Below are 57,671 nucleotides of genomic sequence, written 5' to 3' on the forward strand. Positions count from 1 at the left end.
GCTCGATTGTTTGGTCTACATCCCCCGAAGATGCAATTCGTTTAAATGGCTTAACTCCAGCAGAGTTTTCAAAAGCGTTAACAGCAGCAAGTGATGGAAAATTAGGGAATATTGAACTGCAGAGTAAACGTTTTACTCATCCGCTAACTATGCGTATCGCCCAAAGCTTCGTTCAAGAGCGTATTGCTTTGGTTGGTGACGCTGCTCATACCATTCATCCATTAGCAGGCCAGGGCGTTAATTTAGGTTTACTTGACGCGGTATCATTGGCGCAAATTATTAATGACAAAATAACCCAACAAAAATCCCCTAATGATGCTTGGTTAACCACTCGTTTGTTAAATGAATATTCACGTTGGCGTAAAGCCGAAGCAACCGAAATGGTTGCAGCAATGGAGTCAATTAAACAAGTGTTTACGCCTCAACAAGGCGCTATAAAATTGTTGAGAGGTCTGGGTTTGTCTTTAATTAATAACTTAAAGCCCGTTAAGCAAGTCTTAATTAAACAAGCATTGGGTTTGAAAAGTGATTTACCTAAACTTGCAAAACTCAAAGACAAGTTATTTTAAAATTAACGTTGCTTTGAGCATTTAAGCAAACGCTTTTGACATGACTGTAAGAGCTTGTAATAACGTTTGCTCTGTTTTATAAAACTTATCTAATGATTGTCTTTTAAGTGTATGGTTAATCGATGAAAAATAATTTTATAAACGTCCTAATATTCCTCCTTCCTTTTGATATTATTAGCTTTTAAATTAATAAGTTTTCCTGAAAAAAAATGTCAGTAAAAAACACAAAATAAAAACCCAAGATTCTATTTTTTTACGAAGTAAAACTGATTATAATTTTCAAAACATGTGGTTTTAAAAATTAAATTTGGATTAAAATATTTATCTGGTTTAAAATTTGTATTATTGACTGTTTTCTTTGTTTTTAGTTGAATAGGTTGCTTTGCGCGGCTATAATCTGGCCAATTATTTTGTAAATATACTACCTTTAAGCTTGGCTTAATGGTGAATTCAACAATTAAAGTGGAATACATACGATGACTAATAAAACCGTATTACATGCTAAGCATATTGAAGCTGGCGCAAAACTAGTTGATTTTCACGGCTGGGAAATGCCAATTAACTACGGCTCGCAAATAGAAGAGCATAATGCTGTTCGAACTGATGCCGGCATGTTTGATGTTTCACACATGACCATTGTTGATATTAAAGGTGTTGATGCCAAAGCATATTTACGCCGTTTAGTGATCAACGATGTTGCAAAATTAACCGTTGAAGGTAAAGCCCTTTATACCGGTATGCTCAATCACGAAGGTGGTGTTATTGATGATTTGATCATTTATTTCTTCACTGAAACTTATTATCGTTTGGTTGTTAATTCAGCAACGCGCGTAAAAGATTTAGCGTGGATGAATGAACAATCGGCTGGTTTCGACATTACAATTACCGAACGTCCTGAATTTGGCATGATTGCCGTGCAAGGTCCTCAAGCTAAAGCTAAAGTAGCTTCACTATTAACACCAGAGCAAACTCAAGCTGTTGAAGGTATGAAGCCATTCTTTGGTGTTCAAGCCGGCGATTTATTCATTGCCACCACGGGTTATACCGGTGAAGATGGTTATGAAATAGTGGTTCCAGAAGACCAAGCAGCAGATTTATGGCAAAAATTACTCGACGCAGGTGTTGCACCTTGTGGTCTAGGCGCTCGTGATACCTTGCGCTTAGAAGCAGGCATGAATCTTTATGGTTTAGATATGGACGAAACTGTTTCGCCATTAGCGGCTAACATGGCATGGACCATTAGCTGGGAACCAACAGATCGTAACTTTATTGGCCGTGAAGTATTAACTGCCCAAAAAGCTGCTGGCGACCAACCTAAACTTGTTGGTTTAGTCTTTGAAGAAAAAGGCGTATTACGCACTGGCTTAAAAGTGATTACGCCATTTGGTGAAGGTATTATTACCTCAGGTACATTCTCGCCAACATTAGGTCATAGTATTGCTATGGCTCGTGTTCCTCGCAGCGTAAGCTTAGGCGACACTGTTGAAGTAGAAATGCGTAAAAAATTAGTTAACGTTAAAGTGATCAAAGCTGGCTTTGTTCGCAATGGCAAAAAAGTTTTTTAATTAATTTTTAATCATAAAAATTTGTTTTAAAAGCAAGTAGAATGACAATGTTGGTCGAGGGTAAATCTATTTGCGCTTGTCCAATATAGAAGAATAATTAAGCTATAGTATTTAATTGTTAGCCAATAGCGACAATTGAAATTGAGTTTACGATAAACAATAATTAACCTCAGGAAAATAAAAAATGAGCAACATTCCTTCAGAACTAAAATATGCAACATCACACGAATGGGTACGTCAAGAAGGTAACGGCGTAGTTACAGTTGGTATCACTGAACATGCACAAGACTTATTAGGTGACATGGTATTTGTTGAATTACCTGATGTTGATGACGAAATCAGTACTGGTGACGACGTTGCAGTAGCAGAATCTGTAAAAGCAGCTTCAGACATCTACGCACCCGTTTCAGGTAAAGTTATTGAAGTAAATGAAGACTTAGAAGATTCTCCTGAATTAGTTAACTCAGACGCTTTTGGCGCTGGTTGGTTATTCAAGGTTCAGTTAGCTGATGAAGCAGAGTTAGATGCTTTATTAGATGCTGAAGGTTACGCGAATTCTATTGACGAAGACTAATTTCGGGCACATTTAGCTTTTATGCTGCGTTGCTTTTGATACTCGTCTAATCTCACTTGCTTAATAGCCTTTAGCTAAAGGCTTATTAAGCTTATAAGACTGATAAATTTAGCGCCTTACCAAAAAGCTAGCTGTTTACGAAATCTGTTATTAAGCCTCCAACTGCTTGTTTGGGGCTTTATTTTAGTTACGCCGTAACTAAAGACCCAGTAAATTAATTACCCACTTAAGAGAAGCTGTTTTATGACTACTCAATCAAAATCACTTGCTTATTTAGAGCAAACTCAAGACTTTATTCGTCGTCACATTGGCCCTAATGCCGAACAAACTCAAGCGATGTTAAAAGACATTGGCGCAGAGTCGGTTGACGCACTTATCAATGAAATCGTACCAAGTGATATTCGTTTATCAGCATTGCCTGCGATTGAAGAAAGTAAAACAGAAGCGCAAGCCTTAAGTGATTTAAAAGCGGTTGCAAGCTTGAACAAAGTAAACGACACCTACATTGGTTTAGGTTACTACGGCACATTAACACCGAACGTAATTTTGCGTAACGTGTTAGAAAATCCAGGCTGGTACACTGCTTACACGCCTTACCAACCAGAAATTGCTCAAGGTCGTTTAGAATCATTATTAAACTACCAGCAAATGTGTATCGACCTTACCGGTCTTGAACTAGCTTCTGCTTCATTATTAGATGAAGGAACTGCGGCTGCTGAAGCCATGGCATTAGCAAAACGTGTTTCTAAAAACAAAAAATCAAACTTGTTCTTTATCTCAAGTGATGTTTATCCACAAACTATCGACGTTGTTAAACAACGTGCAGAAATGTTTGATTTTGACGTTATCGTTGCTCCTGCTCATGAAGCCGCTGACCATGATGTTTTTGGTGCTTTGCTACAATACCCAAGTGCATCGGGTGAAATTACAGACATTAGTGAGTTAATTGAAAAAATTCACGCAAACAAAGGTATTGTTGCGGTTGCCGCCGATATCATGAGTTTAGTGATGTTAAAAGCACCGGGTGAATTAGGTGCCGATGCCGTTATTGGTTCAAGCCAACGTTTTGGTGTTCCAATGGGCTACGGCGGACCACACGCTGCATTTTTTACTACCTCTGAGAAATACAAACGTTCATTGCCTGGTCGTATTATTGGTGTTTCTAAAGATACCCGTGGTAACGCTGCATTGCGTATGGCAATGCAAACTCGCGAACAACATATTCGCCGAGAAAAAGCTAACTCAAACATTTGTACTGCCCAAGTACTCTTAGCTAACATGGCGGCGTTTTACGCGGTCTATCATGGTCCAAAGGGCTTGAAAATCATTGCTAATCGTATTCATCGTTTCGCAGATATTTTATGCTTAGGTACAGCCACAAAAGGCTTAACAGCTATTCATGCTAACTACTTTGACACCTTAACGTTCAATTTAGATAATAAAGAAGAAATCGTTGCACGCGCATTAGCCGCAGGTGTTAACTTCCGCACTGATGTTGTGGGTCAAATTAGTATTTCTCTAGATGAAACAACGACTCGTACTGATATTGCTGGTTTATTCGATATATTATTAGGCGCAGGCCATGGTTTAGACGTTAGCGACCTTGACGACAAAATAGTCAGTAGCGGTCATTCTTCAATTCCTGCAGCATTAGTACGTAAATCTGAAATATTGACTCACCCGGTATTCAATTCATACCACAGCGAAACAGAAATGCTTCGTTATATCAAAAGATTAGAAAACAAAGATTTAGCATTGAACCATTCAATGATTTCTTTGGGTTCTTGTACGATGAAGTTAAATGCAACAGCACAGATGATCCCGGTATCATGGCCTGAATTCGCTAACATGCACCCATTTGCACCCATTGACCAAGCCCAAGGTTATAAGCAAATGATTGACGAGTTAGGTGATTGGTTAGTTGAACTAACGGGTTACGACAATATTTCAATGCAACCTAATTCAGGTGCTCAAGGCGAGTATGCGGGTTTAATCGCGATTGTTAAATATCATGAAAGTCGTGGCGATGCACATCGTAATATTTGTTTAATTCCATCTTCTGCCCACGGTACAAACCCTGCGTCTGCGCAAATGGTTGGTATGAAAGTTGTTGTTGTTGCTTGTGATAAAGAAGGTAACGTTGACATGAACGACTTGCGTACTAAAGCAAGCGAAATGGCCGACAATCTTGCCTGTATTATGATCACATACCCGTCAACGCACGGTGTATATGAAACAACAGTAGCAGAAATTTGTAACATCGTTCACGAACATGGCGGTCAAGTTTATCTTGACGGTGCAAACATGAACGCACAAGTAGGCGTAACGTCGCCAGGCTATATTGGCGCTGACGTTTCTCACCTAAACTTGCATAAAACGTTTGCTATTCCACACGGTGGCGGTGGCCCAGGTATGGGACCTATCGGCGTTAAAGCACACCTTGCACCATTTTTGCCTGATCATGCATTAATTAACGTTAATGAAAGTACTAAAGGTAATGGAGCCGTTGCAGCAGCACCATTTGGTAGTGCGGGTATTTTATGTATCTCTTACCTTTACTGTGCAATGCTAGGTAAGCAGGGCGTAACAGATGCGACTAAATATGCTATTACTAATGCTAATTATTTAGCTAAAAAGTTAAGCCAACATTACCCACTTTTATACGCAGGAAAAAATGGTCGTGTTGCTCATGAATGTATTATCGATTTACGTCCACTTAAAGCCACATCAGGTATTAGTGAAGTTGATATAGCAAAACGCTTAATTGATTATGGTTTCCATGCACCTACGATGTCGTTCCCAGTAGCGGGTACTTTCATGATTGAACCTACAGAATCTGAGTCAAAAGTTGAACTTGACCGTTTTGTTGAAGCGATGGTTTCTATTCGCGACGAAGTACGTAAAGTTGAATCGGGTGAATGGTCAAGTGACGACAACCCATTACATAATGCTCCTCATACGTTAGCGGATATTACTGATACTTGGGAACGTGGTTATTCTATTAAAGAAGCGGTATTCCCCGTTCCTGCTGCAGCCAAAAATAAATTTTGGCCAACAGTTAATCGCATCGATGATGTCTACGGAGACCGTAACTTAATTTGTTCATGTCCTCCAATTGAAAGTTATCAAGACTAGTTTTTTGCTGTCATCTGTTAATTAAGTTTGTGAAAGTTTAATTAAGTTTGAAAAATTAATTAAGTTTGTGAAATTTAAAAAGGCGAATCAGAAATGATTCGCCTTTTTATTTATTACGGTTAGAAAAGTGAGCCGATATCGGCTTTCTTGTAATTCAGCACTAGTCAACCGCAACCAACAGGTTTTATTGAAGATAAAATTGAACTAATTTCCCAGTTTTACGTATTTAGTCTTAATAAAAAATGAAAACAGTGATAAACACTGTTTTATAAGACCTCAAGGAAACTCTATGAAATTACTTTTCGCACTTCTTGTTCCACTGATTTTGGCCGGTTGCTCCGTGTTTGGAGAAAGTGGAGTTGAAAACGCGCCTTATACACTATTGAAATCTGATCAGGTACAGAAAATTGAAGTGCGTAACTATGAATCGATAGTGCTAGTGTCCTCCGACATGTCAGCCGACGGAATGAACGGTGCTTTCAGGAATCTGTTCAGATATATTACTGGTGAGAATGAAGGCTCCACAGAAATAGCCATGACAGCACCTGTATTGATGGATGAATCAGAGGCAGTATCTAAGGGGACCAAAATCACTATGACCGCTCCGGTGTTTATGAAAGAGCGATCAGAACAACAAGTAATGTCATTTGTAATGCCTGCCGACTTTACAATACAAAGTACCCCTAAGCCAACCAATCCAGATGTATGGATAACAGAAGTAAAGGATTACAAAGTCGTGGTGATAAAGTTCAGCGGGCTGCTCAGTGATAGTAATGTTGAAACACAAACCCGAATCCTCAATAGCTGGATAACGAAAAACGGCTATACCGCAGTTAGCGAGCCTATTAACGCAGCCTACAATGGTCCTTTCACTATCCCATGGCTTCGCCACAACGAAGTGTTAATTGAAGTAAAATAGCCCAAAATGCATTACTATTGGTTGCTTTAAATGCCAGTTAGGGTATCTATTTTTCCTCTGACTGGCTTGCTGTTGTGCAAGACGAAACATTTAAATGTTTGCTTTTTCGAATAGCGTTCACTGACAAAATAGTCACAATAATAGCCCCCCCATAATAACTTATGCAGTTTTTGTTCGAGACACTTCTTCCTTCTTAATAGGCCACCCATAATAACTTATGCAGTTTTCGTTCGAGACGCTTCTTCCTTCCTAATAGGCCATCCATAATAACTTATGCAGGTTTCGTTCAATAAACTAGACTTAAGTTACCTTTATTCAGTCGGGTGATTGTTATGCCTAAGCCTCGTTCACAACAAATTAGTTTATTGGATACACCTTATTATCACATTTGCAGTCGAACGGTACGCAAGGCTTTTTTGTGTGGCGTAGATAAGCAGACGGGTATTAGTTTTGAGCATCGACGCAGATGGATTGAAAAGCGATTATTTACATTATCTCAGGTATTTTCGATATATATCTGTGCTTATGCTGTCATGCATAATCATTTACATATTGTCTTGCATGTCGATAGTGAGCCAATAGAGCGCTGGTCAACCGATGAGGTATTGCAACGTTGGCATCAATTATTCAAAGGGACCTTATTAACTCAAAAATATTTGAACAAACAACCGCTTGATAAGTTTCAATTAGCGACGGTTGAAAGTACGGCTGAGATTTATAAGCAGCGTTTAATTGATATCAGTTGGTTTATGCGCTCATTGAACGAGCCGATAGCCCGACAAGCTAACCGAGAAGACCAATGTACCGGGCACTTTTGGGAAGGGCGCTTTAAATCACAAGCACTGCTTGATGAAGGGGCGTTACTGTCGTGTATGGCATATGTTGATTTAAACCCTATACGAGCAGGTATTGCAGTTACCCCAGAGCAGTCTGACTTCACCAGTATTCAACGACGCATTAAAGCGGCTATAACCGGTGAGCAACCGACCTGTTTATTACCTTTTATGGGTAATGAACCCCATCAAGAATCAACTGGCGCGGGTATTTATTTTAGCTTACAAGATTACTTAACTCTGGTTGATGAAACAGGACGCCTCCTGCGTGATGATAAACGAGGCGCCATCGACACTACTAGCGCAACTATCCTCGCGAGGTTACATATCAATGATGAAAGTTGGCTAAAGCTTACGACGGATTTTGAAACTATCTTCACAGGCGCTGTCGGTACTGCTGAGCATTTATGTGAATTTAGTGAGCATGTTGGTTTGCAGCGAACACATGGTATAGCGAATGCTCAGGCTTGCTTGAATAGCGCATAACGTTTTTATGAATAAGGCGTAATCGTACTACTCTTTTAGAGTGGTGGGTTTAACTCGGCTATCATTTGATGTTTTAAAAAAGTAGTTGCGATAAAGGACTATAGAAACTCGCTTTACCTTATCAATAGGTATTGTTATAAGCTAAAAAGACAAGAAATGGCTTATCATCATTATTTATTGTTATTATGGGTGGCATAGTAATTTAAACATTACTTCAAATTTTGCTTAAATGGCTATACACAAATACAATTAAGTTAATATTGTTCACATATATAAAAGATTCTTTATTAAGGCCGTCAATTAATGTTAAACACACCGAGCATGGAAATTAATAGTCATCTGGCTAATCGATTACTATTAGTGTTTATAATATTTTCTACTCCGGCCTTAATTAGCTCTCTTCTTAGAATTTCTAATATTGGTTTCCAGCCCATAATGGGCATTCAAATTAGTATGTACTTTATTTCAGCAGCTATATTTTTTTTTCGTAAGCAAGTCTTCTACAAATTTAAAGCTTATTTCATTACTAGTTGTTTTCTATTATTAGCAATTGGCGGCATGATTCAATTTGGCTTATTTGGTGCGGGGATATTACTGATGATTATGTACACTGCTTTATGCAGTCTACTTTTTGATCGTATTTCGGCATTAATTAGTATTGCCGTTGGATTTATCATTATTACGTCTATTGGTATTGCTTATATTACCGGCCATCTTACTTATATAGTCAATGCTGATGAGTATCACACTTCTGTTAATGCATGGTTACTCATGTTGGGTACCACTATTTTTGTTGCGACAAATTTATATATTGTGCTGACATTTATGTCTTCTCAGTATCAACAATCATTAACTGAGTTAGATAAACAAGTTAAATTAAGAACAAAGGCTTACGAAGCTGAAAAAATTAAAGCAGAAGAAGCTAGTGAAATAAAATCGCAGTTTCTAGCTAATATGTCTCATGAAATAAGAACCCCTATGAATGGTGTTTTGGGGGTGATGCAGTTATTGCGTTTAGAACATCCCAACGAAAAACAAAACACCCTGATCGACACCGCCATTTTTTCAGCCAAAAATTTATTAAGAATTTTGAATGATATTTTAGATTTTTCAAAAATCGAAGCAAATAAATTAGATATTGAAAATATCGAATTTGAACTACAGCCTATTCTAGATTCAATCAACTCAAACGTAGAGTTAGATATAGATATGAAAGGTATATCGCTCAATTTCATCAATAAAACCAGTAAAAATACGTTGTGGACAGGTGACCCTACTCGTTTTTATCAGGTATTACTTAATCTTGTAACCAATGCAACTAAGTTTACTGATACTGGCGCCATTAATGTTTATATTACTCAAAAGAGCATCAATGGAGTGTCATACCTAACTTCAGAAGTGGTTGATACAGGTATAGGTATGAGCACAGAAGAAATCAACAATCTTTTCCAAAACTTTAGCCAAGCAGATGCATCGATCACTAGGAAGTTTGGTGGAACTGGGTTAGGTCTATCAATTGCAAAACGCTTAGCAACATTAATGGGAGGTAACTTAACGGTCACCAGTAAAAAAGGGGAAGGGTCAACATTCATTTTTACAATTAAATCTAAATCTAGATCTATTATCTCACCTTTAGTGGCAGCTAAAAATCCAAAAATTATCAGTAACGACTTAGCACCAGACTGGTCAAATAAAAGAATATTAATTGCAGAAGATAATAGAATTAATCAAAAAATAATTTGTGCCATGTTAAAGCCGACTCATGCATTATTACACTGTGTAAATAATGGTAGAGAAGCCGTAAACTTAGCCTTTAATTTTTCCCCTGATATCGTGTTGATGGATATTCAAATGCCAGAGATGGATGGCGTTACAGCAAGTAATGAACTCAGGAATAAGCAATTTAATAAGCCCATAATTGCATTCACCGCAAACGTAATGAAAGGTGATGTAGAACACTACCTAGCAAACGGAATGAATGACTGTATCCCTAAGCCTGTAGATATGAATCTATTATATCGAACCATTTCAAAGTTCTTACAAAGTGACCAAAGGAGTTAATCTAGATACAAGTAGGTACAAGAAAAAATAACGCATTAAGTTATTTTACGCACAGCGTGAGCCTTTAGGTCGTTGACCTCATATTAGACAATCTGATTGAAATAGATAAATTGATTAACTCCGATTAGTTTTACTCCACAAAATAAACATAATACCTATTTAAGTGTGCAAAGAACTTGGCCATTATTATGGGTGGCATAGTTAATCGCAATTATTATCATGGGTGGCATAGTTAAATTATTATGGGTGGCAGAGTTAATCACTATTATGGGTGGCAGAGTTAATCATGGGTGGCATAGTTACTCATCTTATGGGTGGCATAGTTAATCCCACTACCCAGCGAGCCGAGTATTTACCTCATCACGATAACGCCGTGATAACTTCAGTTGACGCCCATTATTTAGCGTTAATAAAAAATCACCTGTTTCTAACGCGATAATTTCTTTAACTAAGTCCAAATTTACCATTGTAGAACGATGAATTCTTACAAATTGATGTGGATCTAACCTTTTTTCCAAATCAGCCATTGTCGTTCTAATTGGATAACAACTCTCACCAATATGCAAATTCATATAGTTGCCTGATGCTTCGACCCAAGTAATATCGCTCACCCTAATAATAAATTCTTTACCTATTTTTTTTACAATTAATCTTTCTACATAAATTGAGCCTTGTGGACCTTCACCAACCTCTATTTCTCTTGCTTCATTATGTAGTCGGCTGATAATGAATCTATAGATATAAAATGTAGCTAAGATTGAAATATAGCTGCCTAAATCCTTGCGATATTCATAAATCAGTTCTACTGACCAGTCTCCAAAATCATAAGTGCTTTGACTGAAATAATAATAAAAGTGTCGTAAAGCTATCATTAGATAAACATGTAATACAGAGAAGACTATAGAAAGCGGAAGGTGTAATAAAAGACTCTGTTTAATTTTACTAATATTAATTGGATGTTTTTTGTCTATATAAAACAGTATAGGAATCAAAATAAAGATTGAAATTTGGCTAGAAAATTCCCAAACAAATGGCTGCCATCGCTCAATAGACAACCCTCGGCGCTGATAATCGTCAAGGACTGAGAAGCTATTGACCAGTGCGGTAATCGTACCAATAAGTAACCAATATGATACTTCAAGCTGTTTTTGATACTTTTCATATAACGGGTGTAGCAAATTAAAAATTCCTTAAAAGTGATGCGTAAAATCTTATCACATCAGCTTGCCTCTTATCACAAAAACAGTAGATTCAATTACTTAGGTGTTGATGAGTTTACTGTGAATTGATTAAATAGTCTTCTTAAAATCGCAAAGGCTGACTTATGAACATAAATTTAGAGAGCAATAATAACCGACGATTCGATATAGATCACCTTAGAGTTTTTGCGTTTGGACTATTAATTTTATATCACACATGCATGCTTTATGTTGCTGGGTGGGAGTGGCATATCAAAAGTAATTACCAAAGCAATTTTTTGGCAAACCTTATGCTAGTGGTTCAACCATGGCGTATGGCATTAATATGGATGATTTCAGGTATTGCATCTTATTTTCTCCTGCAAAAACTATCCATAGGTAATTTCTTAACAAGTAGAACCATACGTTTATTACTACCTTTAACCTTTGGTATTCTATTTATAGTACCGCCACAACTGTATTTTGAAATGAAATTTAATGGCGATATGGAATTAACTTTCTGGCAATTTTGGCAAATCTTTTTCGATTTAGACAACCCCATTTTTGATAAATATAAATCGGGAATATTGCCACATATCGATGTTAATCATTTATGGTATTTAAGAGAGTTATGGGCTTTTACTTTGGTGCTGATAGTTCTTCAACCCTTACTGTATTTACCTGTAATATCAAAAGCGGTTAAAAAGTATAGCGATGCAGTTGGCCTGTACAGTGTGTTAATTATCCCTTTGCTTATACTGTTTGCACTTGACTATTTTGTTTTTAAACAACTCGAAGGTGATAGATTACGCCAGGCCACAGGCTTTACCTTCTTTATTACGGGTTTCTTAATTGCAAATCAGAAAGGCTGGTGGTTAGCAATGCAGAAAGTAAGAAAGCTAGCATTAGGGCTTGCTGCTATTAGTTATATGCTTCTTATTTATCGCTATCAAACTATTTATTTGGATGAAAGTGTTGCTATAAATAGTCAAATGGAAATTATTTTTAGTTTAGCGTCAGCAGCGAATAAGTGGTTGTGGTTAGTGAGTATATTTGGCTATGCCTATACTTACCTAAATAAAGAAAACAAGGTGATTCAATACCTTAATCCTGCGGTATATCCCGTATATATTTTACATCAAACGTTGATTATCTGTATTGGTTCATTACTCAGCCCATTCGAGCTTGGCGGAGCTGTAGAAGCAGTGCTGGTTTTGGTAGGAACATTATCTATATGTGTTATTAGTTATGAAGCTATTCGTCGGCTACCATTGTTAAAGCCATTTTTTGGCTTAACTATTTCAAGGAAAGATATGCCATCGGTGAGTCGTGTGTTTTTTAAAGCTAAAGTCTATCGAAGTGTGGGCATCTTGATTGTTTTACCTATAGCTATTCCCATATTTGGTTGGTTCTTTTATCTTTATTAACGATTAATCTGTATTTACATTCTCGTCATGGAGGTGAGAGCTAATATCTACTAATGACACTATCGCTCATATATCTATAGTATGCGTGAACGTCGAATCAGAGAGTTTTTTCATAAGCACAAGAAAAAATGTTTTACTCCATACCTATTTATGAAGACAAACCCGATAATATTATTGGGTTTGTTATTTGAGCCGACTTGAGAAGATATTTTAGAAACGTTAATTGGTTATAAAATAATTGCCTTCCCATTTTATTTCTTTATTTATGACCCGTACTTATTTTGTTACATGATGTCGTGGCTTATCCTCAAAAATTTAATGAAAAATTTCTCAGAGTTACATAAAATACAGCAATAAAAATAAAGGGAACTATGATGAAAAAGAAATATTTAGCGGCTGTCATAGCTGCAAGTTTAACGTTATCCGCCTGTATGGCAACCAGCAACGACTCTGGCAATAGTATGTCACAGCAATCAAGCCAAGAGAGTGCAAACAAAGTCTTTAGCCAAAAATACTTGTTCAAAGAGTTGGCTAATGGTTTACGTGTCTTAGTGGTAAAAACAGACTATCCAGATCTTGTTTCAGTACAAATCCCCGTTTCTGTAGGTTCTCGTGATGAAAATGAAGTAGGTAAAACAGGTTTTGCCCACTTCTTTGAACATATGATGTTTAAAGGTTCAGAAAAATTTCCACAAGCTGTTTATGCCGATTTATTTAAAAATGCCGGTGTTGATAACGGTGCTTACACCACCAACGATTATACTAACTATCATTTAGATTTTTCTAAAGATCATTTAGATAAAGTATTAGAGATTCAAGCGGATCACTTTAAAAACCTAAAGTACACCGAAGCACAATTTAAAACAGAAGCCTTAACGGTAAAAGGTGAGTATTTAAAAAATAATGCTAGTCCAACTCGAAAGTTGTTAGCGGCGGTGCGAAAAGAAGCATTCGATACTCATACTTATAAGCATACCACTATGGGCTTCTTTGAAGATGTAGAAGCAATGCCTGATCAAGTTGCATATGGTGAACAGTTCTTTAAACAATTCTATAAGCCAGAATACGTTTCTTTAGTAATTGTCGGTGATGTTGAACCAGAAGCAACAATGGCCATGGTCGAGAAGCATTGGGGAAATTGGCAAAAAGGTGATTTTGTTAGCACTATAGCACCTGAGCCAAAACAGGAAGCTGCGAAATATGTTCATGAAAAATTCGATGGCTTACCGGGTCACTGGTTACTCGTTTCTTATAAAGGTGCTGATTGGCAACCCAAGAAAAAAGATCGCGCGGCTTTAGATTTAATTTCTGAATTGTATTTTTCCAATAACTCAGCATTGTATCAAGAACTCGTTGTTGATAAGCAGTTGGCTAGCCAAATGTTTAACTACAACCCTGAAACAAAAGATGCTGGCTTACGTCACGTATTTATCAAAGTGAATGATGAAAAAGACCTAGCAACGGTTCGTGATGCAGTAAACCGTACTTACGCACAAGTAAGAACTGAGCTCGTTTCTTCAGAAAAACTTGATAACTTAAAGTCTAACTTAAAATATAGTTTTGTTAATAGTTTAGATTCATCAGAGTCTATCGCTTCAACATTGGCGAGTTATATGCATTTTGACCGCGATCCCGAAACGATTAATCACCTCTATAATAGCTTTGACAATATTACAGCTGAAGATATTCAACGTATTGCTAATGAATACTTTATTGATGAAAACCGCACAACAGTGACTTTATCAGCATTAGATGAGATTGCCGACTTCGAACAAGAAGTTGACTTAAATGGCGCCGTTGCAAAAATAGTCATGAAAAATTCGCAGCCGAGTACTCCACAGTTTGCGGTATTAGATAAGACCAATGACTCACCGTTGATTGATGTTAACTTCTTATTTTATACCGGTGCTGCAGCAGATCCAGCCGGTAAAAAAGGGGTAGCGGCTTTAACCGCTCGTATGTTAACTCAAGGCGGCTCGGCAACAAAAAGCTATCAAGATATTAAGAAAGGTTTATACCCTTTAGCTGGACGTTTTTCGTCGCAGCTTGATAAAGAAATGATGTCATTTACTGGCCGGGTGCATAAAGATAATGCTACTCAGTGGTACGAACTTATTAGCGATCAATTATTGAATCCAGGATGGCGTGAAGACGATTTTAAGCGTCTGAAAAAAGAGCTTGTTGACGGTATTAAATCAGGTCTTAAATCTTCTAATGATGAAGAATTAGGTAAAGAGGTGCTTTATAGCGAACTTTATCAAGGGCATGTTTACGAAAACTACAATAGTGGTGATTTGTCTGACTTAGCCGCAATTACTCTTGAAGATGTTAAAGCATTCTACAACACCCAACTTACCCAAGCAAAATTAAACTTAGGTATAACTGGCGCTATGCCTAGTGCTTTAAAAGCACAATTAATGACAGATTTAGCGACTTTACCCGTCGGTGATGAAAAGCGCTTAACAATTGCTAAAGCACCCGTTTTAAAAGGTCATCATGCGACAATTATAGAAAAAAGTGCGCAATCTACAGCGGTATCTTTTGGTTTTCCCATTGATACTATACGCAGTGATAAAGACTGGGCGGCACTTTGGTTAGTGCGTTCATACTTTGGTGAACATCGTAGTTCTAACAGCTACTTGTATCAACAAATTCGTCAAGCGCGTGGTATGAACTATGGAGATTATTCTTATATTGAATATTTTCCACGAGGGATGTACCAAACTAAACCTGATGCAAATTTAGGTCGTTCTAGTCAAATTTTTCAAGTGTGGTTACGTCCTTTACGTTCAAATAATGATGCTCATTTCGCAACGCGTGCCGCTTTGTATGAATTGGACAACTTGATTGAAAAGGGCATGAGCGAAAAAGACTTTCAAGCAACACGTAATTACTTAACGAACTATGCACCGCAATTAGTGGCCAGCCAAGATCAACAGTTAGGTTATGCACTTGATAGTGAGTTTTATCAAACAGAAGAGTTTGTTAAGTACGTTCGCGATCAATTTGCAAAACTATCATTAGATGATGTTAATCGTGTTATCAAAGAAAACTTACAAACAGATGATATTCATTATGTTTTCATTTCAGACGATGGTAAAGACATGAAGCAACGTTTGTTGTCTGAACAAGTATCACCGTTAACATATAACAGTGATAAGCCAGCAGAGCTTTTAGCGACAGATAAAATCATTGAAAGTTACAAGCTAACACTGCCGTCTAAAAATGTTGAAGTGATTGCAATAGATGAGGTTTTTCAATAAATTGCGTTTAAGCTCACTTTAATAAATATTCGTTATTATCTTATTGAATATTACAAATAACTTAATAAGAATAACGCATGTAGTTAAAAATAAAAAACCGGCATCTGCCGGTTTTTTTATTTATTAATAACGATTAATTGTGCTTTATGCATCGAGTTTAGATATATCGGTTATTGGGCTAATAAACGGTGATTGTAATTTTCCAACTCAAATTACCAAAGATATTGCTGCGTTAGTTGCAAATGCCAATAGCTAGATAGAAATGATTAAAACTTCATAACCACTCGACCGGTAATTTCGCCGTTGATCATATCTTCAAAGATATCATTAATATCTTCTAGTGACTTTTCAATGGTGATCGCTTTAACTTTTCCTCTAGCGGCAAAATCTAAGCATTCAACTAAATCTTTACGCGTACCCACAATAGAGCCGACAACGCTAACACCATTTAAAACAGTATCAAATATAGGTAACGGCATATCTTCGGCGGGTAAGCCAACTAGTACACACTTACCCCCACGACGAATAACTTGGTAACTTTGTTCAAAGCCACTTTTACTAACAGCGGTACAAATACTGGCATGAACGCCGCCTGTTTCAGCTAAAACTCTTGCTACAACATCATCACACTTGAAATCTAAACAAAAAGAGGCACCCAAATCTTTAGCCAATTTCAATTTTTCAGTGCCAGTATCAATAGCGATGACATTTAAGCCCATTGCTACAGCATATTGCACAGCTAAATGCCCTAAGCCACCAATACCAAAAATAGCTACCCATTCACCTGGTTTAGCCGTAGATACTTTTAATGCTTTATAAGTTGTAACACCTGCGCAAAACAAGGGGGCAGCATCTACATAGCTAATCTCGTCTGGTATTTTTACAACATAGTTGCCATCTGCTTTACAGTATTCAGCATAACTCCCATCAACAGAGTACCCTGCATTTTGCTGTAACAAACAGAGGTTTTCATTACCAGATAAGCAGTAATCACAATATCCACAAGCACTATATAACCATGGAATACCTACACGGTCACCAAGATTAAGGTGCTTAACTTGCTCGCCTACTTCAACGATTTCTCCAACACCTTCATGGCCTGGAACAAGTGGCATCTTAGGTTTTACTGGCCAGTCACCATGACACGCATGTAAGTCGGTATGACATACACCACAAGCATGAACCTTTACTAAAACTTCATGACTCGAAATTGTAGGCTTATCAAGTTGTTTAATCTCGAGCTTGTCTTTGAATTGATGAATAACAGCTGCTTTCATTAGTGACCTTTCTTTACGTTAATACATTGTAAAAAATATTATAGTACTCAACTTTAATAAAAATATGATGTAGAACAATAAATGGTCAGAAAGAAACGTTAATGGCTATCTTAATTTGTTAATAAATAATAGCCATTTAGTAAAGGTGAGTTATTTTTCTTGAGACATAATAATGTTTACTTATATCAAGGTGAAGACTGTTTTATTCATGGCTTTTAAGCGTGAATGCATATCTTGAACATTAATTTTTTGATCTGCCGATAACACCAATAAGCGATTATTACTCACCGGTCAATCTGATGTGATCAGCAAGAATTAATATTAAGTTATTCTTTGTCGGCGATACGGATTGACGCTTTAATGATGTTGACCGCTTCTCTAGTTTTACCTCTTCGGCTACCTAAGGCTTCAATTTTAGTTAAGCTATCTTCTAAATCAGTCACTACTTTACCAAAAACAGTATGATTACCGTCTAAATGAGGTGTCGCGTTAAAAGTAATGAAAAATTGACTGCCATCAGTGCTTGGACCTGAATTTGCCATACTTAACATACCCGGTTCACTGTGGCCTATGTCACTATTAAATTCGCCATCGTATTTATAACCTGGGTTGCCCGTGCCATTACCCAATGGATCGCCACCTTGTGCCATAAAGCCAGGAATAACACGATGAAAATTTAGCTCATCATAGAAACCCAATTTAGTTAAGTAAATAGTACTAGAAGCATGCATAGGCGCAGAGTCAGTGAATAGCTTGATGGTCAGATTACCTTGGTTTGTTTGCAGCTCCCAAAAGTAATCTTTCCCTTGGGTGAAGGTCAGTAATGGCGGTTTACTTAACGTCGTTTTCCAAGCAGGGTTTGTTTTATCAACCGCTTGTTTAGTAATAAATCTATCAATAGTGTTTAATGCGGGATCTATTCCGCAACATGCGGCCAGTATCATTATTAACAAAAGACTGGTGATGATGTTTTTCATATTATTCATAAAAGACTTCTTATTTTATTTTAATTTTTTGAAAATAGACTAAGTTATCAAATATTATCAGGTATTAACGACTAAGAAATAATAATTTTTATTAACTGATCAATCATTAAGTCAGCAGCTTAAGATGACTAAGCTTTGATGCCAACAATGCTGTTTCGTATGTAAGGCGTATTATAATATTTTTAGCACTTCACTAGAGGGGAGAAGTGTTAAATAACGGCTAATAAAAAACCGACAGAGGCCGGTTTTACATTACTATGTTATTAGCAGAATATTACCTTTATATTCTTTGTTAAAACTTAAACGCTTTACTGTGCTTGCCGCCTTTTTCTGAGTCTACTGTCACTTTATAAGTCCCTTTGCCATCGACAATCCATTTCACTATGGTTGTTGAGTGACCCGCAAGCGTGGCGACCTTAATCGTTGCTGGGTTTAAGTCGTGGTCAGTATGTGTGTTGGCACCTTCGCTAATAACGGTTAACCCACTTAATATTGAAAAGTCATCCGAGAGAATCGATATGCGGTCTTCAAACGACAAATTATTATTAATGTCTTGTGATAATCTTGTCGGAATTGCTCGCTCATTAGCAATATTAACCGTTATTTCATACAAACCATTACTGAGCTTGCGCGTTGATGAACGAGTTACTTCTAACTGTGGCATATGGTAGGCGTGAAATAAGGTAAAGGCCATATTTCGGTGTGCTTCTTCTTCTAATAGGAAAGAAGGGGGCGTTCTACCAAAATTCTTCTTAAAACCGCCAACTTCTATATCGCCATAAATTGGATGCTTTACTTTAGTCCAAGGAACAAAAGCATCACCAAATAAAATATGCTTGTTGAAATTGTGATTTTGATTGCCTAATTTATCGCTTGTTTTATCGTTTGGGCGAAACATATTAGCCGATGTCCAAAGTTCATTCGTAAATGCCATAATACCGTTGTTGCCATAAAACCAATCAAATTCTCCACCGTAGACTTGATAAAGATCTTTCCAAGCGACGAGGTAGCGGTAATTGGGTAGTATTTGCTCACCTTGGTTGGCGATAAAATCATAGACGCTAATATCAGAACGGGTATATTTGTTATTGGCTTTACCCGGACCACGTAAAATCATACCACCGGTATTATGGTAACTTTGCGCGGCAGCAATATTACGATGAGCTTTAACAAATTTAGCCACTGCACTGGTTTCTTTTAATGAAAAAGGGTAACGGCGTGCACCTCTTTGAATATAAGCTGGCTCCCATTCATGGGCCCAATCACGATTAGGATCATATTCGTAAACCCCTTTACCATCTTCGTTGACAAGACCGTCACCATCGTTGTCGTATCCTTCAGCTCCTAACATGCGGTAATCGCCAGTTTGACCTTCTGCAACAGGTACCATTAAACCTGGGTATTTCTCGTCTTCTTTATGAGTACCACGTACCTTATCTTTAATGCGCATGCGAGTAATATGGCCATCATTATTGAGATCTTCTGGACCATCTTCATCGATTTCACCGTCAAGATCGTTGTCAGTAGGTACCATGCCCGAACGAGGAGAGTGCGCAGTATTAGCCTGCTTCATAAACCAGTCACGCCCGTCAGGATTAATTGTAGGGACAATATAGAAAGCTTTATCGTTAAGTAGCTCGGTGATCCACTTCACTTTTCCGTAGCTTTCAGTTAAATACCAAGCGGTATAAAGAGAAACCTCTGTACCTTGAATCTCATTAGAGTGAATATTGCCATCAATATACATCGCCGGTTTTGTCGTATCATCACCGTTGTTATAATTGGTAATTTTAATAACAAAAATATCACGACCTTCGTAAGACTGACCAATAGATTCCAGTCGAGTAAGTTTAGGGTAAGCTTTATTTATTTTTTTGAGTATCGTTATAGTACTTTCTGAGTCATAAAAACGATTCCAGCGAATATCTACTTTTGGGTCTAAAGGCGCACCTAATGCCTGTAATCCAGTGAGTTTGTCTGCGGCTTGTGCCGTTATAGTTAACAAAGCTGTGGCCGTTAAAATGCAGGTGAGCAATATTTTTTTCATGATTAAGCTCCAAAATTAACGGTTTGTGTCACCGCATCGATGACAGGTGAAGATACTTCAAATGAGGCATCATTGAAGCCTTTGGTATTGATCAGCCACTTGATTTCTTGTTGACCGCCATGAGCGGCGATAGGCGCTAATAATGTCCGCTTGCTACCACCAATAAATTGTTCTTTGGGTAAATTCCACTGAACTCTTACGGGAAGCATCCAACGGGTGAGTTTACCCATGGCGCTTTGTGTTGGAAGTTTACCGATGTTTTTTATTTTTAAGGTCACTCGATAAAGATCTTTACCTATTTTTTTTACGCTCTGGCTCACGTTAAGCTCAGGAAAAAGTGTGGTTAAGGAAGTAATATATTCCGAACTTTTAGTTTCAGCAAATACGCTAATATCAGGATTATTTAAATAGGCAAGTCGAAAACCACCCACTTCCACCTTTTCATTTACAAAGTCTGGGTGTGAAATATTTGTCCACGGTATAATCGCCCCTTGTAGATTTTTTTCCTTGGCGTTAGTAACCAAACGAGCTTCTTTGGTATCTTCGCTTGCTGATGTGTTTTTGTTTTTTTCAACATCAGCCTCTTTGTTTTTTTCTACGTCAGCTGATTGGGCAATGGTTATTTGCTTAAAATTCCAGCCATTGGTGGCTATTGACCAACGACCACCGTGAAAATAGGCCCAGTCGTGAAAAGTACCTCGACCACGGTTTTCTGCTTTTACCTGCCAGTCTTTATGGGCTTGCTGCCATAGGTGAGTAAATAATTTATAACCGTCAACATCTTCTTTAGGCATTTTATCAAAGGCTTCCAGTGGACGTTTATATTCACTTACCAGTACTTTATTAGCCGACCAGTTTTCATGGAGGTTGTCGTATTTAGAAAAATTAACGGTCATTAAAATATTTTGATGATCGATAACAAAATCTATTAAGGCACGCGTTTCAGGTTCAGATGCTTGATTAACACCAGAGCCAATACCAAAATAGTCATAGTTATAGGTAAAGTTTTTATTTATTGCTGTTCCGCCATAGCCATCTTCATCTAATTTACCATCACCGTCGTCATCTTTTCCTTCATTGAGTAAACGGTATTGACCTGCTTCGTTTTTGAGGCGATCAACTTTTACTAATAAACTGGCATCTTGTTCACTAGCTTTGTATGGGCCAGAACTGTCTGAGATCCTTAACTGAGAAATAAAACCATCGTTGTTGAGATCATTAGGACCGTCTTCATTTATTTTTAGGTCGTTATCGTCATCTGTTTTTAAGTGATTAAAGGTCGTTGAATAACCATTTTTACCCAGTATAAAACTTGTTGCATCAGGGTTTGGCATAGGTACGATAAATATACTTTTACCATTTCGGGTGACTTTACCTGACTTTAGATCCTCGATTAGGCGCATCGCAAGTTCAGTACCGACTAAATAATCGCCATCAACGTTGCCAGTAACCAAAATTGCTGGTGAGCTTTTATCACCAAATTGAGCCACGATTATTGACTTTCCTGATCGTGAAGTACCAATTTGCTGAGTTTGAACACCCAGTTGTTTTAATTGTTTTAACATTTCTGCATGGCTGGTGTATTGGTTAATATAGTCTTGACCAAGACAACTGCCAGAGATGAGGAATAACGCGAGTAGTCGCTTCATTTACTTATATGCTCCAGTTATAAAAACGCTTAATTATTATAATTTGTTTTATAGGCGAACTTTAATTAGCCATAAAGAGTATATATTTTATTCAGTTAATTCAAAGAAAAGTGAATTAAATGAGCTGGTTTGCTAGTAATTCAGGTTAGATGATCAAAATGTATAAAAACCTAAAACAACTTAACCACTTATAATGTTGTTTTAGGTTTGTCTTGTTTATAACAATAAACGGCTTTGGGTTACGAGAATAAATCGACTGGTTTTTAATACAACTCAAATTTATCTGCATCTAAAAAGGCGGGGAATTGATTTTTAAATTTATCAAGTTTGCTGAAGTCGAGTTGGGTTGTGATGATTTTTTGTTGGTGATCAGTGGCAGAAAGTATGTTTTCACCATCAAAATTAATGAAAGTTGTGCCACCAGAGTGAGGCATATCGTTACCATCTGGTCCGATACGATTAACTCCAACGACAAAACTTTGATTTTCCATTGCCCTGGCTTTTAATAAGGTATCCCATATATGACGACGTGGAGCAGGCCAATTAGCAACGTTGACCATAAGATCATAATCTTGGCGGTTTCTCGACCAAACAGGAAAGCGCAAATCATAACAAACCAAAGGCAGTATTTTTATACCCCTAATGTTGATTGTTTTTCTGTGCTGGCCTTGCTCAACAAAGTCTTGCTCTTTACCTAAACGAAACAAATGGCGCTTGTCATAATGTTCAACCCTACCATCAGCAAAGACCCAATAAAAACGATTCACTTTTTTATCATTTTGGCTCACTAAAACCGTGCCAGCCACTACACAGTTATATTGCTTTGCTATTTTTTTTAACCAATGTAGAGCAGAGCCACCATCTTCTGGCTCTTGCACATCTTTTCTATTAATACAAAAACCGGTTGAAAATGTTTCTGGTAGCAATAATAAATCGGCAGCCGCATGGTCAGTAAAGTGATCTTTGAAAAGTTGCTCTAAACGATCAAAATTGCTTTGTTTGTCTAACCAACTAATATCGAACTGCACTGCGGCTATGGTTAAAGTTGACATAATATTCCTGCGGCCTTAAGTAGGGTATCGTCGTTTTTTGCGAAACAAAGTCTGATTACTTTATTGTTTTTATGATAAGACTCCCTTTTGTCAGCGGGATACAGGGGGCTCAATGGAATGGCGGCAACACCAACTTCTTGGGTTAACCAATGACAAAATTCACGATCATTAAGTGCTGAGATTGCAGAGTAATCAAGCAATAAAAAATAAGTACCTTTTGACGGTAGCATTTTAAAGCGAGAGTCTTTTAGTGCATTGATCAGTAAGTCTCTTTTTTGCTGATAGAAATTTGATAACTCGGTGATATGCTCGGGGTGCTGTTTTAGCATTTGCGCTATAGCTATTTGTGCCGGGGTAAATGAACAAAAGGTAACGTACTGATGAATTTTTCTAAACTCGACCGTAAGCGCATCAGGTGCGGCGCAATAACCCATTTTCCAGCCGGTGCAATGAAAGGTTTTACCAAAACTAGAGACGACAAAGGCGCGTTTAAACAAATCAGGGTAACGTAAAATACTTTCATGACGTAAGCCGTCAAACGTCATGTGTTCGTATACTTCATCGCTTATTACATATAAATCATATTTCTCAAGCAAAACTTGTAAGCTAGTAAGATCTGCAGCACTCAGTATTGAACCCGTTGGGTTGTGTGGGCTGTTGATAATAATGGCACGTGTATTTTCATTAATTGTTTGCTCAACTAAGGACCAGTTTATTGCATAGTTAGGCGCATCTAGTGCGACATGGCGACAAACTCCACCAGCAAGTTCAATGGCTGTCTCATAAGAATCATAAGCGGGATCAAAAATAATAACTTCATCATTTGGGCGAACCAGCGTTTGTATTGCAACCCATAGTGCTTCGGTAGCCCCGGAGGTTATTGTAACGTTTTTTAAGCCATTAAGTTTTTGTGCAGTGGTTAAATCTGTTTGATACTGTCGATGCACCATAGCGGCAACTTGCGTTAATAACTCAGGTAAACCGTTTGAGGGTGAGTATTGATTTTTACCTTCACTAATGGCTAAGTTTATTTTATCTTTTAAAAATTCTGGAGTATCAAATTCAGGAAAACCTTGCGACAAATTAATTGCCTGATATTGATTTGCCATCATCGACATTTCTGTGAAAATACTGGTATCTAGATTGGGCAGTTTACTGGTAAAAGAAGATGGCACAAAAGGCTCCCTGGATTATTAAGTCGATATTTTTGAGGAAAATTAGCTTAAATAAGCATGGTTCAATCGGCCTTTATTTAAATAGACCGGGAAACAATAATCGAATGTTAAGGCTAACGGCTGATGAGTTCAATCGTTATCCTTTTTAAATCGATATCTTAGTGTAAACAACCGTTAATAAATTAACGGCTACTTTTAGCGCGTACTGTTAACAACATTAAGCCAATTGCGAGAGCAGCATAATAATAAGGCATGCCTGCTTGCCAACTCATGGTGCTATTAACGCCAAAAAAGTCTAGATATAGTGCTGTTTGAATCGGTCCCATATACCAAATTGCCGGGTATAGCACTTCAAACATTCGCTTTGTGCCGGTCAATACCCCACAAAAATAAGCTAGGGATACGGTAAATGAAATGGCTATAATTAATTGTATGATTAACAGCCACTCGGCTATCGCCGCAAATCTAAGTACACTACCCAAACTTGCCAATGCTAATAATATCCATGCAGCAGAGTAGCTCGCTAAACTTTGCAATAGCGCTGACTTTTTACTGTAGGTGATTAACTCAACCGTATTTGCTTGTTTTTCTACTTGGCCGAGCTGTGAAAGCACTAAAACACACCATAACCATGACAGCGGTAAAAATATGCTAACCAGTAATTGCTGACTAATAAATAGTTGAATAATATTTAACGTTAAAAGACCTAACAGCCAGTAAATCGAATGGCTTTTTAATAATAATTTTAGTTCTAAACGTAATAAGCGAGTAAAAGCAAAGTGCTTGGTTAGCATGGTAAATAGTGCATCGAGTCGATTGAACACTTGACGGGTTAAGGTGTTTATTAGCCATGAGGTTTGTTTGGTTTCAGGTACGGGGTTTCGACTAAAGCGATCAAAAAAGATTACTGCAATAATAAAACAGCTTAAGCAAATGATCAGTAACGGCAGAATACTCGATAAATACTGTGCTGTTGGCTCTATTCCTTGCCAAAGAAAAGTGTTTACTGCATTTTCTTCATCAACAACCGTTACGCCAATATGTGTTGAGCCTGCTTGTGACGGAAAACGTTCTGCAACCTCGGTTTCTATAGCAGAAAGTATTGCGCCAACCCCTGAAACGCTTTCAATGGTTTGAACAATAGAGCCGGTCCACAAGAAAAAATAAACAACATTGCCAAAGCCCCCCTTAAGCCACTTTATTGATTCAAACATTATCGCCAGTGAAGCAACAACTAATAACACAGGTAGAACAAAGACTAATTGGGGCCATGCTAACGCCCAAAGGTCTATCTGATAATTTTCCCCATAATAAAGTTGCAGTAAAATACAACTGATCAGCATAACCAATACGATAGTAAACAAAATTAAAACATTGGTGCACCATTTGGCGAATATAAAAGTTAACTTACTCATAGGAGTGGCAGCAATAAGTTCACAGGTCATCGATTTTCGATCTAATTCAAGACCATTCTTAATGAGATAAAAACAAATAATAGGTAAAAATAAAACATTTAACATCGCTAAACAAACACCTAACCAGGCACTGTTATAAAGACCTCTATAACCATTGATAATAAGTGTTTGATATTGAGCATCGAGTGAAGGGAAAAAAAGTAAGGTTAATACCGACATCGCCAGTAAAGTAACCACAAAGCTTTGCTGGCGTGTTCGTTGTTTAAAATCAGCGACCGTACATTGCCATAATTGATTCATTAACATGCCCTCGCAAGAACAGTTCGAGCACGCTTATTACTGGTAAAGTAGAGATACGCATCTTCTAATGTTGGCGCTCTTGGTATTGCTCGTGCATCAGGGCAGTGTTCAGCGACAATATTTAACTCGACCTTGTTGTCTTTTCGCACACTGTGGCTGACAATAAAGTCGTGCTGAATTTGTTTTAATTCATTCAAGTTAGTGGTGAGTTGCCAGCATTTATCGGCAACTTTTTCTTGTAGTGCCTTTGGAGTTGCTGATTGAATTAATTGCCCAGTTTGCATAATCGCAATTTGGTCAGCAATAGATTCAACATCTGCGACTATGTGAGTTGATAAAATAATGCAACGATCATCGGCTAATTCAGTTAATAACTGGCGAAAATTGGCACGTTCTTGTGGATCTAGACCCACAGTTGGTTCATCAATAATCAATAATTTAGGGTCATTAAGTAAAGCCTGTGCAATGCCAATGCGCTGTTTCATCCCCCCCGAATAACCTTTCAATGGCATATGAGCAGCATGGGTAAGGTTGAGCTTAGCAAGTAAATCCTCGATTCTTTGAGTCGATAAAGATTGATTTAACCCTTTTAAGCCAGCCATGTATTGTAAAAATTCAATAGCCGACAATTGGTCATAGACGCCAAAATATTGAGGCAGGTAACCGAGTTCGTTACGCAATAATTGTGGTGATTTAACAATGTTTTGTCCTTGCCATAAAATTTTTCCTTGGCTAGGTTTTGTTATCGTAGCAAGAATACGCATTAAGCTAGATTTTCCTGCGCCATTAGCGCCTAGTAAGCCTAAAATCCCTGGTCTAACTTGTAGTGATAATGATTTGATTGCTAGTTGTGTGTGCTTGCCACTTTGGTATTGATGGCTAAGTGATTGAATATCCAATAACATTGTATTTCCCTTCGACATTAAGATGTTATCTATTTAGCAAAGTTTACGCCAAGAATAAGTTGTTTTAATTCAATGGTTTATTGTTTTTGTTTTTTTTTTTTGAAAATAAATGTTCAATTAAACCAACTATTAGTGAAATTATTAACGATTAATAAATTTCACTAAGGTACAACGGTGACATTGTGTTTTATAATACTTGCGTGAAATAATAGCGTGGCCTTTTCAGGTGAATCAGCATGTTAATTTTAATAACTTTTAGGCATATTTGATGAAATTTATAGCTGTCTTTATTGTTGTATTCTTGTTGTTTAGTGCAACAGATGTCTACGCTTTCGAAGCGAAAAAAGTTGATGTCGGTGATATTATTTCAAAAGAACAATTCTCACGATACAAAGACGTTGGCGAATTCATCGAACATTCCCCTAAAGTCACCATTGAAGTTAAACCTGAGCCAGAAGATATCGCCGAATATGGCACTGATGTTGTTAAATCTTTGACGGGTTCCGATTGTGATAGAGACGGCATTATGGATGATAATGCTAAGTGTAATGCGGTTTATTACAAACTGTGGATGAGATATGAGCGTTAATCAATCGTCAAAATATAATCCTAAACAGTCAAGCCAAGGTAAAAGCCGTTAATGTTAGAAAATCAAAGTCAGTTGCAGGGGCATTATGATGCCCAAGGTTACTTTGTTATTAGAAATTATTTTAATGACACTGAAATTTCAGCCCTAAGACAAGTGGTATTGAAATTTCACGATCTTTGGAAAAAAGATCACGCAAAATTTTATCAAGAAGAAGCGTTCAACTCTTCTTTGATCACCGGCAGTCAGTACTTAGCATTTGACGATCGCGTTAAGCTTTTCAATTTTATTAGTTCAAAAAAAATAATGGCTGTTGTCGAGTCTGTTATAGCGGCAAAACCAGCCTTTATGAATACTCAATTGTTTTTTAACCCGGTTAATCCAGCACAAAAAGATTTTTGGCATCGAGATTGTCAATATGATCACGAGGTTGAAGAACAGAAAAAAGCTATTCAAGAGACACAAGTTGTTCACTTACGTGTGCCATTATTTGATGAGCGCGGTATGGAATTAGTGCCAGGAACACATAAACGCTGGGATAACGAAGAAGAATTTAATGTTCGACAAGAAGAAAAGGGCAGAGTGAGCAGCGAAAACCTTTCTACCGGTAAAGAAATAAAGTTAACGGCCGGTGATTTATTAGTTTTTTCGGCGGATATGATCCACCGTGGTTTGTATGGACTTGATCGATTAGCATTAGATATTTTAGTTTTTGATCCCGCTGGCGATTTTGCTGACTACGTTGATGACGATTGTTTACCCGAATTTTCGATGCTAGATAAGATTGAAAACCCAAGGTTATTTACCAATACCCTCGACTTAAAGGCAATAAAGCTAAAAGAGTAAAGCAACACTTATTATTGGTATTAATTTTTAAATTGAGCTATTTGAATAGACTAAATTTTTTATAAAAAAAACAGCTGATGATTTCAATGGGGTAATAACAGCTAATCAATATTTTATTACATTAACTTTATTACATTAACTTTATTACATTAATTTTATAGATTATGCTTAATGATAAATGATTATAAAACGAGCTTCTCGATTAATTAACATTAGATAACATAGGTAGATTTCATTGATTCAAAAATTTGCTTCGCATGGCCAATGCCAATTCACACTCGATAATAATATTATTATTATCGATGCAGAGGGTCCATGGAATGTCGAGTTTTTCAAACAAATGCACGCTAATCTACAACAAGTCGTCCTAGAAAATTTTATCAATATAAATTACGGGATCATCGTGATACTTAAAGGAGAAACATTAGCAACACAGGAAGGTTTAGATTATCACTTGTATAAAGTGAAGCACGGAACCGCTAATGCAATTGCCATTAATATGATACATAGTTCATTTGCATTAACCACTCAACTTGAATTTGAGGCTGTGTATAAGAAGGCTGGCATTAAAAATAAATTTTTTAGTGACACACCAACGGCTAAACAATGGTTAGAGAAAGAATTAGTTTCCTTATAATTGTTTTTAAAAATAGTGTGCTATTAAAGCGTTTTTTGCGCATTTTGAAAGCCAAAGTATTGTTATTTTAGTGTTCTCTTGAATATATACTTTTCTGGATATTTATTTGAGCTGAACTGAACTACTCTTAAACTTATTAGTTTGCGGCTAAGTTAAAATGAGCACTTGTTGTGTTTCTGCGTTTATCGACCAATGTTTAGCGACCAATTATTTTTTATGAGTGACTTAAGCTGGCAGAAATAGTTTACTGTTGTCTATCGTCTATTTTTTAACTATCTATTTTGACGCAAGTAAGGCGTTAGGTGATTTTATGTTTACAGAGAATCCAGAAGACTTTATCTATAATTCATCTATTGGTATTCATGCTGTATCGCCAGAAGGCATTATTGTTTATGCCAATGAGTGTGAACTTGAAGTGTTAGGTTATACAAAAAGTGAATATATAGGGCATCACATCTCAGAGTTTCAGATAGATGAAAGCTGTTTAACTGACATGATGACACGTTTGAGCCATTTTGATATATTGAAAAATTATCCAGCGAGAGTCCAAGGTAAAGATAAAATTAAATATATTATCTACAACTCTAGTGTTTACGAAGAAGATGGCGAATTTAAGCATACGCGTTGTTATGGAACTGAAGTAGAAAAGGTCATTTATGATGTTTTCTTTAAACATTTTGATTTCTAACGTTAGTATTGAGAGGCAATCGCGTCTCCAAGTTGTACAAAATATTGTGGCTGTTTTGTAGTGCAGTGCTTTAATCAGTTCTTTTTATGTCTGCTATTTGCCCCATCAGCTTCTATTTGCTCGAGAAGCTGAGCGGTTTAGCGTATCCTACTCACCATTAAGTTTATTGTTATTTATTATTTATTATGAACATTGAAGTAAAAAACATTCCCGTTCCCGAAGTCACCTGTGCAAATTGCCAGGCATGTTGCTGTAGTTTAGAAGTTAGAATTATTTCAGATACTGGTGTGCCTCATCGGCATATCTATATTGATGACCATGGACACGAATCAATGTTACGACTTGATGATGGTCTGTGCTCAGCGTTAAACAGAGATACATTATTGTGTTCTATTTACGAAAATAGACCTTGGGTTTGTCGAGAATTTGAGATGGGTTCATATGAATGTATCGACGAAAGAACAGAAAAGCTCTATACCTCTTAAAATAGTTGACTGTTTATTTTATCATAATAAAAAACCCCTAATAATTAATATTAGGGGTTTTGTTTTTATACAGTATTATGATAAATAAGTGGTTAACTTAACTTAACTTAACTTACCTTATCAGCCACCATTCATTGATTAACCATTACTCACTTCTTCAAAGTCTGCGTCAATAACATCTTCGTTTTTAGCACTATCATTAGCCGCATCACCTTGAGGCTGCTCTGCTTGTGATTGTGAAGCTTGCATTATTTTACTGTGCGCTTCTTGTAATGCTTTTTGTCGCATTTCTATCGCCGCTTTATCATTGCCATTAACGGCCATTTTTAATTGCTCAATTAATGTTTTAAGCTCGGCTTGTTGATCTTCACTCAGGCTAGTCATTGACGTTTGTACCGTATGAATCAATTGATCGGCTTGGTTGCGTTGTTCAACTAACTCACGTTTTTGCTTATCTTCAGTTGCGTGCTTCTGGGCATCGTCGACCATGCGATTAACTTCATCTTCAGTTAAACCACTTGATGCCGTAATTTTAATACTCTGCTCTTTACCGGTTGCTTTATCTTTTGCTGAGACATTTAAAATACCATCTGCATCAATATCAAAAGTGACTTCAACTTGCACCGAGCCACGAGGACCGGGGTTAATATCTGTTAAGTTAAATTGACCTAACGATTTATTATCTATTGCCATTTCACGCTGACCTTGCAATACATGCACAGTTACCGCGGCTTGATTATCTTCGGCCGTAGAGAATGTTTCAGAAGCACGTGTTGGTATCGTAGTATTTTTATCGATAAGCTTAGTCATTACACCGCCTAAAGTTTCAATACCTAGTGATAATGGCGTTACATCAAGTAATAGCACATCACCGACCGTTCCTGATAACACACCTGCTTGAATCGCTGCACCAATAGCCACTGCTTCATCGGGGTTAACATCTTTACGCGGCTCTTTACCAAAGAAGGTTTTAACTGCTTCTTGTACTTTTGGCATACGTGATTGACCACCTACCAAAATAATTTCATCAATATCACCTTTACTTAAGCCAGCATCTTTAAGTGCTTGGTCACACGGAGCGATAGTCTTTTTCACTAAGTCATCAACCAAAGACTCTAATTTTGCCCGGGTAATTTGTACGTTTAAATGTTTAGGACCACTAGCATCAGCAGTAACATACGGTAAGTTCACGTCAGTTTGTAGTGCTGATGACAACTCTATTTTTGCTTTTTCAGCCGCTTCTTTAATACGCTGTAACGCTAATGGGTCTTGGTGAATATCAATACCACTTTCTTTTTTAAATTCATCAGCAAGGTAGTTAATCAGGCGTAAATCAAAGTCTTCGCCACCTAAAAAGGTATCACCATTGGTTGCTAATACTTCGAATTGTTTTTCGCCGTCTACATTAGAAATTTCAATAATTGAAATATCGAAGGTACCGCCACCTAAATCATAAACCACCACTTTCTGGTCAGCTTTGTTATTTTTATCAACGCCGTAGGCTAATGCCGCAGCTGTTGGTTCATTAATAATACGCTTAACATTAAGTCCAGCAATTTTACCGGCATCTTTGGTTGCTTGGCGTTGTGAATCATTAAAATAAGCGGGGACAGTAATAACCGCTTCGGTAACCGTTTCACCTAAATAGGCTTCAGCATCTTTTTTCAATTTACGTAAAATTTGCGCTGATACTTCTTGTGGTGATAATTTTTTACCATTAACTTCAACCCAAGCATCACCATTGTCTGCTTTGACAATTTTATAAGGGGCTAACTTAATATCTTTTTGTACTTCTTTATCATCAAATTTACGACCGATTAAACGTTTAATCGCAAATAATGTATTTTTAGAGTTGGTAACGGCTTGTCTTTTTGCCGGTTGGCCCGCTAATGTTTCCTCGTTTGCATAAGCAACAATTGACGGAGTGGTGCGGCTACCCTCAGCATTTTCAATAATTTTAGCAACGCCAACTTCCATAACTGCTACACATGAATTTGTTGTACCTAAATCTATACCAATAATCTTAGACATAATAATTACCTATTATTTATTAAAAAAGGTCTAATGCTTTATGGTCATTATCCAGCAAGCAGTTTGACCGTATAAACAAACTAACGTGATGTTTTAACGTTAGGCGTTTGGTTAGTGGCGCTATAATACCTAAGGTCATAAAATGCTTCTGTCACAAATATGACAGTATCAATCATTTTATAATTTTTATATTATCTCGGCTTTATAAGTTAAAAGTCAGTAGATTAACGTGAGAAATAGTATTGAAATTTAAAAAGCAACATTGTCTTTTGCTCTATAGATACAAAGAGTAGAATAAAACTATTCGTGCCCGCTATGGCTTAAATACTACTCTTATGAATAAAGACGCTACTCATCTACCTCAAAAAGCCAGCCCAGTTTTAGTAAAGCAAGCTAATATTTTTGCAGATTTACCGGCGAAGTTAATTGAAGATTTTCAACAAGAGTTTCAGCTTGATGAATGGTACAAAGGTGATTACTTTAATCCGGCTTTACTTACTCAGCGATTTTTTGTGGTGATTAGCGGTAGTTTAGAAATTAAACAAAGTAATCCAGAAACGGGCAGAGAAGCCACTTTAGATATGCTTTATGCGGGTGACTGTTTTGACTTAATGGTGCTGTTAGACGATCAACCACATGAGGTTATTGTTTCACCTTTAACAACGGTAAAGTTATTGTCAGTGAAACTTTCCACCATGCGGCATTGGTTGTGGACGTATCCAGAGTTTAACCAGCAATTTATGCCTTACTTAGCGAAAAAAATGCGTGAAAAAGAACAACAAGCCAGTAGCCTAGTTTTACACGATGTTACCACACGTTTAAGCCGTATTATTTTAGAACATATTAATAAAATTAAGTTTTATAACGGCACAATAGAAGCAGAGCATCAACATCATTTGGTTAACGGTTTAAACGATGAAACCTTAGCGCGGATGACTGGCTCAGTTAGGCAAGTGATTAATAAGCAGTTACAACACTGGAAAAAAGAAGGTACGCTTGACAAAAAACGTAATCAATTGATTATTAAGGATTTAGAGGCTTTAGTGAAAGAAGCTAAATATACAGAAACTTTACCTAACGCCCCTTTTTTTAAACCCTAAAGACAAAATTATCGATAATTAATAGGGTAGCCGGTGTGTCTACATTGGTTGTTTTACCTGATTTTTCAATTTCGTATTGGACTATCAAATCAGTTTCAACGATTGCATCGACACGTTTTTTTAAGAAGCAGTGATAGACGAGCAATAGATTGTTATTACTAATTGATACCACACTATTTGCATAAGCCTGTTTAATATAGCTGCTGATAAACAGCCATCATCATCGCTTTTATAGCGCCGATATTTAAATATTGGCTTTTTATCGTATTGAAAAATGGTCTTCACAATAACACTATTACTTGTCGATTTTTAGCATCACTAGTTAGCTGTTTTTATTTATCTATGTACTCAATATTCTATTGAATTTAAGTTATTATTTCCCATTTATTTGCTTATCGTCATGGGTGTTAGTTTACGCATCAGTAAGTGTCTTTATGATACTGATATACCTCTGCCACAGACCTTGAGTCGGCTGTGCACTAAAGTGCTATTGCTTGTTTAAGGTACTTTCATTCATTATCTAACCCACTATTTATTTTGGTTAATATTATGTTTACTCTCAAATGTTTAACTTCATTATCGATATCACTGACGCTAGTATTTAGCTTGTTTAGTCAAAATTCTTATGCTCAATTAACTGAGTTAAAAGATTTAAGTGATAATCCAGGCAACCTAACGGCAAGTTATTTTTCACCGGTAACCGCTAAACCTAATATCGTTGTATTACTTCATGGCTGCGCGCAAGAGGGAAAAGAATTGGCGAGGCAAAGTGGTTTGCTTGGTTTAGCACAACAGCATAATTTTGCCTTGTTAATTCCTCAGCAAAGCCTAGAAAATAATATTAAGGGTTGTTTTAATTGGTATTCTGCTAGTGATTACGCGAAAGAAACCGGTGAAAATTTATCAATAAAAAATATGATATTGGCCTTAAAAAAACAGCTGGTTGGGCAAAATGTCTATATTTTAGGCTTATCTGCTGGTGGCGCTATGGCAAGCAGTTTGTTAGTTAATTACCCTGAACTTTTTACTGCGGGGGCAATCGTTGCTGGCATTCCATTTCCTTGTGCCGATGGTTTAATTACCGCTATTTCTTGTATGAAAAACGGCCCATCACAAACGGCAGATGAACTTACATTATTAGTTCAAAAATTAAATCCAAATCAAAAAGTATGGCCAAAATTATCTATATGGACAGGAGATAATGATGCGATTGTTAATCCGTTGAATGCGATTACCTTAGCTGATCATTGGGCTACGTTATCAGGAGTAACGTTAATACCCCAAGTAAAAACTAAAGTAGGTTACACCCGTAAATCGTGGGGAGATAAGCAAGAAAAAGTTCAGGTAGAGTTAATGACTATCGCTAATGTAGGTCATGGCATTATGGTTAATCCGAAAGAAGTTAATGGTGGAGAAACAGCCAACTACTTACTTGAATCTCCTATTAGTACCGCTAAACACATTGTTGACTTTTGGCACTTGGCTTCAACAAAAAACAACGCACCTTGAATATAACCCTTAATAAACAACGACTTGGTTGTGGTACTATAGTGCTAATTATTTTTGTTAAATTATCAAGTAGAGTGTAAATAGTTGTAATAACAACGTGACTAAAATTGGGGTTCAAAAGAACAAGTAAGACAACAAAATACAAAATATAAAACATAAAACATAAAATATAAAACATAAAAATTATAATAAGGCTTCCTCCATGAAACAGTACAACAAAAATAGAAGTTACCTCGCTTTGGCTATTGCCGCAGCATTAACCAGTAATATAACTTTTGCAGCAGCAGAAGACACATCGGCTGCAGCAAAAGACTCAGGTCTTGAACGTATTGAGGTTACTGCGCGTAAAAAAGTTGAAAGTTTACAAAATGTACCTGTAGCTGTTACATCGGTAGGAGCAGAACAACTCGCACAAAATGGTATTAGTGCCATGACAGAAGTTCAACAATTTTCGCCAAATACAACATTGCAAAGCAGCCGTGGCACTAACTCAACCTTAACCGCATTCATTCGCGGTGTGGGTCAAGACGATCCATTATGGGGTTATGAACCTGGCGTAGGTATTTATGTTGACGATGTATATATTGCTCGTCCACAAGGCGCGGTTCTTGATATTCTTGATGTAGAACGTATTGAAGTATTACGTGGCCCACAAGGAAGCTTATATGGTAAAAATACTATAGGCGGTGCTATTAAGTACGTCACTAAAAAAATGTCAGGTGACGTTGAAGTCGACCTCAAAGCAACCTTTGGTAATTATGGTCGCCAAGATTATAAACTAGCGGGAAAAATTCCTGTTATCGAAGATAAACTTTATGTGGGTTTTGCTTTAGCCAATTTAACTCGTGACGGCTACGGTGAATTTTTACAGTCTGAATTACCTGATCAAGATTTAGAGAACTACAATAAAGATGTTTTTGCCGGTCGTCTTACCGTTGAATTCACACCGACAGATAATCTTTTCTTTCGTTTTAATTACGATAAAACAATTGATGACTCAAATGCGAAGGGAGGTTACAGACTTTTACCAAGCATTGTTACTGACGCACCTGTACCAGACAGCGTCTACGATTCCTATACCAGTATGCCTACTTGGAACAGTGTTGAGTCAGAAGGCTATAGTCTAACAGCAGAATATTATGTTAATGATACCTGGTCAATTAAGTCAATTACAGCGAGTCGAGACAACTATTCTAAGACCAATATTGATTTTGATAATACACCAGAGCGCATTTTTGATGTACCTGCTATTTATGATGACGAACAATTTACGCAAGAGTTTCAAGTAAATTATGATTCAGACAACCTAACTTTTGTTTCTGGTCTTTATTACTTTGACGGTGAGTCTTGTGGGACCTTTGATGCGATTCTAGAGCATTTAGGCAAATCGCTTAGCTTACCAGGGCTCACTCGTGAAGTTGCTGGTTGTAATAATAGCGAAAGTTATGCGGTTTATGCACAAGGCTCGTACAATATTACCGATAAGCTTTCTATGACCTTAGGTGCTCGTTATACCGATGAAGAAAAAGTGGCAAACGTTAATAATGGCTTAGCATATGAAACTATTTATCCAGAAAGTGATTGGGTACCAGGTTATGTTCGAAGTGATATTACTTTCCCTGAAGTGCTGAATGACAGCGAAAGCTGGTCTCGCTTTACGCCTCGAGTTGGTGTTGAATATCAATACACCACAGACATGATGTTTTTTGCTAGCTATTCACAAGGCTTTAAATCAGGAACGTTTAACCCTAGAGCCAGTGGCCCTGAGCCAGCAGTAGACCCAGAAGTGGTTGATTCATATGAAATGGGTGTAAAAAGTGAATGGAATGACAATTTAAGAATTAATGCGACAGTATTTTACCTTGACCATACCGACCGCCAATTTGTAACGGTATTACCGGTAGAAGGTGGTGATGGTAGTGAATTAAGTCAACGTTTAGGTAACATTGGGCAATCAACGGCTTCCGGTTTAGAACTAGAAGTTCAATATTCTGTTACCGACAACTTAAATTTATTTGCAACCTTAGGTCTAATTGATGCATCGTTTAAAAAAGTAAATTCTTTTGATGGTGAAGGTAAGTCTATTGATATTAGTGATACTTTCACTATTACCAATACGCCAGACACTACTGCTAATATAGGCTTTGCTTACAATATCGAAAGTACTATGGGTGATTTTGTTGTTAATGGTAATTACTATTATCGCAGCGACTATGACTTAACACCAACAGATAACTTATTAACACAAGACGGTTACGGTTTATTAAACGTTGGCGTTAATTGGTATAGCAATGATGGTGATTGGACCGCTTCGTTACATTGGAAAAACATCACCGATGAAGAGTATTTAGTGGGTAATTATGCTTTTCTGGGTGAGCAAAATAATGATGGTAGCTACGCACCCGGTTTAGGTGGCGATACTACGTTAATTGGTTATTATGGTGATCCATCAACGGTTGCCTTTAGTGTTGGTTATAGTTTCTAGGTGTAGTTTGTTATTTTAACTGTAAAAGGGCGAGTTATTACTCGCTCTTTTTTGTTGATATAATTTTGGTTAAGTCACTACTTTAGTTGAAAATTAAAAGTGTGCGTAGTAGAAAAACATCCCTTAAACTGTTATTAATTAAATGACATTGTGATATACCGATAGAGGATAAAGCATGAGTACAGCGCAAGTAGTAATTGCTGATGATCATCCGTTGTTTCGTACGGCGTTAAAACAAGCTGTGGTCGAATGTATGCCTGCCTGTAGCATTATTGAAGCGTCTAGTTTTAGTGATTTATTGCAGCAAATAGAACAATCACCAGGCTTAGAAATAATTTTTCTTGATTTACATATGCCAGGTAATAATGGTTTTACGGGACTTACTCAGCTACAAAACAATCACCCAGACCTTATTGTTATTATGGTGTCTTCTGATGAAACACCTAATATTATGCAAAAAGCGATTAATTTTGGTGCGGCGGCCTTTATTCCCAAGTCTGTTGATTTATCGGTCATAGCACAAGCGATAAATTGTGTACTCGCCGGCGGAACTTGGTTACCTGATAACTTTGATATTTCATTAGACAGTGAACAAGTTACTGCAAATAAGTTATTGGCTCAGCAATTAGCAAAATTAACTCCGCAGCAATACAAGGTCTTGTCTTATGTTGCCGATGGGCAATTAAACAAGCAAATTGCCGGTATTTTAGATATTAAAGAAAATACGGTAAAGAAGCATGTTTCAGCAATCTTGCTGCAACTGGGCGTTTATAACCGCACTCAAGCGGGTTTAGCTTATCAGCAATTGATGTTAGCGCCACAAGAAAATGAAAGTCTATAATGTGTAATAATACAGCGGTTAATTATGTTTTATTCTTTGATAATTTATCAAGGCTTTGCGTGATCAGTGATAGTGCTGACGTAATAATTTAACAAAAAACTGTGCTGACTGAGATAACGGATAACGTTTTCGAGTAACAATTCCTACACGACGACTAATGGTTGGTGAAGCTAATGGGCGATGCTGAATGTTAAGTGCTTGTATTTGTTGTTTGTACAAAGACGGTATTGCACTAACGCCTAATTTATTAGCGACCATTTGAACGACAGTAGCCAACTGATTACTTTCATACTTTACCTTTAAAAATAAAGCCTGTTCGGCTAATGTCTCCTCCATAAGTAAGCGAATACTCGAAGGTCGTTGCAAGGCAATAAAAGGATAATGGCTGAGTTGCTGCCAGGTTAACTCTTCAGCTTGTTCTAGGTCATGGTTATCTGGGAATACCGCCAGTAATTCATCACTAAACAGTGTTTCAAAATGTAAATCATCAAATTCACCAGGATCAAAGGTAATCGCAAACTCTACCTTAGCATTTTGCACCATAGCAACAGCTTCTTCGGCGATAACATCATGCACTCTTACTTTAATTTCTTGATATTGGGTTGTAAAAGCCAGTAAATGTTGCGGCAAGTGGGTACTGGCAAATGATGGCATTGCGGCTAAAGATAAATTTCCACGTTTGAGAGAAAACAGCTCAGCAAGCTCAATAAAAGCATCATCAAAGTCTGCTAACAAACGTTTTGCTGTTGGTAAGAAAATTTGCCCTTCAGGCGTTAATGATAAGGTTCTTGTTGAACGCGCCAGTAACTTACCGCCAACGGTCTCTTCTAAATTTTTGATACTAATACTTAATGCTGGCTGTGATAAATGTAAAATTTCACTGGCTTCGGCAAAGCTTTTAGATTGGGCAATAGTAATAAAAGTGCGTAGTTGCTTGAGAGTAATATTCATGCAATTATCCTAAAATATCCAGTTATAAGTTTTATTTATCAATAGTTAATATTAATTAATTTTACATATTTATGCAATTGTATAATGCTGGTGTTAAGTCAACTTCCTTAATAACTGGATAAAAATAATGGCAGGATTTAATAAAGTAGTGAATACCTATGAAGAAGCAATGGCAGGGTTAACCGACAATATGACGGTGGTCGCTGGCGGCTTTGGTTTATGTGGTATTCCTGAGAATTTAATCAAAGAAATCGAGCGCCAAGGCATTAAAGGGTTAACGCTAGTTTCTAATAACTGTGGTGTTGATGATTTTGGTTTAGGGCTGTTGTTACCTAAGCGGCAAATTAAAAAAATTATTGCTTCTTATGTTGGAGAAAATGCTGAATTTGAACGACAAATGATGTCGGGAGAATTAGATGTGGAATTAACACCACAAGGTACTTTAGCCGAAAAAATGCGCGCAGGTGGTGCTGGTATCCCCGCTTTTTATACCGCAACCGGTGTTGGCACTTTAGTGGCAGCAGGTAAAGAACAACGTCAATTTAATGGACGAGATTATATTCTTGAAGAAGCTATTACCGGTGATTTTGCCATTATTAAAGCCTGGAAGGCTGATAAGTTTGGTAATTTAGTTTACAGAAAAACAGCACGTAACTTTAATCCATTAGCCGCGACCGCAGGAAAAATTACTGTGGTAGAAGTTGAAGAAATTGTGGAGCCAGGTGAACTAGACCCAGATGAAATTCATACACCGGGCATTTATGTTAACCGTGTTATACAAGGCACTTTTGAAAAACGTATTGAACAACGCACTATTCGCACGACAACAGGAGAATAATCATGGCTTTAGACCGAAATCAAATTGCTCAACGTGTCGCGCAAGAATTACAAGATGGCTTCTATGTTAATCTTGGTATTGGTATTCCTACCTTAGTAGCTAACTATGTCCCTGAGGGGATAGAAGTAATGTTGCAATCTGAAAATGGCTTATTAGGTATGGGACAATTTCCCAGTGAAGCTGAAGTCGATGCCGACTTAATTAATGCCGGTAAACAAACTGTGACTATGGCGACCGGTGCATCAATATTTGATTCTGCACAGTCGTTTGCCATGATCCGTGGCGGTCATGTTGATTTAACGGTGCTGGGCGCTTTTGAAGTCGATGTTAACGGTAATATTGCTTCGTATATGATCCCCGGTAAGCTAATTAAAGGTATGGGCGGTGCAATGGACTTGGTTGCTGGCGCAGACAATATCATAGTAACCATGACCCATGCGTCAAAACATGGTGATTCTAAATTACTGGCAAATTGTACACTGCCGTTAACCGGTAAAGGCTGTATAAAAAAAGTGTTAACCGATTTGGCTTTTATTGAGATTAAAGACGGTCGTTTTCATCTACTCGAACGTGCCCCAGGGGTGAGTGTTGCAGAGATTGTTAAACTAACCGCAGGTGAATTAGTCATTCCTGATGATGTTCCTGAAATGCAGTTTTAGTCATATATTTTTGACTAGAAAAGAGTGAAAATTAATCAAGCTAAGTGATTATTGTCAATGTTGTTAGAACCGCTAGAAGACAATAAGGCAGTAGTTTATCGTGCTTAGCTATGTTATCGGGCGAGCAGGGCGCAATGGTCTGTAAAGGCACCTAAACAAAACTATAAAGATAAAAAAGGATGGCTGTTTAGCCATCCTTTTCTGTATAACCCATACGGAGTTATTGTGCTGTTACTAAGCTTACTTGTTTACTGGCCGTATTGGTTTGTATAACTCATACGGAGTTATTGTGCTGTCACTAAGCTTACTTGTTTACTGGCTGTATTGGTTTGTAAACCAAAATGGTCAAGTGAATAAGTATAACTGGCTAATTCATTAGGTATTTGACTCGAATGAACTCCGCTTACCGTACATGTTCCGCTACCGCAAACTATTTGATCATCCCAACTTTTAATAGAATAAACACGATTAGCAATGACTTTATTACCTAGCCAATCAAGAAATGGACTTGATACCGATAAGCCATTACTGGCACAGGTAGGGATCCAAACATTCCATGGATATGCGCCACAAGTCCATAAACCGCGATAAGCACCTGCAACGCCGACAAAGGCATCCACTTGGCTACTTTTATTGAGTTTAATAATTTGTTGTGCTGCTAAAGTAACCCCCATAGAGTGGCCAATTACATCAATTTTTCCTGTGCATGACGCACTAAGCGCTGAATTGATAGCATTTCGAACAGGTGTTTCTTCTGATCCGCTGTGATTATTATAAGCGGCATTACCACCACCCCATGCTGGGCGGTATATTTGACTGCTGCTGAAGCCTTTCGCGAGTAAAGCGTCATAGGTATTATCCCAATCTGACGGCGTGCCAGTATTGCCATGCACCAGTACCACGTTATCGAGACAACTGGCTTGCACGGTTGCACTGGCGAGTAACAAGCCAGCAACGGTTAATATTGCCTTTAATTGAATATTTATTTTTCTTTTCATAATGAATATCTCTTTGTTTTATTATTATTTGAGTGTTATTTCAATATTTTCTACTTGGTCTATTGGCTAGTTTTATCAAAAGATAAAGTAAACATTAGGAAGTAACTGCAAGTGTTGTATCTAGGTATTTTATTAGCCGCCAATGTTGACCTTTACGGCGAACTATCGGTCGTATTACCAACTAAAATACTAGTCATCAAGCGGTTAGATAAGTTCGAGTGAGGGACGTCACGGTTGTTAAAATGTATGTAAAAAAGTGTAATTAGGACCTGTTTCATAAAAAGCCTATTATTTATTGTCATTTATTTTTGACTTGTCCTGAGGGGTACTCTCCATTTTTGTATCCAAACTGTTTGAAATTTGAACTCAACAACATTAACGAATATTGGTAGCAAAAGAAGTGACTCTTTAGTAGTAGAAGGATTATGTGGAATAAATTAAATAATTCTCGCTTAATGAAAGTGTCTGTTGTGGCGGACACTTTTATCAGATTTTTGAGGTTTTTATTCGTAGTTTATTATTGTTAAAGACTTTGGAATATATTTAAAATCATAGCAGCGACACTAACTTTGCTGTCACTGCTAGTATGACTAAAGCGATAATAACTGTCGCATCAATTTTTTTAACGCTAACGCTTTAATTGGTTTACGCATAAACGAGAAGTCGGCACCGCTGGTATGTTCTCGCACTTGTTCAGAGGGGTCTGCAGAGCAGATAATACAAGGAGCTTGCCACTTATTGTTAGCAAGCGTTTTTTGCACTAAATCAACACCATTTTTGTCATCATCTAAGTGGTAGTCTGAAATAATTAATTTGGGTTTGAACTCTTTATCAACTAGTACTTCTGCTAAGTGTTTTTCATTTCTCACGGCAATAACATGACACCCCCATTCAGCGAGTTGCGATTGCATCGCTTTTAGCATTAAGGGCTCATTATCAATAAGTAAAATAGGTAACTGATTAAATTCATCAGTGGCGCTAATGCTATTTTGAGTGTTAACAACTGAGGCTCTGACCGGTAATAACTTACTACGAGGTAGAGTAATGCTAAAGCATGAACCTCTACCAACCGTAGATTTTACTGAAATGGTTAACCCTAAAAGTTTAGCTATACGATCTGATATGGCTAAACCTAGCCCCAAACCCGGTTGGTCTTGAGTTTCATTTAAGCGCTCAAACTCTTTGAAGATAGTTTGCTGTTTGTTTTTCGCAATACCCGGTCCATTATCCCAAACTTCAATAACGATCTTGTCATGTTGTCGCCTAACGCCAAGTAATACTTTGCCTTGGCGGTCGGTTTGTGGGCAATAGTTAATAGCATTGGAGAGAAAGTTTTGCACCACACGGCGTAACAATCTTTGGTCGGTTTCAATAATACAGTTAGATTTTACATAGCTAAACGTTAGATTAGCTTGCTCTGTCAGTAAGAAAAACTCTTTACTCAAGGGGGCTAATAATTCGTCAACATAAAAAGAGGTGATCGCAATGTGTTGCGACTTACCATCTAAGCGAGATATTTCAACGAGATCTGAGAGTAAACTTTCTGCAGCATTTAGTGAATGACGAATGTTGCTGGCTAATTCTTCTAAATGAGTACCGGTTACTTTTTTATTAAGCATACTGGTAAATAAAGATAAAGCATTGAAAGGTTGCATTAAATCATGGCTGGCAGCCGCTAAAAACTTAGTTTTACTTTTATTAGCTGTTTCGGCTTCTGCCTTTGCATGGTTTAGTTCACGGGTTCGTTCAATCACTCTTTGTTCAAGGGTCTCGTTCGCCCTTTGTAAAGCTTTTTCAGCTTCTATATGTGCGGTTATATCTGAGAAAGTACTAACAAAACCACCGCCAGGCATCGCTTGCCCTCTAATTTCTAAGACAATACCGCTTGGCATTTCTCGCTGGAAATAATGACTGTTCCCTTTACGCATATAGTCAATTCTGCGTGTTATAAAATCATCGGTATGCTCGGCACTATTTGTTGTAGAGTTACCTTTATCAGCAATAATGACTCCGCGATCGGCATTGTATTGAATAAGCTCGGAGATTGGTTTACCGACACAAACTAAACTGCTTGGGTAATCTAGTAATTCTATATAGCGTTTATTCCAAGCAACTAAGCGCATGTCGGCGTCAACAACACTTATACCTTGTTCTATATTTTCTACACCGGCTTGTAATAATTCGCGATTAAATTGAAACAACTTGCTGGCTTCATCAACAATATTAACGACATATTCCAAAGGTAAGGCTTGTTGTTTACTTGCGGCTTTCATTACCATGCGCGTTGAGGCTGAGCCTAATACGCTTGATAACTGCAAGCGGGTATACTCGACCAGCTTTTGACTCGCGGCGGTATTACTAAGTTGTTTTGCATGATTATGATGAAAATCATCGGCGCTTGCATCATTAACGAAGCGTTGCAATAAGTGATAAAGGTCTTTACTTGATAAGTTTTGTTGAATCGCCCCCTGCTTTTTACTGATAAAGAGCTCTGCTTGTAATCTTTCGCCAACACTGCGCTGACCAAATAATGAAAAACCGATAAAACAGCAAGTATTGGCTAATAAACTAAATAATAAACCGTGACTAATATTATCGAGAAAGTCGACACCAAAAAGTGCATAAGGCCGTAAGCTGCTTATACCAAATAATCCTGTAGTTATCCACGGAGCGTTCGGCAATAAACTGGGTAGCAATAAGGTATAAAACCAGCAAAGACTGCCGACAATTAAGCCAATAAAAGCGGCGTTACTGGTTGCTCTTCGCCAATATAATGCGCCAACAACTAAAGGGGCTAATTGTGATAGAAGTACGAATGACAATAGGCCAATGGTGGCAAGGTGATTTTGTTGATTAACGATCCGCTCAAAGCCAAAAGCCAATAGCAGCAGTAAAGCAATTGCTATGCGGCGAATATTTAATAACAGCCCTGACAGTTGTTTTTTCTGGGTATTAATATAACTGTTGTAGTGCAGTAGCAAGGGGTTAACGATTTCTGTTGTTACCATAGTGCTGAGTACTATTGTGGCGACTATGACCATGCTGGTTGCTGCGGCTAAACCACCAATAAAAGCGAGGCCACCAAGCCATGCTTGCTGAAAAAAGAGTGGGATAGTAATAACATACGTATCGGCATCAACACCACCACCCGGAAATAAACTTTGGCCAGCTAAGGCAATAGGTAAGATAAATAAATTAATGGCAATTAAATAAACGGGGTAGAGCCAACGTGCCATTTTCAATTCTTTTTGCTGATGATTCTCTATCATCAACATGTGATATTGCTGTGGCAAAATAAAAATAGTAATTACGCCAAGTATCGCTTGTGATACTGCAAAATAAGTGTTTTTTACCGGTTGATAATTAGTTGACGTTTCAGCTTGGCTGATTAAATCGCCAATACCATCAAAAACAAAGAATGTCGCAAAAATGCCTATCGCGGTTAAGGCAAATAATTTAACTAACGAACTAAAAGCTATGGCTAGAACTAAGCCTTGATTTTGTTTATTGGCGGCCACTTGGCGAGCACCAAATAATATACTGAAAATAATTAATACTAAGGTCACAACAAAGGTCGTGCTTATTCCTGAGCGGTAAGTGCCGGTGAGTAAATCAAAACTTTTGCTGATAGCTCTTAATTGCAGTGCGATATAGGGAATGGTGCCCAGAAGGGCGACTAAGGTTACTGTCGCTGCTATTTTTGGCGATCTGTCATAGCGACAAGCAATAAAATCAGCAATAGAGGTTAGGTTTTGTTGCTTGGTAATACGTAATATTCGCAGCAACATCGGCCAAGCCAATACAAAGCATAAAATTGAGCCAATATAGATGGGAGCAAGCCAAGCGCCGGTTGTTGCTGCTTGCCCAACCGTGCCATAAAAAGCCCAAGAGGTGCAGCTTACCCCTAAAGCTAAACTGTAAACCCAAGGGCGAGAATGCCACTGCTTAGTGGTTTGCTTTTGTCCCCAATAGGCAACAACAAACAATAATAATAAATAACCTATGGCAAGAAAAGACACCAACCAAGTATTAAGAGAAAGCCAAATTAACACTGAAAACACCTTATAAATAGCAACACTTTACTAAGTACCGATCCCATATCAACTTTACGTCTGCAAATAAAATGGCGGCAGACATCATAACATGGCTTAAATTTCAGCACAGTGCACGAAGGTAGTACATCAATAGATAATTTATTTAGTTAAGCTGAATTTTGACATTACTATATTAGAAATTAATCTATATGAGAACTCTTAAGATAAGTAACAAGTATTTAGTAGAAGCCATTGTTTTTATTAGTTACACCTTATTTGCAATGGCATGGGTTGGCGGCACCGCAAGCATGAATCAAATCATGGCGGCAATGAATATTAATAGTTTAGCTTCAGCCAGCTTTATTAGTGGTGCGGTTACCTTAGCTAAAATTGTAGGGACCTTTGCCGCTGCTTGGTTAGCCCTAAAACTAGGGGGTAAGTATGCTTTTTTTGCATCAGGTATTTTAATTTCAGTGGGGCTATTAACACCTTTTGCGCCCAATTATGAATTGCTATTAGTGAGCCGGTTTTTAATGGGATTGGGCGGAGCGTTTATGATTGTATATTTTAACCCCATCGTTATGTCTTGGTTCCCTCCAGAAGAGCGTGCCACGATAAACGGGATCAATGCCGTTGCTTTTAATTTAGGCACAGGCATTATTTTATGGCAAATGAGTAACTTTAATTCGTTAACCGGTAGCTGGCAAAATACCTTGATTATTTTTTCATTAGCAAGTTTGGCATTAAGTATTGCTTGGTTATTTGTTGACGAAGCAAAACCTCATAGCAAGGCCAAAGATACAAGTGAAATTAACACGCATTATTCGTACACAGATGGCTTAAAAGATAAATTTTCTTGGGTCTACGCGTTAACCTATTCAGGTATTCTTGCCTTTTATTTATGTTTGTTCACTTTCTATCCTAAAGCGGGTATCAGTCAAAGTGCGTTATTGATAGGTTTTGGAATTATAGGAACGTTAGCCGGTATTATTTACAGTAAAAAATTCCCTTTACGGGTGCCTGTGATCCGTTGGTCAGGTTTACTGATTGTGATCACTGTGTTTACCTTATCTTTTAGCCCGTCAGAAGTAGTACAAACACTTAGTGCTATGGTGTTAGGTTTTTCTATATTCTTTCCAATAACGGCATTAGTGGCAATACCTCATGAGTTGTCAAAAATGACCAGCCAAAAAATAACCGTTGTTTTTAGTTTGTTCTATTCGATAAGTTATATGGTGGGTACCTTGGTTTTATGGTTGTTTGGCAAGTTAGTTGATATTCACCAAGGTGACTATACATGGGCATTTGCTTTAACCACCTTGGTCAGTGGTACTTTCTTTATAGGTAGTTTTTTCTTAACTGAAACGGGTCAACAAAAAAACAAGGAAGATGAATTATGCGAGGTGTAATTTCAGAAAAATTAGCGCCCTTTTTAGCGCAGGCAAATGAAGCTTTAGCCGAGTCAAAAAAACAAGGTGTGCAATTTTCTCCTGCACTGGTTCGCTCAAATTTAGATAAATTGGCGCCTTTGATAGGCGAGGGGCCAGCACTCAGTTTTGTGCAAGACCGTGCAGTGCAAGCAGAAGAACGCGCTATTGCCGTGCGAGTTTATAGCCCAGCGCCAGAGGAAGCATTACCCGTAGTTATTCATTATCATGGCGGTGGTCATATGTGTGGCAGTGTTGAATTATACGATCCCATTTGTCGTAAAATTGCCGCACAAAGTCATTGTATTGTTATCAGTGTCGAATACCGTTTAGCACCAGAGCATCCTTATCCAGCAGGTATCGATGATTGTCGAGAGGTGTTAATTAATTACCAAGCCTGTTTAGCTGGGCTCAACTTTTCTAATGCACTTTATATTATCGGTGATAGTGCTGGCGGCGCTATTTGTACTACGCTTGCTATGCAAAGCCAGCAAGATAAACGCTTAAGAATCGATAAGCAGATTTTAATTTACCCAAGTGTTGATTACACCGGCCAGCAGCCTTCTTTTACCGAGAATGGTTCAGGTTTTTTACTTGAGCAAGATAAAATAACTTGGTACTTTAATCAGTATTTTAAAGCGAGTGATAACAGTAAAGCTGCATCACCTTTGTATGGTGAAATAAGCAAGACTTTACCCGAAACCTTAGTTATTACCGCCGGATGCGACCCGTTAAGAGATGAAGGTTTAGCTTATGCTAAAGCGCTAAAAGCGGTTGGGGTAGCGGTGCATCATCATCAGTTTGACGGGTTAACGCATGCCTATATGTTACTTGATGCATTGGTTGCAGAAGAGTGTCAGCAAACTTTTCAGCTGATCGCTAACTTTATTAATAAATAGCTAAGCTTGCCACATATTTCTGTGGCAAAAGCATTAATTATCGCAAGGTCTTGTTACCAGAGAGCAAGATCTCTTTATCATAATGTCAGTGATCCCGTTACCGACGTTGTTAACACGTTTCATATTCATCTAGGTCATCATAATTTCAATATAGTTTCTTGTTCGGTAAAACACCTACAAAAAATGGTTGAATACGTATTCATCTTCTTTGATATAGCGCTTTGTTTAAATTTAACGCAACCTGTCTTGGCTATTTAATGAGCAAATATAAACATTAATTTTACATTAGGAATAACAATAAAAATGAAAACTAAAGTAATAAAATCGTTATTAACAACAGGTCTGGCATTAGGCATTGTTTGTCAGGTTCAAGCTGCTGCTCAACCGACTACTTTTGTTCATCTCTTTGAATGGAGCTGGCAAGATGTTGCCCAAGAATGTGAAGATTATTTAGGCCCTAAAGGTTATGTCGCAGTTCAGGTGTCACCACCTAATGAGCATATTCAAGGGGGACAATGGTGGACTCGATATCAACCGGTAAGCTATAAAATAGAGAGTCGAAGCGGTAACCGTGCCCAGTTTGTCGATATGGTGAATCGTTGTAAGGCCGTTGGCGTAGAAATATATGTTGATGCAGTTTTAAATCATATGGCATCTGGCAGTGGTACAGGTACTGCAGGGAGTAATTATGGTAACAAAAGCTTCCCTAATTATGGGCCACAAGACTTTCATGATACTTGTGCCATTACCGATTATAACAATCGTTGGCAAGTACAAAACTGTGAGCTAGTGGGCTTAGCTGACCTCAATACTGGTGCCGCTTATGTACAAGAAACGCTCGCAGGTTATTTAAACGACTTGCAAGATATTGGTGTTACAGGTTTTCGATTTGACGCCTCTAAGCACATGTCATTAGGCGATATTCAAGGAGTATTGTCGAAAGTTAATGGCTCACCTTTGGTGTTTCAGGAAGTGATTGATCAAGGCGGTGAACCCATCACCTCCAGTGAATACCAAAGCACAGGTTTAGTAACTGAATTTAAATATACCACACAGCTAGGTAACACCTTCAAAAATGGCAGCCTAGCATTACTGAGTAGTTTTGGTGAAGCTTGGGGATTTTTACCGAGTAGTTCTGCGGTGGTTTTTGTCGATAACCATGATAATCAACGTGGTCATGGTGGCGGTGGTAATGTGATTACTTTTGAAGATGGCCGTTTATACGACTTAGCGAATGTATTTATGTTGGCTTATCCGTATGGTTACCCAAAAGTTATGTCGAGCTATGATTTCCAGGGTGATACTGATGCGGGTGCTCCAAGTGTTCCGGTCCATAACAATGGTGATCTAGAATGCTTTGGCAGTAGTTGGAAGTGTGAGCATCGATGGTCATATATTGCTGGTGGTGTCGACTTTAGAAATAATACTGCAGATAATTGGAGCACCACAAACTGGTGGGATAATGGCAATAACCAAATTGCTTTTGGTCGAGGTAGTTCGGGTTTTGTCGCAATTAATAAAGAAGATGTTAATTTAACGTCTACGCTAAGTACACAAATGAGTGCAGGTACTTATTGTAACGTTTTAAAAGGGCAATTATCTGCTGATGCTAAATCGTGTAGCGGTGAAACGATTACAGTAAACAACGGTGGAAGTATTAATGCCAATGTGGGTGTTTGGGATGCATTTGCCATTCATCAAGGCGCAAAAATTAATGGTGAAGTAACAGGCCCAGCAACATTGAAACGTACGGTGATATTTATTCAAGCACAAACGCAAAGTGGTCAAGATATGTTTATTCGCGGCGGCATTGATCATAACTACGCCAATAATAATCTTGGTAGAAATTGTCAAACCACTAATTTTGAGTGTGCAATGACTATTCGCCATAACAATTTAAAAAGTGCAACGACAACACCATGGAAAACCAACGAAAGCTACTTAGATTGGTATGGCAGTGAAGCCGCTCAAAGTAGCACCGCTGAAGGAACTCCGCTTGATTGGACCACCAATGCTTGGCCTGCAGGTTGGGGAACAAAGCGTACCGTTGCTAATGATGGTTATGGTGAAGAGCCGTTAAATATTTGGGGTCAACATTACTGGATGTTAGATGTTGATATGGATTGTAGTAAAGCGGTTAATAACAAGTTTGAAGTAAAAGCCTATGTTAAAAATGGTCAAGGTTGGGAAGGTGACATAAACCAAGCTAACACACCTTATGCATCGAGTAATCATTTTGCTGAATGCGGAAAAATCAACAAATTTAACTTCAATAGTAATATCGTAGAAATTCGAAGTTTTTAGAATTTTGTCGCGTTTTTATGATGATTTTTAACTAAATAAGTAAGCAGGCTAGGCAAATTTTTTTGTCTAGCCTTTATAACTTTAAAGCGGTATTTATAGACGATTTATAAAACTTCTTTAGCGGCTCTAAAAGCCTCTTGTGCAGCTGGCGCGCCACAATACACAGCGCTGTGCAGTAATACTTCTCGTATTTCCTCTTTAGTCGCGCCATTATTTAATGCACCACGAATATGCCCTTTAAGTTCTTGAGGAGCTCTTAGTGCTGCCAGCATAGCGATAGTCACTAAACTACGGGTTTTAAGATCTAATTCAGTTCGCTGCCAGGTTGCTCCCCAGCCATGATCATTGATGTAGTCTTGCATAGGTTGACTAAAATCATCGGCATTATTAAGTGCGCGGTCAACAAATTCATCGCCCATTACTTGACGGCGAATTTTTTCACCTGCTGTTTTTTCGTTGTTAGCTATCGTCATATATTATCCTGTTATTTATTGGGCGGTCCAAGCACCATCCATGGGAAGTGCCGAACCGGTTATACTACGCGCACTATTACTGCATAAGAATAAAATAAATTCACCAATTTGGCGAGGGTCCATCATTTCAGGTAAGGGTTGCTTAGCCGTTACTAAGGCATATTTTGCTTGTTCGAAGCTAACACTTTTCTGTTGTGCTATATCATTAATTTGATTATTAATTAATGGGGTATCCACCCAACCTGGGCAAATAGAATTAACGGTAATGCCATGCTCGGCACACTCAAGCGCAACGGCCTTCGTTAAGCCAACAATGCCATGCTTTGCTGCAACATAAGCGGATTTATTTAGCGAGGCCACGAGTCCATGAACAGAAGCGATATTAATAATGCGGCCCCAACCCTTTGCTTTCATACCCGGAAGTGACTTTTGAATGGTGTGAAATGCCGCGGTCAAATTGATGGCAATTATCGCATCCCACTTATTTTCAGGGAAAGTATCAATACTTTCGGTATGTTGAATACCGGCATTATTGACCAGTATATCGATAGAGCCCATGACTTGAGTAGCCTTAGTCATAAACACTGAAATATCTTGGGCTAACATTAAGTTTGCACTATCAAAAAGTGTCTTGATATTATATTTTTTCGCAAATTCATCGGCTAAGGCTTGGCCTTCTTCGTTAGCCATTAAACCGTGTAGTACCAAATTAATGCCTTGCTCAGCTAAGACATGTGCAGCCGCTAAACCAATACCACTGGTTGAACCTGTGATCAAAGCTGTTTTACCTTTTAGCATAATTATTTTCCTATTTAATTGTGTTATTAGTTTCTTACCGTTTTCGTCAATAAAAAAGTAATTAGACGTGTGAGCCCCTGCGCCGTTGATCATTATTGGGCAAATACTTGCGATAGGGCGGTTTATTAAAGGGCATCAGATAATAGTAAAAGAGTAAGTTTGGCCATCTCGAAAAGGCTATTTAACCCGTTGCTCTAAAATCTTCAGCATTATTCTTATGCTATATATTAATGCAAACAGTTAACTTTTTAATTGGCACCTTAGTACCATAGGTTTAGTCAAATAACTTTGCTGCTGCATTCATCAACAGCTAAAAATCACATCGCCTTTATTAATTGGAAAACAGATCGTTAATTACCCTATGTAAATGAACAGGCATCAGCCTTGATAATATTTCGACAATAAGACTAAGTAAGAAAAATAATTTTTAAGCTAGTAACTTTGTATACTTTCAACAGAGAACGCGTGATAAAACAGTCATCATTTAAAGTTTAGTTAAAATAATGTTAATAAAGGCTTGATGCAATTGAAGGTTATGAGTATTTTATGTTTTCATTATAATCATAGACGGTTAATTATCTGGAGAGAAGGAGGTTTTTGCTCGTCTAATAAGCTGTTTTATTATTACCAAGTTTGGAGTATTAATGAAAAAAATTACATGGACGAATGTTTTAACCATTGCTGGTGCAGTCGGTGGGGCAATAATTGGAAATTGGGCAGTAAGTGGTTTATTTAGTGGTGATGCAGGTGAAGATAAAACTAAATTTCTCATGAGTACAGCTAGCGAAATAAATAAGAATCTACCAATGAATGTAGATTCAGAAACAGTTTTAATAGCTACTATTGGTGCAAAAGAAACGTTTACATATAACTATCAATTGCCAAATTATGAAAAAGACAATTTAGATTTAAAAAAATTTGTCGAAACTATGACACCTAAGGTGACGAACTTTGTTTGTTCAACAATAGAAATGCAAGCATTTAGAGATTTAAATATTTTCATTTCATATAATTACTATGATACTAATCATAAACAGATCACCGAAATAAAGGTCGATACTAAGCAGTGTCAAAAAATATAACGCCCCATTAAACAAGGATGAACAATGGCACTTAAATTTACGTTAGTTTTACTTTTAGTCTTGGGGATTTCTGGTTGCTCTTCTCATGGTGCAGAAGAGGTTGGTTGCAATTTTGCTTCTGGTTCTACTTATAGTGAACACGATAAAGAAAGCTCTTGGAGCTCTAGTTTTATTAGCGATATTTTTGTTGGCTTGTTTAACGTAACCGTGCAAGGTGCCCATAGAAATATCTCCCCCGAGACTTATAATTCGTGTATTAAGCCAGATGTAGCTACCTGTATAGATCCTGAAGGCAATATAAAAAAAGAGTGCACGTTAACGAAATAGTTAAAGTTAGCTGGCATTTGCTTATAACAGGCCATTTAAGCAGGACTTTTAACCGTTGACTACTTGCTTCTGCGCGTCGCCTATTTTAGTCCGCTTTAGGCTGCGTTAGCTTACAATACAAAACTTGGCATTTAGAAAAAATGGATTTTAAATGAAAATACCTTTGTTAATATTTATTATTTTAAACACGATTACATTCACCGTAGATGCTAACGTTAGTGATGATTTTAGTGAGTTAAACTCTCAAACTCCTGGTTGTGCTGTTGGTGTGGTGAAGAAAGGTGAATTAGTTTATGAGCGCTATTTTGGGCAGGCAAACTTACGCTATCAAGTTCCAATAGATAAGAAAACCGTTTTTAACTTGGGGTCTATTACTAAACATTTTACTGCTGTTTTAGCGTTACAATTAGAGGTGAAAGGCCAACTATCTTTAAATGATTCATTGAAGAAATATTATCCCCAAGGCCCCCGTTGGTTTGAAAATATCAAGTTACATCATTTAATTAATCACCAAAGTGGTCTGCCAGACTATTTAAATGATGAAAAAACTAGGGAGGAACTTGTAAAAAGGGTATCTACCATACCCCATGTACTTGAAGATCTAGTTGTAGGGAAGCCGATTGCACGTGATGTTACTCTAATGCACGTTCTTGATACTATGATGGCGTTATCTGCACCATCATTCAAACCGGGCGAAAATTCAAGTTACAGTAATACGGGTTATTTGTTTTTGGCTGATATACTTGAAAAAGCTAGTGGAATACCTTTTAGTGACTTAGTTAAAAAACAACTATTTAAACCACTTGGAATGTCTTCAACTGAACTTGTGAGTTTACAGACTATTGAAATTCCTTGGAGTGCTACGGGGTATAGTGCTGTAAATTCGCCTACATACAAATATCGACGTAATTCATCAAATCTAATTACCCAGGGCGATGGCGGAATTTTATCAACGCTTCCTGATTTTGCCAAATGGATAAGTCATTTAATGTCCCCTATTGATGACAAATTATTTTGGAGTACATTCTTGCATCCGATGAAGCCTGTTTCCAACATTGGAGGACTCTCCAATTTCCAGAATACTGACGACAGTAAAGGTCATTTTATCAGTCAAATATTATCTTCTTTAAAGACCGTTTCTAAAATTGGAGGAGTACCATATAATAATGGACTGTTCATTAGGGAGGTTAAAGGTGAGACAATATATTCTCATAGAGGTTTATCAATTGACTCAATGGGGAGTTACTTTTGGCTTTCACCTAGTCATAATATTGGGTATATTCAACTTTGTAACTTCAGCTTCGATAAACGGCCATCTGTAAACGAAATATTGCATACCTATGCCGATTAGCAAGCAACAACAAATTAAACAAGGACAAAAAGCCGCTGGTTTTTGCTCCTTGGTCGCTATTTTAACTAACCATTATTCCCCCCTTAAATGGGCGTTATATTACAAGGTATTTATATGCTCTTTTTGATTATTAAACTATTGATGTTAGCTCTTTCATATAAATTATACTTGATGAAAAAGGAACCTTATTTTTCAGCATTATTGTTTAGTATTCCCTTAGCTATTGTTGGTTTAATTATGGGGCATACATTTATGGGGGTTTTTGTTGGCAGTGCCATTTTATTTGCCTTAGCTTTCGTTTGCTTCGTACTTATGTCTAAGTTACCAACAGGGATGCCCGAGTACAGTGTATTAGCTGTAACGGCAATTATTGTTGCATTTGTTATATAGCAAAGGTATTCAAGCTGGGCTTTTAACCTTTGGCTAGCTTACGTTTAGCTTCACATTTTAGCTAACTAAACTTTACCCTTAATTGGGCATTTTTTTACGGAGATTTATGTGAAAAGTTTACTTAAAAGTATTCAATATGGAATGTTAGATTTTATTGAGGGAGAAAATCAACCTGATTACACATCTGATAATGTTACTGATTGCATTACATTACTCTTAGAGTTCATGTCGTCAATGGGATCAGAAATTCAAACTGTTGATAGTACTAAAAATCATATTAAATATTTAATTTTATCTTTGAACGAATTAAACGATGACTGTGGTCAATGTTTAATAGAAACTGACCAACGTGAAGATATTTGTGATTTCATTCAAAAAGTAACAAATAAAGCCAATGTAGAATTTGAAGGTGATGTTACAGAAGAATGGCGAGAGTGGTAAAAATAGTAACCGACTCAAGTAGGATACTATAGTTCATGGAGGATTTAGGTTGTTATTTCCAGTATTAGAAACTAATCGTTTAAGGTTAGATAAATTAACTACAGAAGATTCAAATAGCTTATTTGATTTATTCTCAGACAATTCAGTTGTCAAATATTATGATCTGGACGCATTTACTAAACATTCACAAGCGAGTAATTTAATAGAATTCTTTAATGCTCGCTTTACAGAAAACTCTGGTATTCGTTGGGCTATACGCTTAAAAGAAACACATCAATTAATAGGGACTTGTGGGTTTAATACTTGGAGTCCTAAAATGAAAAATGCTGTTATAGGTTACGATTTACTGCCTAAGTTCTGGGGCAGTGGTTACACAACAGAAGCTGTGCATAGAATTGTTAAATCAGCATTTTGTGGTGAGTTACCATGCGGAGCATTGAATCGCATTCAAGGTGATACGGTTCCCGGGAATCTAGCCTCAGAGTCTCTTTTACTCAACGTAGGCTTTAAAGAAGAGGGTATTCGCCGTCAAAGTGGATATTGGAAGAATCAGTTTCACGACCTTAAATGTTTTGGCTTAATAAAGTCAGAGTATGGTGAAACATAAGCTATTAAATAGAATAAATAACCGTTGGATATTTGCTTCTTCGGTGCTTACTTTAGTCAATAACTATGCGCCAGTTAATCGGGCGTTATATGCAGTGCAAGGATCCGAGTAGTGGAGCTGTTAAAAAATAAAATCAATAAACTAGCAGAAATGAGTGAAGCGTTTAATTGGAAAAACTGTAGTAAAAAGCATGAATCACTTGATCTGACTTTAGGGGAGCCTTTACCTACGTGGGATACATGGGTAAATGATATAGAAAATATTTTGAAACAAACAGTTAAGCCAAATTCAGAACCTTTTGTTTATTTTAAAGCTGCAAATAATTCAAAGGTAACAGGTAATAGTGAAGACAAATTTGAGTTTGCAAAAGACAATTATATTAAAACATTAAATGCATTAATTTCGTTAATAGATGAAGGCGATATATTTAATGAATTATTAGTTTCAGGGCCACCAAAAAAAACCAATAAACCCAAAGGTTCGACCGAAAAAACGAATGTAACTAACTCCCTAGTACCAAGTAATAATAAAGTACTTATTGTTCATGGGCATGACAATGCTTTAAAAATTGAATTAGCGCTATTTCTTACACAAATCGGAATTCAGCCAATTTTTTTGCACAGAGAAGTGGATGCTGAGCAAAGTCTCATTGAAAAACTCGAGGCCAACAGTGATGTATCTTATGCATTCATATTACTTACCCCTGATGAAGTTTCGTATACGATTGATCAATCTAGTGTTATAGATGCTGAGAGAAAAAAAGTCATTAGAGCCAAACCTAATGTCATTTTTGAGTTTGGTTATTTGGTCGCTAAGCTTGGGAGAAAAAATGTCTGTGTTCTTCATAAAGGCGATGTGGATATACCTGCTGATTTAAGCGGTTTTATATATAAAAAAGTTGATCATAATATCGATGATATTGGGTTGTTTTTAATTAATGAAATTAAAGCAGCTGGTTTTAAGCCTGAATTATAATAGCGTCTATGCAGTTACTTAAACGGCCACAAAACATTTGCTTCTCTTGTTCCTGTTATTATAAATAGCTATTTTTACAAGCTTAATAAAATGCTTTATGACAAAAAACCATGATTATAGATTACAGTAGAGAGCCAACGACCCAGTGCAATAAATGTGGTTTGAGATATAAAATATCTTATTCTATTTGCCCCCATTGTGTCGGTAAAAACAAGGGACAAATTATTCGTGATATTCACATGACACACTCAAAGCAAGCGGAAAAACGTTCGAGTACAGGTAGGCAGTTTTTTTATTTGGCAATTATTCTAGCTTGTTTTTTAATTGTGTTATTTTAGTTTGCTGTTAATCAAACTATAAGCTATTAAAGAGAGACCAAAAACAGTTTTCTGTTGCGCTCTCATATTTGGAAAATATCTACCATTTTAGTAAACCATTTTTGCCTCTAAATGGGGTGTCATATTTAAAGGTTCAACATGAGTGATTTAATTGTATTAATAACGGGTGCTAATAGAGGCATTGGTTTCGAATTAACAAAACAATATCTTATAAATGGGTGGACAGTAATTGCTACCTGTAGAAATGAAAAGGCATCGGCTGACTTAATAACATTGAAGGATAAGTTCTCTGAAAAATTACTCATTGAATTAATGGATATCACCTGTCCAGAAAATATTGAGAGGTTAGCAAATAAACTCAGTGAAGAAAGTATCAAAATAGATTTAATCATAAATAATGCTGGTTATTTAGATCAAGAAAATAAAAGTATTCATGACATTAATTATGCAAATGCTGAAATGAGTTTTAAAGTGAATTCGCTTGGCCCATTGTATTTAACTCATTGTTTTTTGTCTTTGATGAAGAAAAATCGTCTATGTAAAATAGCTATAATTTCTTCTGTTATGGGATCCCTAACACGAGAAAGAAGTGTAGATTGGTATGGTTACCGAATGTCTAAGGCAGCAGCCAACATGCTAGCCGTGAATTTATCCAATGAACTTGTTAATGACAATGTCGCTGTGGTGGCTGTTCATCCTGGTTGGGTTCAAACAGATATGGGCGGTTCTTCTGCAAGAGAAAATGTTAAAGATTC

The 57,671-nt window shown here is 37.3% G+C and carries 46 protein-coding genes (2 of these 46 cut by a window edge); 31 read left to right on the forward strand and 15 right to left on the reverse strand.

All coding sequences use genetic code 11. The annotated features are described in order from the left end of the window. The 7 genes from H4J75_RS11475 to H4J75_RS11505 all read left to right on the forward strand — a co-directional run. Positions 1 to 569 carry the 3' portion of a UbiH/UbiF/VisC/COQ6 family ubiquinone biosynthesis hydroxylase gene (locus H4J75_RS11475; RefSeq protein WP_182222200.1) on the forward strand. Its footprint begins 700 nt before the window's first position, so only the last 569 of its 1,269 coding nucleotides appear in the window; the start codon falls outside the window, past its left edge; its stop codon occupies positions 567 to 569. Positions 570 to 1,045: 476 nt separating this feature from the next. Beyond that, complete coding sequence (gcvT, locus tag H4J75_RS11480) at positions 1,046 to 2,134, forward strand: glycine cleavage system aminomethyltransferase GcvT (protein WP_182213933.1); 1,089 nt, start codon at positions 1,046 to 1,048, stop codon at positions 2,132 to 2,134. Between the two features lie 184 nt (positions 2,135 to 2,318). Continuing rightward, a complete protein-coding gene (gene gcvH, locus H4J75_RS11485; protein WP_070374238.1) occupies positions 2,319 to 2,708 on the forward strand; it encodes a glycine cleavage system protein GcvH in 390 nt (129 codons plus the stop codon). A 243-nt stretch (positions 2,709 to 2,951) separates the two neighbouring features. Continuing rightward, positions 2,952 to 5,843: an aminomethyl-transferring glycine dehydrogenase gene (gcvP, locus tag H4J75_RS11490; RefSeq protein ID WP_182222201.1), complete on the forward strand. Its 2,892-nt coding sequence runs from the start codon at positions 2,952 to 2,954 to the stop codon at positions 5,841 to 5,843. Positions 5,844 to 6,132: 289 nt separating this feature from the next. Then, a complete protein-coding gene (locus tag H4J75_RS11495) occupies positions 6,133 to 6,762 on the forward strand; it encodes a heme-binding protein (protein ID WP_182222202.1) in 630 nt (209 codons plus the stop codon). Between the two features lie 332 nt (positions 6,763 to 7,094). Continuing rightward, on the forward strand, positions 7,095 to 8,081 hold the full coding sequence (locus tag H4J75_RS11500) for a transposase (protein WP_182222203.1): 987 nt from the start codon (positions 7,095 to 7,097) through the stop codon (positions 8,079 to 8,081). 321 nt (positions 8,082 to 8,402) lie between these two features. Further along, entirely contained in the window at positions 8,403 to 10,142 is a 1,740-nt protein-coding gene (locus H4J75_RS11505) for an ATP-binding protein (RefSeq protein ID WP_182231407.1), read from the forward strand. A gap of 332 nt (positions 10,143 to 10,474) precedes the next feature. Here H4J75_RS11505 and H4J75_RS11510 read toward each other — a convergent pair whose 3' ends face one another. Next, on the reverse strand, positions 10,475 to 11,320 hold the full coding sequence (locus tag H4J75_RS11510) for a LytTR family DNA-binding domain-containing protein (protein WP_182222205.1): 846 nt from the start codon (positions 11,318 to 11,320) through the stop codon (positions 10,475 to 10,477). Between the two features lie 146 nt (positions 11,321 to 11,466). Between H4J75_RS11510 and H4J75_RS11515 the strand changes: the two genes are divergently transcribed. Beyond that, positions 11,467 to 12,747 carry an acyltransferase family protein gene (locus H4J75_RS11515; protein WP_182222206.1) on the forward strand — a complete coding sequence of 427 codons (1,281 nt, stop codon included), beginning with the start codon at positions 11,467 to 11,469 and terminating at the stop codon, positions 12,745 to 12,747. 374 nt (positions 12,748 to 13,121) lie between these two features. Then, positions 13,122 to 16,010 carry a pitrilysin family protein gene (locus tag H4J75_RS11520; RefSeq protein WP_182222235.1) on the forward strand — a complete coding sequence of 963 codons (2,889 nt, stop codon included), beginning with the start codon at positions 13,122 to 13,124 and terminating at the stop codon, positions 16,008 to 16,010. A gap of 266 nt (positions 16,011 to 16,276) precedes the next feature. On the opposite strand, the gene adhP is transcribed toward H4J75_RS11520, so the two are convergent. The 8 genes from adhP to H4J75_RS11560 all read right to left on the reverse strand — a co-directional run bounded on the left by adhP (position 16,277) and on the right by H4J75_RS11560 (position 26,816). Further along, positions 16,277 to 17,287, reverse strand: coding sequence for an alcohol dehydrogenase AdhP (gene adhP, locus H4J75_RS11525; RefSeq protein ID WP_182213919.1), 1,011 nt, complete (start codon positions 17,285 to 17,287; stop codon positions 16,277 to 16,279). A 326-nt stretch (positions 17,288 to 17,613) separates the two neighbouring features. Further along, complete coding sequence (locus H4J75_RS11530) at positions 17,614 to 18,273, reverse strand: peptidylprolyl isomerase (protein ID WP_182222207.1); 660 nt, start codon at positions 18,271 to 18,273, stop codon at positions 17,614 to 17,616. A gap of 292 nt (positions 18,274 to 18,565) precedes the next feature. After that, positions 18,566 to 20,320 (reverse strand): M14 family metallopeptidase, encoded by a 1,755-nt coding sequence (locus H4J75_RS11535; RefSeq protein WP_182222208.1) that lies wholly within the window; start codon positions 20,318 to 20,320, stop codon positions 18,566 to 18,568. 2 nt (positions 20,321 to 20,322) lie between these two features. After that, on the reverse strand, positions 20,323 to 21,969 hold the full coding sequence (locus H4J75_RS11540; RefSeq protein WP_182213913.1) for a M14 family zinc carboxypeptidase: 1,647 nt from the start codon (positions 21,967 to 21,969) through the stop codon (positions 20,323 to 20,325). Between the two features lie 263 nt (positions 21,970 to 22,232). Then, the gene (locus H4J75_RS11545) at positions 22,233 to 23,021 is read right to left on the reverse strand and encodes an amidohydrolase (protein WP_182222209.1); all 789 of its coding nucleotides are present in this window, start codon (positions 23,019 to 23,021) and stop codon (positions 22,233 to 22,235) included. Then, on the reverse strand, positions 23,009 to 24,139 hold the full coding sequence (locus H4J75_RS11550; RefSeq protein ID WP_259366379.1) for a methionine aminotransferase: 1,131 nt from the start codon (positions 24,137 to 24,139) through the stop codon (positions 23,009 to 23,011). Before H4J75_RS11550 ends, H4J75_RS11545 begins: the two co-directional genes overlap by 13 nt. A gap of 239 nt (positions 24,140 to 24,378) precedes the next feature. Continuing rightward, positions 24,379 to 25,911, reverse strand: a complete 1,533-nt coding sequence (locus H4J75_RS11555; RefSeq protein WP_182213910.1) for a hypothetical protein — start codon at positions 25,909 to 25,911, stop codon at positions 24,379 to 24,381. Continuing rightward, entirely contained in the window at positions 25,911 to 26,816 is a 906-nt protein-coding gene (locus H4J75_RS11560) for an ATP-binding cassette domain-containing protein (protein ID WP_182222211.1), read from the reverse strand. Before H4J75_RS11560 ends, H4J75_RS11555 begins: the two co-directional genes overlap by 1 nt. A gap of 268 nt (positions 26,817 to 27,084) precedes the next feature. Here H4J75_RS11560 and H4J75_RS11565 point away from each other — a divergent pair, with 268 nt between their 5' ends. The 5 genes from H4J75_RS11565 (at position 27,085) to H4J75_RS11585 (ending at position 30,058) form a co-directional block, all read left to right on the forward strand. Further along, positions 27,085 to 27,405 carry a hypothetical protein gene (locus tag H4J75_RS11565; protein ID WP_182213907.1) on the forward strand — a complete coding sequence of 107 codons (321 nt, stop codon included), beginning with the start codon at positions 27,085 to 27,087 and terminating at the stop codon, positions 27,403 to 27,405. A gap of 51 nt (positions 27,406 to 27,456) precedes the next feature. Continuing rightward, complete coding sequence (locus H4J75_RS11570) at positions 27,457 to 28,248, forward strand: phytanoyl-CoA dioxygenase family protein (RefSeq protein WP_182213905.1); 792 nt, start codon at positions 27,457 to 27,459, stop codon at positions 28,246 to 28,248. A 235-nt stretch (positions 28,249 to 28,483) separates the two neighbouring features. Further along, on the forward strand, positions 28,484 to 28,885 hold the full coding sequence (locus H4J75_RS11575) for a hypothetical protein (protein ID WP_182213903.1): 402 nt from the start codon (positions 28,484 to 28,486) through the stop codon (positions 28,883 to 28,885). Positions 28,886 to 29,195: 310 nt separating this feature from the next. After that, a complete protein-coding gene (locus tag H4J75_RS11580; protein ID WP_182222212.1) occupies positions 29,196 to 29,573 on the forward strand; it encodes a PAS domain-containing protein in 378 nt (125 codons plus the stop codon). A gap of 185 nt (positions 29,574 to 29,758) precedes the next feature. Beyond that, the gene (locus H4J75_RS11585) at positions 29,759 to 30,058 is read left to right on the forward strand and encodes a YkgJ family cysteine cluster protein (RefSeq protein ID WP_182176625.1); all 300 of its coding nucleotides are present in this window, start codon (positions 29,759 to 29,761) and stop codon (positions 30,056 to 30,058) included. 138 nt (positions 30,059 to 30,196) lie between these two features. Here the strand turns inward: H4J75_RS11585 and dnaK are convergent, their stop codons facing one another. Next, on the reverse strand, positions 30,197 to 32,089 hold the full coding sequence (dnaK, locus tag H4J75_RS11590) for a molecular chaperone DnaK (RefSeq protein WP_182222213.1): 1,893 nt from the start codon (positions 32,087 to 32,089) through the stop codon (positions 30,197 to 30,199). Between the two features lie 335 nt (positions 32,090 to 32,424). On the opposite strand from dnaK, the gene H4J75_RS11595 reads away from it, so the two are divergent. The 4 genes from H4J75_RS11595 to H4J75_RS11610 all read left to right on the forward strand — a co-directional run bounded on the left by H4J75_RS11595 (position 32,425) and on the right by H4J75_RS11610 (position 38,024). Continuing rightward, the gene (locus H4J75_RS11595; protein WP_070374211.1) at positions 32,425 to 33,189 is read left to right on the forward strand and encodes a Crp/Fnr family transcriptional regulator; all 765 of its coding nucleotides are present in this window, start codon (positions 32,425 to 32,427) and stop codon (positions 33,187 to 33,189) included. A 549-nt stretch (positions 33,190 to 33,738) separates the two neighbouring features. Then, positions 33,739 to 34,698 (forward strand): PHB depolymerase family esterase, encoded by a 960-nt coding sequence (locus H4J75_RS11600; protein WP_182222214.1) that lies wholly within the window; start codon positions 33,739 to 33,741, stop codon positions 34,696 to 34,698. A gap of 202 nt (positions 34,699 to 34,900) precedes the next feature. Further along, on the forward strand, positions 34,901 to 37,183 hold the full coding sequence (locus H4J75_RS11605) for a TonB-dependent receptor (RefSeq protein WP_182222215.1): 2,283 nt from the start codon (positions 34,901 to 34,903) through the stop codon (positions 37,181 to 37,183). A 175-nt stretch (positions 37,184 to 37,358) separates the two neighbouring features. Continuing rightward, positions 37,359 to 38,024 (forward strand): response regulator transcription factor, encoded by a 666-nt coding sequence (locus H4J75_RS11610; protein WP_182217780.1) that lies wholly within the window; start codon positions 37,359 to 37,361, stop codon positions 38,022 to 38,024. 63 nt (positions 38,025 to 38,087) lie between these two features. Here the strand turns inward: H4J75_RS11610 and H4J75_RS11615 are convergent, their stop codons facing one another. Next, a complete protein-coding gene (locus H4J75_RS11615; RefSeq protein ID WP_182217781.1) occupies positions 38,088 to 38,975 on the reverse strand; it encodes a LysR family transcriptional regulator in 888 nt (295 codons plus the stop codon). A gap of 127 nt (positions 38,976 to 39,102) precedes the next feature. Between H4J75_RS11615 and H4J75_RS11620 the strand changes: the two genes are divergently transcribed. Both H4J75_RS11620 and H4J75_RS11625 read left to right on the forward strand, forming a co-directional pair. After that, on the forward strand, positions 39,103 to 39,813 hold the full coding sequence (locus H4J75_RS11620) for a CoA transferase subunit A (protein WP_182217783.1): 711 nt from the start codon (positions 39,103 to 39,105) through the stop codon (positions 39,811 to 39,813). A gap of 2 nt (positions 39,814 to 39,815) precedes the next feature. Further along, positions 39,816 to 40,472 (forward strand): 3-oxoacid CoA-transferase subunit B, encoded by a 657-nt coding sequence (locus tag H4J75_RS11625; RefSeq protein WP_182217785.1) that lies wholly within the window; start codon positions 39,816 to 39,818, stop codon positions 40,470 to 40,472. A 284-nt stretch (positions 40,473 to 40,756) separates the two neighbouring features. On the opposite strand, the gene H4J75_RS11630 is transcribed toward H4J75_RS11625, so the two are convergent. Together H4J75_RS11630 and H4J75_RS11635 are read right to left on the reverse strand one after the other, a co-directional pair. After that, positions 40,757 to 41,470: an alpha/beta fold hydrolase gene (locus tag H4J75_RS11630; RefSeq protein ID WP_182222216.1), complete on the reverse strand. Its 714-nt coding sequence runs from the start codon at positions 41,468 to 41,470 to the stop codon at positions 40,757 to 40,759. A 590-nt stretch (positions 41,471 to 42,060) separates the two neighbouring features. Beyond that, positions 42,061 to 45,522 carry a PAS domain-containing hybrid sensor histidine kinase/response regulator gene (locus H4J75_RS11635; RefSeq protein WP_182222217.1) on the reverse strand — a complete coding sequence of 1,154 codons (3,462 nt, stop codon included), beginning with the start codon at positions 45,520 to 45,522 and terminating at the stop codon, positions 42,061 to 42,063. A 191-nt stretch (positions 45,523 to 45,713) separates the two neighbouring features. Here H4J75_RS11635 and H4J75_RS11640 point away from each other — a divergent pair, with 191 nt between their 5' ends. The 3 genes from H4J75_RS11640 to H4J75_RS11650 all read left to right on the forward strand — a co-directional run bounded on the left by H4J75_RS11640 (position 45,714) and on the right by H4J75_RS11650 (position 50,134). Beyond that, positions 45,714 to 46,913, forward strand: coding sequence for a CynX/NimT family MFS transporter (locus H4J75_RS11640; RefSeq protein WP_182217790.1), 1,200 nt, complete (start codon positions 45,714 to 45,716; stop codon positions 46,911 to 46,913). Next, entirely contained in the window at positions 46,901 to 47,830 is a 930-nt protein-coding gene (locus H4J75_RS11645; RefSeq protein WP_182217792.1) for an alpha/beta hydrolase, read from the forward strand. The genes H4J75_RS11640 and H4J75_RS11645 overlap by 13 nt, the downstream gene beginning before the upstream one ends. Before the next feature lie 303 nt (positions 47,831 to 48,133). Beyond that, a complete protein-coding gene (locus H4J75_RS11650; RefSeq protein WP_182222218.1) occupies positions 48,134 to 50,134 on the forward strand; it encodes an alpha-amylase family protein in 2,001 nt (666 codons plus the stop codon). A gap of 104 nt (positions 50,135 to 50,238) precedes the next feature. Here the strand turns inward: H4J75_RS11650 and H4J75_RS11655 are convergent, their stop codons facing one another. Together H4J75_RS11655 and H4J75_RS11660 are read right to left on the reverse strand one after the other, a co-directional pair. Next, positions 50,239 to 50,607, reverse strand: coding sequence for a carboxymuconolactone decarboxylase family protein (locus H4J75_RS11655; protein WP_182217796.1), 369 nt, complete (start codon positions 50,605 to 50,607; stop codon positions 50,239 to 50,241). A 15-nt stretch (positions 50,608 to 50,622) separates the two neighbouring features. Further along, a complete protein-coding gene (locus tag H4J75_RS11660; protein WP_182222219.1) occupies positions 50,623 to 51,405 on the reverse strand; it encodes a 3-hydroxybutyrate dehydrogenase in 783 nt (260 codons plus the stop codon). Positions 51,406 to 52,049: 644 nt separating this feature from the next. Here H4J75_RS11660 and H4J75_RS11665 point away from each other — a divergent pair. From H4J75_RS11665 to H4J75_RS11700, 8 genes are all read left to right on the forward strand, one after another. After that, the gene (locus H4J75_RS11665; RefSeq protein ID WP_182222220.1) at positions 52,050 to 52,487 is read left to right on the forward strand and encodes a hypothetical protein; all 438 of its coding nucleotides are present in this window, start codon (positions 52,050 to 52,052) and stop codon (positions 52,485 to 52,487) included. 24 nt (positions 52,488 to 52,511) lie between these two features. Continuing rightward, a complete protein-coding gene (locus tag H4J75_RS11670) occupies positions 52,512 to 52,814 on the forward strand; it encodes a hypothetical protein (RefSeq protein ID WP_182222221.1) in 303 nt (100 codons plus the stop codon). A gap of 151 nt (positions 52,815 to 52,965) precedes the next feature. After that, positions 52,966 to 54,165 (forward strand): serine hydrolase, encoded by a 1,200-nt coding sequence (locus H4J75_RS11675; RefSeq protein WP_182222222.1) that lies wholly within the window; start codon positions 52,966 to 52,968, stop codon positions 54,163 to 54,165. A 114-nt stretch (positions 54,166 to 54,279) separates the two neighbouring features. After that, entirely contained in the window at positions 54,280 to 54,555 is a 276-nt protein-coding gene (locus H4J75_RS11680; RefSeq protein ID WP_070374206.1) for a hypothetical protein, read from the forward strand. A 108-nt stretch (positions 54,556 to 54,663) separates the two neighbouring features. Beyond that, the gene (locus H4J75_RS11685) at positions 54,664 to 54,996 is read left to right on the forward strand and encodes a hypothetical protein (protein WP_182222223.1); all 333 of its coding nucleotides are present in this window, start codon (positions 54,664 to 54,666) and stop codon (positions 54,994 to 54,996) included. Between the two features lie 49 nt (positions 54,997 to 55,045). Beyond that, on the forward strand, positions 55,046 to 55,603 hold the full coding sequence (locus tag H4J75_RS11690) for a GNAT family N-acetyltransferase (protein WP_182217804.1): 558 nt from the start codon (positions 55,046 to 55,048) through the stop codon (positions 55,601 to 55,603). A 111-nt stretch (positions 55,604 to 55,714) separates the two neighbouring features. Continuing rightward, the gene (locus H4J75_RS11695; RefSeq protein ID WP_182217806.1) at positions 55,715 to 56,578 is read left to right on the forward strand and encodes a TIR domain-containing protein; all 864 of its coding nucleotides are present in this window, start codon (positions 55,715 to 55,717) and stop codon (positions 56,576 to 56,578) included. A 476-nt stretch (positions 56,579 to 57,054) separates the two neighbouring features. Next, on the forward strand, positions 57,055 to 57,671 hold the 5' portion of the coding sequence (locus H4J75_RS11700) for an SDR family oxidoreductase (protein ID WP_182217807.1). The gene runs 91 nt beyond the window's last position; only the first 617 of its 708 coding nucleotides appear in the window; the start codon lies at positions 57,055 to 57,057; its stop codon lies beyond the right edge, outside the window.

The sequence above is a fragment of the Colwellia sp. BRX10-1 genome, from assembly GCF_014077545.1.
Lineage (GTDB): Bacteria > Pseudomonadota > Gammaproteobacteria > Enterobacterales > Alteromonadaceae > Colwellia_A.

Coding starts and splice junctions, on each gene's coding strand:
- gcvT (WP_182213933.1), top strand. CDS start 1,046: ATGACTAATAAAACCGTATTACATGCTAAGCATATTGAAGCTGGCGCA.
- gcvH (WP_070374238.1), top strand. CDS start 2,319: ATGAGCAACATTCCTTCAGAACTAAAATATGCAACATCACACGAATGG.
- gcvP (WP_182222201.1), top strand. CDS start 2,952: ATGACTACTCAATCAAAATCACTTGCTTATTTAGAGCAAACTCAAGAC.
- H4J75_RS11495 (WP_182222202.1), top strand. CDS start 6,133: ATGAAATTACTTTTCGCACTTCTTGTTCCACTGATTTTGGCCGGTTGC.
- H4J75_RS11500 (WP_182222203.1), top strand. CDS start 7,095: ATGCCTAAGCCTCGTTCACAACAAATTAGTTTATTGGATACACCTTAT.
- H4J75_RS11505 (WP_182231407.1), top strand. CDS start 8,403: ATGGAAATTAATAGTCATCTGGCTAATCGATTACTATTAGTGTTTATA.
- H4J75_RS11515 (WP_182222206.1), top strand. CDS start 11,467: ATGAACATAAATTTAGAGAGCAATAATAACCGACGATTCGATATAGAT.
- H4J75_RS11520 (WP_182222235.1), top strand. CDS start 13,122: ATGAAAAAGAAATATTTAGCGGCTGTCATAGCTGCAAGTTTAACGTTA.
- adhP (WP_182213919.1), bottom strand. CDS start 17,287: ATGAAAGCAGCTGTTATTCATCAATTCAAAGACAAGCTCGAGATTAAA.
- H4J75_RS11530 (WP_182222207.1), bottom strand. CDS start 18,273: ATGAATAATATGAAAAACATCATCACCAGTCTTTTGTTAATAATGATA.
- H4J75_RS11535 (WP_182222208.1), bottom strand. CDS start 20,320: ATGAAAAAAATATTGCTCACCTGCATTTTAACGGCCACAGCTTTGTTA.
- H4J75_RS11540 (WP_182213913.1), bottom strand. CDS start 21,969: ATGAAGCGACTACTCGCGTTATTCCTCATCTCTGGCAGTTGTCTTGGT.
- H4J75_RS11545 (WP_182222209.1), bottom strand. CDS start 23,021: ATGTCAACTTTAACCATAGCCGCAGTGCAGTTCGATATTAGTTGGTTA.
- H4J75_RS11550 (WP_259366379.1), bottom strand. CDS start 24,139: ATGTCGATGATGGCAAATCAATATCAGGCAATTAATTTGTCGCAAGGT.
- H4J75_RS11555 (WP_182213910.1), bottom strand. CDS start 25,911: ATGAATCAATTATGGCAATGTACGGTCGCTGATTTTAAACAACGAACA.
- H4J75_RS11560 (WP_182222211.1), bottom strand. CDS start 26,816: ATGTTATTGGATATTCAATCACTTAGCCATCAATACCAAAGTGGCAAG.
- H4J75_RS11565 (WP_182213907.1), top strand. CDS start 27,085: ATGAAATTTATAGCTGTCTTTATTGTTGTATTCTTGTTGTTTAGTGCA.
- H4J75_RS11570 (WP_182213905.1), top strand. CDS start 27,457: ATGTTAGAAAATCAAAGTCAGTTGCAGGGGCATTATGATGCCCAAGGT.
- H4J75_RS11580 (WP_182222212.1), top strand. CDS start 29,196: ATGTTTACAGAGAATCCAGAAGACTTTATCTATAATTCATCTATTGGT.
- H4J75_RS11585 (WP_182176625.1), top strand. CDS start 29,759: ATGAACATTGAAGTAAAAAACATTCCCGTTCCCGAAGTCACCTGTGCA.
- dnaK (WP_182222213.1), bottom strand. CDS start 32,089: ATGTCTAAGATTATTGGTATAGATTTAGGTACAACAAATTCATGTGTA.
- H4J75_RS11595 (WP_070374211.1), top strand. CDS start 32,425: ATGAATAAAGACGCTACTCATCTACCTCAAAAAGCCAGCCCAGTTTTA.
- H4J75_RS11600 (WP_182222214.1), top strand. CDS start 33,739: ATGTTTACTCTCAAATGTTTAACTTCATTATCGATATCACTGACGCTA.
- H4J75_RS11605 (WP_182222215.1), top strand. CDS start 34,901: ATGAAACAGTACAACAAAAATAGAAGTTACCTCGCTTTGGCTATTGCC.
- H4J75_RS11610 (WP_182217780.1), top strand. CDS start 37,359: ATGAGTACAGCGCAAGTAGTAATTGCTGATGATCATCCGTTGTTTCGT.
- H4J75_RS11615 (WP_182217781.1), bottom strand. CDS start 38,975: ATGAATATTACTCTCAAGCAACTACGCACTTTTATTACTATTGCCCAA.
- H4J75_RS11620 (WP_182217783.1), top strand. CDS start 39,103: ATGGCAGGATTTAATAAAGTAGTGAATACCTATGAAGAAGCAATGGCA.
- H4J75_RS11625 (WP_182217785.1), top strand. CDS start 39,816: ATGGCTTTAGACCGAAATCAAATTGCTCAACGTGTCGCGCAAGAATTA.
- H4J75_RS11630 (WP_182222216.1), bottom strand. CDS start 41,470: ATGAAAAGAAAAATAAATATTCAATTAAAGGCAATATTAACCGTTGCT.
- H4J75_RS11640 (WP_182217790.1), top strand. CDS start 45,714: ATGAGAACTCTTAAGATAAGTAACAAGTATTTAGTAGAAGCCATTGTT.
- H4J75_RS11645 (WP_182217792.1), top strand. CDS start 46,901: ATGCGAGGTGTAATTTCAGAAAAATTAGCGCCCTTTTTAGCGCAGGCA.
- H4J75_RS11650 (WP_182222218.1), top strand. CDS start 48,134: ATGAAAACTAAAGTAATAAAATCGTTATTAACAACAGGTCTGGCATTA.
- H4J75_RS11655 (WP_182217796.1), bottom strand. CDS start 50,607: ATGACGATAGCTAACAACGAAAAAACAGCAGGTGAAAAAATTCGCCGT.
- H4J75_RS11660 (WP_182222219.1), bottom strand. CDS start 51,405: ATGCTAAAAGGTAAAACAGCTTTGATCACAGGTTCAACCAGTGGTATT.
- H4J75_RS11665 (WP_182222220.1), top strand. CDS start 52,050: ATGAAAAAAATTACATGGACGAATGTTTTAACCATTGCTGGTGCAGTC.
- H4J75_RS11670 (WP_182222221.1), top strand. CDS start 52,512: ATGGCACTTAAATTTACGTTAGTTTTACTTTTAGTCTTGGGGATTTCT.
- H4J75_RS11675 (WP_182222222.1), top strand. CDS start 52,966: ATGAAAATACCTTTGTTAATATTTATTATTTTAAACACGATTACATTC.
- H4J75_RS11680 (WP_070374206.1), top strand. CDS start 54,280: ATGCTCTTTTTGATTATTAAACTATTGATGTTAGCTCTTTCATATAAA.